At 47.2% G+C, this 57671-nt stretch carries 40 protein-coding genes and 1 pseudogene (2 of these 41 only partly in view); 20 read left to right on the forward strand and 21 right to left on the reverse strand.

What is annotated here, in order from left to right; translation table 11 throughout:
- The 4 genes in view from NBH16_RS00620 to NBH16_RS00635 are tightly spaced (at most 38 nt apart) and all read right to left on the reverse strand, a layout consistent with a single transcriptional unit that may run on beyond the window.
- Positions 1–832: the 5' portion of a DUF4249 domain-containing protein gene (locus tag NBH16_RS00620; protein ID WP_008780321.1), read on the reverse strand. It extends 329 nt beyond the left edge of the window; only the first 832 of its 1161 coding nucleotides appear in the window; the start codon lies at positions 830–832; its stop codon lies off the left edge, out of view.
- Positions 833–844: 12 nt separating this feature from the next.
- The gene (locus NBH16_RS00625) at positions 845–3598 is read right to left on the reverse strand and encodes a TonB-dependent receptor (protein ID WP_250787939.1); all 2754 of its coding nucleotides are present in this window, start codon (positions 3596–3598) and stop codon (positions 845–847) included.
- Positions 3595–4287 (reverse strand): hypothetical protein, encoded by a 693-nt coding sequence (locus NBH16_RS00630; protein WP_121960877.1) that lies wholly within the window; start codon positions 4285–4287, stop codon positions 3595–3597. Before NBH16_RS00630 ends, NBH16_RS00625 begins: the two co-directional genes overlap by 4 nt.
- 38 nt (positions 4288–4325) lie before the next feature.
- Positions 4326–6056 (reverse strand): PD-(D/E)XK nuclease domain-containing ATP-binding protein, encoded by a 1731-nt coding sequence (locus NBH16_RS00635; RefSeq protein ID WP_121960878.1) that lies wholly within the window; start codon positions 6054–6056, stop codon positions 4326–4328.
- 165 nt (positions 6057–6221) lie between these two features.
- Here NBH16_RS00635 and NBH16_RS00640 point away from each other — a divergent pair, with 165 nt between their 5' ends.
- Both NBH16_RS00640 and NBH16_RS00645 read left to right on the forward strand, forming a co-directional pair.
- Positions 6222–6566 (forward strand): hypothetical protein, encoded by a 345-nt coding sequence (locus NBH16_RS00640; RefSeq protein ID WP_005855952.1) that lies wholly within the window; start codon positions 6222–6224, stop codon positions 6564–6566.
- A gap of 119 nt (positions 6567–6685) precedes the next feature.
- Positions 6686–8857, forward strand: a complete 2172-nt coding sequence (locus tag NBH16_RS00645; RefSeq protein ID WP_250787940.1) for a virulence-associated E family protein — start codon at positions 6686–6688, stop codon at positions 8855–8857.
- 219 nt (positions 8858–9076) lie between these two features.
- Here NBH16_RS00645 and NBH16_RS00650 read toward each other — a convergent pair whose 3' ends face one another.
- The 3 genes from NBH16_RS00650 to NBH16_RS00660 all read right to left on the reverse strand — a co-directional run bounded on the left by NBH16_RS00650 (position 9077) and on the right by NBH16_RS00660 (position 10419).
- Positions 9077–9739: a nucleotidyl transferase AbiEii/AbiGii toxin family protein gene (locus NBH16_RS00650; protein ID WP_005868067.1), complete on the reverse strand. Its 663-nt coding sequence runs from the start codon at positions 9737–9739 to the stop codon at positions 9077–9079.
- Entirely contained in the window at positions 9694–10020 is a 327-nt protein-coding gene (locus tag NBH16_RS00655; RefSeq protein WP_005868066.1) for a DUF6922 domain-containing protein, read from the reverse strand. The genes NBH16_RS00650 and NBH16_RS00655 overlap by 46 nt, the downstream gene beginning before the upstream one ends.
- A gap of 177 nt (positions 10021–10197) precedes the next feature.
- On the reverse strand, positions 10198–10419 hold the full coding sequence (locus NBH16_RS00660) for a DUF4248 domain-containing protein (protein ID WP_034527414.1): 222 nt from the start codon (positions 10417–10419) through the stop codon (positions 10198–10200).
- Positions 10420–10560: 141 nt separating this feature from the next.
- On the opposite strand from NBH16_RS00660, the gene NBH16_RS00665 reads away from it, so the two are divergent.
- Together NBH16_RS00665 and NBH16_RS00670 are read left to right on the forward strand one after the other, a co-directional pair.
- Positions 10561–11019: an HU family DNA-binding protein gene (locus NBH16_RS00665; protein ID WP_005868064.1), complete on the forward strand. Its 459-nt coding sequence runs from the start codon at positions 10561–10563 to the stop codon at positions 11017–11019.
- A 41-nt stretch (positions 11020–11060) separates the two neighbouring features.
- Entirely contained in the window at positions 11061–11558 is a 498-nt protein-coding gene (locus NBH16_RS00670; protein WP_227793765.1) for a glucosaminidase domain-containing protein, read from the forward strand.
- On the opposite strand, the gene NBH16_RS00675 is transcribed toward NBH16_RS00670, so the two are convergent.
- The 11 genes and pseudogenes from NBH16_RS00675 to NBH16_RS00720 all read right to left on the reverse strand — a co-directional run bounded on the left by NBH16_RS00675 (position 11551) and on the right by NBH16_RS00720 (position 29995).
- Positions 11551–12000 (reverse strand): hypothetical protein, encoded by a 450-nt coding sequence (locus NBH16_RS00675; protein WP_227793766.1) that lies wholly within the window; start codon positions 11998–12000, stop codon positions 11551–11553. The two genes, NBH16_RS00670 and NBH16_RS00675, sit on opposite strands and share 8 nt — an antisense overlap.
- Positions 12001–12156: 156 nt before the next feature.
- Positions 12157–12645: a DUF4249 family protein gene (locus tag NBH16_RS00680; RefSeq protein WP_227793767.1), complete on the reverse strand. Its 489-nt coding sequence runs from the start codon at positions 12643–12645 to the stop codon at positions 12157–12159.
- A gap of 14 nt (positions 12646–12659) precedes the next feature.
- Entirely contained in the window at positions 12660–13286 is a 627-nt protein-coding gene (locus tag NBH16_RS00685; RefSeq protein ID WP_121960882.1) for a DUF4249 domain-containing protein, read from the reverse strand.
- A 27-nt stretch (positions 13287–13313) separates the two neighbouring features.
- A complete protein-coding gene (locus NBH16_RS00690; RefSeq protein ID WP_227793768.1) occupies positions 13314–14381 on the reverse strand; it encodes a DUF4249 domain-containing protein in 1068 nt (355 codons plus the stop codon).
- Between the two features lie 199 nt (positions 14382–14580).
- Positions 14581–15000, reverse strand: coding sequence for a hypothetical protein (locus tag NBH16_RS00695; protein ID WP_129984379.1), 420 nt, complete (start codon positions 14998–15000; stop codon positions 14581–14583).
- 153 nt (positions 15001–15153) lie between these two features.
- The gene (locus NBH16_RS00700; protein WP_121960885.1) at positions 15154–16890 is read right to left on the reverse strand and encodes a RagB/SusD family nutrient uptake outer membrane protein; all 1737 of its coding nucleotides are present in this window, start codon (positions 16888–16890) and stop codon (positions 15154–15156) included.
- Positions 16891–16930: 40 nt separating this feature from the next.
- Positions 16931–20218, reverse strand: a complete 3288-nt coding sequence (locus NBH16_RS00705) for a SusC/RagA family TonB-linked outer membrane protein (protein ID WP_121960898.1) — start codon at positions 20216–20218, stop codon at positions 16931–16933.
- A gap of 374 nt (positions 20219–20592) precedes the next feature.
- Positions 20593–21000: a DUF302 domain-containing protein gene (locus tag NBH16_RS23530; RefSeq protein WP_502921407.1), complete on the reverse strand. Its 408-nt coding sequence runs from the start codon at positions 20998–21000 to the stop codon at positions 20593–20595.
- 12 nt (positions 21001–21012) lie between these two features.
- A pseudogene (locus tag NBH16_RS00710) lies at positions 21013–22890 on the reverse strand (glycoside hydrolase family 35 protein); the annotation flags it as partial.
- 129 nt (positions 22891–23019) lie between these two features.
- On the reverse strand, positions 23020–24663 hold the full coding sequence (locus tag NBH16_RS00715) for a diphosphate--fructose-6-phosphate 1-phosphotransferase (RefSeq protein ID WP_005855923.1): 1644 nt from the start codon (positions 24661–24663) through the stop codon (positions 23020–23022).
- Between the two features lie 358 nt (positions 24664–25021).
- Positions 25022–29995, reverse strand: a complete 4974-nt coding sequence (locus NBH16_RS00720; RefSeq protein WP_250787944.1) for a DEAD/DEAH box helicase — start codon at positions 29993–29995, stop codon at positions 25022–25024.
- Positions 29996–30466: 471 nt separating this feature from the next.
- Here NBH16_RS00720 and NBH16_RS00725 point away from each other — a divergent pair, with 471 nt between their 5' ends.
- The 12 genes from NBH16_RS00725 to NBH16_RS00780 all read left to right on the forward strand — a co-directional run bounded on the left by NBH16_RS00725 (position 30467) and on the right by NBH16_RS00780 (position 50863).
- Positions 30467–32176 (forward strand): helix-turn-helix domain-containing protein, encoded by a 1710-nt coding sequence (locus tag NBH16_RS00725; RefSeq protein ID WP_250787945.1) that lies wholly within the window; start codon positions 30467–30469, stop codon positions 32174–32176.
- Between the two features lie 119 nt (positions 32177–32295).
- A complete protein-coding gene (locus tag NBH16_RS00730; protein ID WP_250787947.1) occupies positions 32296–35199 on the forward strand; it encodes an autotransporter outer membrane beta-barrel domain-containing protein in 2904 nt (967 codons plus the stop codon).
- Positions 35200–35213: 14 nt separating this feature from the next.
- Positions 35214–38219 carry a M26 family metallopeptidase gene (locus NBH16_RS00735; RefSeq protein ID WP_250787949.1) on the forward strand — a complete coding sequence of 1002 codons (3006 nt, stop codon included), beginning with the start codon at positions 35214–35216 and terminating at the stop codon, positions 38217–38219.
- 142 nt (positions 38220–38361) lie between these two features.
- Positions 38362–41202, forward strand: a complete 2841-nt coding sequence (locus NBH16_RS00740) for a peptidase M26 (RefSeq protein WP_250787951.1) — start codon at positions 38362–38364, stop codon at positions 41200–41202.
- Positions 41203–41242: 40 nt separating this feature from the next.
- Positions 41243–44221 carry a M26 family metallopeptidase gene (locus NBH16_RS00745; RefSeq protein WP_034530494.1) on the forward strand — a complete coding sequence of 993 codons (2979 nt, stop codon included), beginning with the start codon at positions 41243–41245 and terminating at the stop codon, positions 44219–44221.
- A gap of 140 nt (positions 44222–44361) precedes the next feature.
- Positions 44362–45486, forward strand: coding sequence for a TlpA disulfide reductase family protein (locus NBH16_RS00750; protein ID WP_250787953.1), 1125 nt, complete (start codon positions 44362–44364; stop codon positions 45484–45486).
- A gap of 18 nt (positions 45487–45504) precedes the next feature.
- A complete protein-coding gene (locus NBH16_RS00755) occupies positions 45505–45951 on the forward strand; it encodes an OsmC family protein (RefSeq protein ID WP_005855911.1) in 447 nt (148 codons plus the stop codon).
- Positions 45941–47896, forward strand: a complete 1956-nt coding sequence (locus tag NBH16_RS00760; RefSeq protein ID WP_122297593.1) for an alkyl/aryl-sulfatase — start codon at positions 45941–45943, stop codon at positions 47894–47896. Before NBH16_RS00755 ends, NBH16_RS00760 begins: the two co-directional genes overlap by 11 nt.
- A gap of 124 nt (positions 47897–48020) precedes the next feature.
- Positions 48021–48713, forward strand: a complete 693-nt coding sequence (locus NBH16_RS00765) for an iron-sulfur cluster assembly scaffold protein (RefSeq protein WP_057329343.1) — start codon at positions 48021–48023, stop codon at positions 48711–48713.
- A complete protein-coding gene (locus tag NBH16_RS00770; protein WP_005855905.1) occupies positions 48706–48897 on the forward strand; it encodes a hypothetical protein in 192 nt (63 codons plus the stop codon). Before NBH16_RS00765 ends, NBH16_RS00770 begins: the two co-directional genes overlap by 8 nt.
- Before the next feature lie 9 nt (positions 48898–48906).
- Positions 48907–49908 carry a GGGtGRT protein gene (locus NBH16_RS00775; RefSeq protein WP_005855903.1) on the forward strand — a complete coding sequence of 334 codons (1002 nt, stop codon included), beginning with the start codon at positions 48907–48909 and terminating at the stop codon, positions 49906–49908.
- A gap of 94 nt (positions 49909–50002) precedes the next feature.
- Positions 50003–50863, forward strand: coding sequence for a nitroreductase family protein (locus NBH16_RS00780; RefSeq protein WP_250787955.1), 861 nt, complete (start codon positions 50003–50005; stop codon positions 50861–50863).
- 137 nt (positions 50864–51000) lie between these two features.
- Here the strand turns inward: NBH16_RS00780 and NBH16_RS00785 are convergent, their stop codons facing one another.
- A complete protein-coding gene (locus tag NBH16_RS00785) occupies positions 51001–51177 on the reverse strand; it encodes a DUF4250 domain-containing protein (RefSeq protein WP_005855899.1) in 177 nt (58 codons plus the stop codon).
- Positions 51178–51340: 163 nt separating this feature from the next.
- Here NBH16_RS00785 and NBH16_RS00790 point away from each other — a divergent pair, with 163 nt between their 5' ends.
- From NBH16_RS00790 to NBH16_RS00800, 3 genes are all read left to right on the forward strand, one after another.
- Entirely contained in the window at positions 51341–51793 is a 453-nt protein-coding gene (locus tag NBH16_RS00790; RefSeq protein ID WP_008771778.1) for a copper resistance protein NlpE, read from the forward strand.
- A gap of 300 nt (positions 51794–52093) precedes the next feature.
- Positions 52094–53713, forward strand: coding sequence for a ribosomal protection-like ABC-F family protein (gene abc-f / locus NBH16_RS00795; RefSeq protein ID WP_250787957.1), 1620 nt, complete (start codon positions 52094–52096; stop codon positions 53711–53713).
- On the forward strand, positions 53710–54420 hold the full coding sequence (locus tag NBH16_RS00800; RefSeq protein ID WP_005868026.1) for a phosphatase: 711 nt from the start codon (positions 53710–53712) through the stop codon (positions 54418–54420). Before abc-f ends, NBH16_RS00800 begins: the two co-directional genes overlap by 4 nt.
- A 252-nt stretch (positions 54421–54672) precedes the next feature.
- Here the strand turns inward: NBH16_RS00800 and NBH16_RS00805 are convergent, their stop codons facing one another.
- A complete protein-coding gene (locus tag NBH16_RS00805; RefSeq protein WP_121962346.1) occupies positions 54673–56400 on the reverse strand; it encodes a tetratricopeptide repeat-containing S1 family peptidase in 1728 nt (575 codons plus the stop codon).
- A 125-nt stretch (positions 56401–56525) separates the two neighbouring features.
- On the opposite strand from NBH16_RS00805, the gene NBH16_RS00810 reads away from it, so the two are divergent.
- A complete protein-coding gene (locus NBH16_RS00810) occupies positions 56526–57251 on the forward strand; it encodes an MBL fold metallo-hydrolase (protein ID WP_250787958.1) in 726 nt (241 codons plus the stop codon).
- Here the strand turns inward: NBH16_RS00810 and NBH16_RS00815 are convergent.
- Positions 57243–57671, reverse strand: the 3' portion of a protein-coding gene (locus NBH16_RS00815) for an ABC transporter permease (RefSeq protein ID WP_122144625.1). The gene runs 780 nt beyond the window's last position; only the last 429 of its 1209 coding nucleotides appear in the window; its start codon lies off the right edge, out of view — the gene reads right to left on this strand; it ends in the stop codon at positions 57243–57245. The genes NBH16_RS00810 and NBH16_RS00815 overlap by 9 nt on opposite strands.

Here is a 57671-nt window from a genome sequence, read left to right on the forward strand (position 1 = left end):
AGCTACCAGACTCCTCTATGTTCTTCTGCAAATTAAAATAGTAGTCGTAAGCCTCCCGGTGCAACGCATATTGTTCCACCTCCGCATGATACAACATCGAGAAACGGCGATCGCTGGGATGATACGAGGCGATACTTTTGTTAGCGATCACGTTCTGCGTCAGCCTATCGGAACTGCCTAGGGAGATCACCTTCGAGCTGTCCTTCCCCCAGCAATAATACCAATTATTCGATGTAAGTAAATCATATATTACGACCGTATTACCCATTTTCTCGGCAGCCATGAAGATCTCCGCCTTCACCTCCCAATTCTCCTTATACATCCAGCGGAAATAAGAGGATCGATCCGGGGCATTATGCGTAGACACACAGAGACGGACCTCCTCTCCCGGCCCCTTCTTCAGCAAGGAGAGAGAGTCGATCGGAGGCGTTATCTCCGGTCCCAGATAGTCCGACTCATACTCCAGCCCATCCAGCGAGATATGTAGCCGGTACCGGCTACCCGGGTCCAGCTCTCCCATATCCACCTTATACTCTCCCTTCCCGGAAGAATTAGCGCAAGTGAAAACAGCTCCATCCTCACGCTCCACCACCACCTTGGCGTTATTCACGAACTCATCCTCCGTGAAATCGTCGGTCAGGCCCACGCTTCTTCGGAGCTTTATCGTAGTCTCGCCATTCGTGATGATACCATCCACGACCAACAAATCCCGTACCTGCTCCAAGCCCTTCGGCTCGTAATCCGTGACACAGGCGGACAATAACAACAGCAAAGCCCCCAGCCACCAATGAAAGCCTTTTATAGAATCTTTTATCTTCGCTTCTTTCCTCATCTCAACTCCCCCCTAAAATTTAATATTATAAGAGACAAACGGGATAGGCACCCCGAATATCGCCATCTTATATCCCTTTAATTTCCCGTTCTCCGATATATAATACACCGAGTAGGCGTTCTTTCGCCCCGTCAGGTTATAGACTCCGAAAGAGATCGTGCTATGCGTGAGCAACGTCAGGTGGTGGCTCGGCTCGATGTTGAACGAGGCGTCCATCCGGAAAAAGTCCGGGATGCGGTATTGATTACGGTCCGAATAGTAGACAAACTCCCCGCCCCCGTAATGATATTTGGAGACCGGCAAGGTGATCGGCCGTCCCGTGCTATAGTCGCAATTCAGCGAGAAGCTGAAACGATGCGTGAACTTATAGTTACCCACGAACTTCAAGTCGTGCGGCTTATCGAAATCGGCGGCGTACCAATCCCCCTTGTTCACGGGAGTGACGATCATCGGGTCGTTCTGCCGCAGTTGCGTGCGAGAGTAGGTATAGCTTACCCAGCCGTTCAACTTCCCTTGCGTTTTCTTCACCATCAGCTCCACGCCATAGGCACGCCCCTCGGTCCTCAGCACGTCCGTCTCGATGTGGTGGTTCATCAGCAGCTCGGCGCCGTTCCGGTAATCTAGGTAATCCTTCATCGTCTTGTAATATCCCTCCAAGGAGACCTCGATCGTATTGTTCAAGAAATTCCGGTATAGCCCGGCGGCCACTTGCATACCCGTCTGCGGCTTGATGTTGGCGTCGCTCAGCTTCCACGTATCCGTGGGCGACATGATCGTCGTATTGGATAGCTTATGGATATTCTGGCGCATCGTATTAAAGCCGGCCTTCACGGAGAAGTCCTCGGTAAAGGCATAACGGGCGGACACCCGGAACTCCGGCCCGTGGTAAGTCTTGAACGCCCCGGTCTTATCCACCGTACCCGTCACGGTAGCCAAGGAAGGCAGTTGGTCGTCGGCATAGAGATTATAGGTACGGGGCCCCAATACGTTAAACATGGAATAACGGACCCCCACGTTCAAGGAGAGTTGGGAGGTGATATCCCAACGATCGCCCACATAGATAGCGGACTCCACCGCTTTCTCCTTCTCCATCCGGTCCTCCTTCACCAACGACTCCCCTCCATAGGGAAGGTATTTCCCCGGCTCCAAGTCGTAAAACAGCGAGCTGGCACCGAAATCCAGCGTATGCTTATCGCTTAGGTAATGCGTGAAGTCCATCTTCCCGTACATCTGGTCGATACGGAAAGCGAGGGAATAAGCATTCACCGGGTTATCCGTATTACGGGTATTGTAGCCATAATGGTCGTAGCCAGCGGTGAGGACCCCCGTGAAACGATCCGAGAAGATATGCCTCCATTTCACCGAGGCGTTGGCGTTCTCGTAGGCATACCGCTCATCCGCGTTAAAGCGGAAACGGTCGTGGCTATAGTAGCCATTCAGATAGAGGTTGTTCCGCTCGTCGAACTTATGGTTAATCGTGGCGTTCAGGTCGTAAAAACCGGCGTTGCCATCCTTATAGCCGCTCTTCTCGGGGAGTTTCTTCAAGATCCAGTCCGAGTAAGTGGTACGTCCGCCCACGATAAAGGAGGTCTTCTCGGAGAAGAGAGGCCCCTCCAAGGTAAGGCGGCTGGTCAGCAAGCCGATGCTCGCCGATCCCTTGAACTCCTTCTTGTTACCCTCCCGGCTGTTGATGTCGAGCACGGAGGAGATACGTCCGCCATACTTGGCGGGGATGCTGCTCTTGTACAGCTCCATGTCCTTCACCACGTCGGGGTTGAAGACGGAGAAGAAGCCGAACAGGTGGGTCGGGTTATAGACCGTCCCGTCGTTGAAGAGAATCAAGTTCTGGTCCGTCGCCCCGCCCCTCACGTTAAAGCCGCTAGAGGCCTCGCCCACCGCCTTCACGCCGGGGAGCGACATGACTACCTTCATGATATCCACCTCGCCGAACGCCATCGGGATATTCTTTATATCCTTCACCTTCAGGCGTTCCACGCCCATCGTCGTATTCCGCACGTTGGCGATCTTCTCGGAGGAGATCGTGACCTCCTTCAAGGTGTAGACCTGTTCCTCCAGCTCGATATCCAGCTTGCCGTCGGAATGGAGCATGATCTGCCGCCGGGTGTCCTTCATGCCCATGCCTTGTATGTACAGCTCGTGTCGTCCGGGAGGGAGGCGCAGCGTATAATAGCCGTAAGCGTCGGTAGTAGCCCCGATCATCGGGTCCTTCACGAACACGGCCACGCCCACCATCGGCTCGCCGGTCTTGAAATCGCTGATATTACCGGTCACCGTGACCCGGTCCGCCGCCTTGCCCGAGGCGTCGCCGATCTCGTAGACCTTGTTCTCCGAGGTAGCCTTCTGCTGCTTCCGGCCCGCCATCAGGGAGATACCGGAGCCTTCCTCGTCGCCATCGCCCTCTCTCCGCTTCTCCCGCAGGAAGAAGTTCTCGGGCAGGGAGGTCATCAAGGTGTTATCTCTCAATACAAAGAAGGCGCCGCCATACGAGGATACTTGGAAGGGAGTCCCCTCCAACGCACGCCGCAACGCCACCAAGGGCTCTTCCTTCTCACTGTGTACGCTAACGACCATGGAGTCCGTCTCCAAGGGTTGCCGGTAGACAGGCTGGCCGGTCTGCCGCTCGATAGCGTCGAACACGACATTCAAGGTTACTTGCCGGAAATCCAGATCGACCGTCCGCTGCGCCCTCACCGTCCAGCCGGACAGCAGGCACATTACCATACCGATATATAGGCTCTTTCTCATGGGATCTCGTTTAACTGTTCATACTGTCTCACCACGGCTACGATGGCTTCCTCGGGAGCGTGCTTGAAATCCAGCTTTCGCCGCTTGATATACCGGGCTAACTCCTTTTTCTTGGACTTGAAGACCTTCAACACGGAGCCCTTGCTCCTCACGGTATAGTAAACGCCCTCCTTCCGGATGTAGTATTTTACGGACTGATCGAAGGATTCATCGAGCTTCATATCTTTTATCGTCTTAGATAATATACAAGACCATTTCCCCAGTACGGTACACTTCCCTTCATACAACCGTAGGTAATAGCCTTCCGGCAGGTTGCCCGACCGCTCGTCCGGATACCTGTAGAAGATATCGTACCCATGAAACTCAGCGTAGTCTACCCGATCGCTCGGCAAGACGATATTATAGCGATTGTCCGGAGAGAGCAGTAATAACTCATTCTTGTACAGGTCTAAGCGCATTTTCACGTCCTTGTAGAGAATGCCTTCGAAGCTAAGATCCCCGGGTACGTATTTCTCGCTCTTCAAATAGGGGTGATTTCTTATCGAGGTGGGATATTTTAATTGCTCCTTCCCATGGTAGATCACGGCTTGGCCGGCGGCGGAAGAGACATAGTCATCCACCGCATCTTGTGCCCTAGCCGTAGCGATAGCCAACGCGCATACGCATAAAAACCCCAGAAGCTTTCTCATAAGATACAGATTTAAAGTTTCATGCCAAATATAGGCATTCAATCACAAGCCACCAAATCCCAGCCTTTAAATATCAGTGTTATCAGGCGAAGTTTCGTATTTCCCTTCGTCTCTCTCACTTTAGGATCTTCGGCATAACGTTTCAATTGCCCGGCAGCCTCAGTCCTCAGCGATTCTATCTCCGGGGTGGAGGCGTCACGACGGGCATATTTCACCTCTACGATATAACTATAGACGATCTCCGGTTGATGCAACAAATCGGGCATCATGTAGAAGTCCGCATATCCCTTATTCGCCTCATACTCCGGATGAATTATATAAGTACGGGTCAAGCCCAAGTAAGCCAACAAAAAGCCCTTTACGTGCGCCTCACCCTCGATAAACTCACGGATAGAGCTTTGTCGCTTCAATTCAGAGGCGAAGTACTCAAAGACAGGTTTCCAGTTTCCCTCGTAGGCCATGCTAGCCACGAGCATCCCCAGCCGATCCATCTCGAGGGAAAATAAATCGGCGCTCCGGTAAGCCTCCACCAAATAGGAGTACAACTGCTCACGAACCGTCAAGTTAGGGATCGCCAATAGGGTACTCCCCCATTTAGTACCCCGTATGGTAAGCAGCCCGAAATAATAGAGCAGGCTCTTAAAATTATCCGGTTTTGCCAGATCCTCGGCGGGGAAAGCCGTCTTGATGGTACCTACGGTCTCGCCATTCGTCACGATGTCTTGGATGATAGAGGCGTTCATGCCCATTTTCTTGTCCAAGCGAATCAAATGACGGAGCTTATTATAATCCGTACGGATGTTGTTATCGATCATGTTCTCCGGAACTTTTTTCAACGGAAGATAATGATTCAGGAAATACAGCACCATATCCGAGTTATACATCGGCTCGTGGAGCGAATCTCTCGAGAAACAGTAATTATCGTACCATGGCTTCATCACGCCGATCACCTCATCTACCTCTCCGGCCAGCATATCCACGTCTTTATAATAAGACAACATATCACGTACCTCCCGCTCGCTAAACCCGATAATCCCGTTAAACCGGGGATCGGTGCTCATATTGGCACCGATATTGAATCCACTTGTCACGTCATCCATGGTGACCGGAGAGACTCCCGTGATGAACATACGCTTGATCGGTCCGTTTCCCGTGGCACCTTCTTTCAGCTTATTAAAGAAATAGCGGAAGAACCCCGTGCCATGTGTCAATTTACGGTAATGCTCATTCCCCACATTGGCGAGTATGGCGTTCGTGAAATTATCATACTCATCGATGAACAGGTAGATCGGAAGATCCAGCAACGTAGCCTGCCCGATCAGGTAGTTCAATTTCTCGTCCGCATTCTTGAGTCTTTTCAATTCACTGGCGAAACCGGGATTGAACATATGTCCGTAAAGCCCGGCGAAAAGATCGAAACGCATCGAGCAATTATCATTGAACGAGGCCAGCAATCGATCCGGGTCCGGATTCACGCCGGCGAAATTAAAATCGAGCACAAGGTATTTCCCTTGCTCCGCCGTAGGATGCGAACCGATATACAGCCCCTCGAAGATTTCCTTGAAACGATCCCGCCTATAGATATCGTAATACCATCTAAGCATGTTGATAAACAAAGACTTTCCAAAACGCCTCGGGCGGATCAAGAAGAAGAAATTGGCAGATTCCTCCAACCACTCGATATAATGAGTCTTATCCACATAATAATACGGCTCTTTCCTAATCCTCTCAAAATCCGTCAGTCCGTAAGGAATCTTCTTTATTATCATAGCGATCTTTGTTTTTATGAGTAATTACAAATATAAGCATATATATCCGGCAAAGCAACAACTTCCGAGGAATTATCACGCGGATAATGTACCTTTGCGACGTTTTTAACTTTAACAATTAATCATATATGAAAAAAAATCAGTTTCCGAGAAGCGGAAACAAGCGTGAGAAAGCTGCTGGATAGTTTGGAAAATGCCCAAAAGGCATGGGTGGACTTGAAAAAAGACGCGAAAGGGGCGCATAAGTTGTTTAAAGACTACCAGCCGGAGGAGGATCTGGTTAAACGGGAGAAGATCATCTACACGGGCTCCGTGAAAGACTTCGTGCGGCTGACGCTGCCCATCCTCGATGACCAACGGTTCCGGGTGAACGGGCAGACGAACCGGGAAGCCATGATACGGGCGCTGGACGAGGTGTTCGAGATACACCCCAACGGCTGCCCGGAGCCAAGGAGCTTCCGGAGCATCCTCTCGACGGCGCAGGAGGAATACGGGAAAGCGCATGAATAACAAGCTTCCCGTTTTTCACAACAAAAGTTAAAACTTGGGAGGCGTCCCAAAGCGCCTCCCTACCTTAGCGCCATCAAGCCAGAGACACTGGCTCTTTTTTTATCACTTAAAAATATAGTATGATAAACACGTCATTATTCGCCCTTTTCGGACGATACAAGGGAGACGCCTCGCTAGCGGGCGTACTGGAAAACATCCAAAGAGGAACGTACAAGCAGTTCATCGACGAGACGCGGGAGGCGCTAGCGTCGGGCGATAAGGAACTGGCCGCCAAACTAAAGAAAAAACTGCCCGCTTTCACCCCACAGGCCACCTACTCCGGGAAACGCCTCGACCCTCACATCACCCGCTATAACCAATTGGTGGTACTCGACATCGACCACGTAGGGGAACGGGAGCTGGAGCGTATCACCCCGCTCGCCACGGAAGCGCCCTACACCGTGGCGTATTTCCGCAGTCCCAGCGGCGACGGGGCGAAACTCATCGCCTACGCCGCCACGGACGAGACCGCCACGCCGGGTAATCACCGGAGGGTCTATGAAGCCATGAGCCGTTGGTACGCCGCCCGGCTCGGCGTGGAGCTGGATACCTCGGGCAGCGACATCGGGCGGCTTTGCTTCGTATCGGACGATCCCGCCCTATACCTCTCGCCTGCCTACCGCTCTTGGCTGGAGGGTACCGGCGAGCTACCGGAGGGCCTCGCCCCGCTACCCCTTACTTGGAAGGAGGAGGTTAGCGAGACGGCTCCCGGGGCGAAGGAAAGGAAGGTGGCCTCGCCACTGGAGAAGGCACGCCGGACCGCCGAGCGGAAAGGCGCCTACGCCGAGGGCAACCGCAATAACTTCATCTTCGTCATGGCCGCACGGGCGAACCGGCTGGGCGTGAAGCGGGCCGAGATGGAGGCTTACGCCGCTACCGCCTTCGCCGACTTGCCGGCGGAGGAGCGCCTCGCCGCCATCGAGAGCGCCTACAGCCACGTGGAGGAGCACGCCGCCGAGACGAGCGCCGCCACCTCCCGGAAAAAGGGCGGGGGCCCGCTGGACGTGGTCGCCGTGGAGAATTATATATCCGAGCGTTTCCTCACCCGCAAGAACGCCGTGAGGGGGTACGTGGAGGTGGCCTCGAAGAAAAAGCGGAACGGTCAAAAGCCGGTCTTCAAGCCGGTGACCGACTACTGGGTGAACTCGCTCTGGCGGAGTCTCCTGAAGGACGGCCACTACTGCTCGCATAACGACATCCGGGCCATACTGATGTCGGACTTCAGCGAGACGTTCCACCCTTTCCGCTCGTATTTCGAGGGGCTGGCCCCGTGGGACGGGGTGACGGACTGGATCGGGCAGCTGGCCGATACCGTGGACACCACCCGGCCCGCCTTCTGGCGGGGTTGCCTCAAGCGCTGGCTTATCGCCGGGGTGGCCGGATCCATGGAGCTAGGCGTGGAAAACCATACCATCCTGCTGCTGGCCGGCGGGCAGGGGCTGGGCAAGACCTCGTGGCTGCGGAACCTCGTGCCGCCCGAGTTGCGGGACTATCTTTTCACGGGCAATGTCAATCCGTATAGCAAGGGTTTCCCACAGATGATGGTGGACTGCCTCTTGATCGTCATCGACGAGATGTCCGGCCAGAGCTACGCCGATCTGAACCGCCTCAAGGCGCTCACCTCCACCGGGGTCATCTACCTGCGCCGCCCGTACGGACACTATGCCGAGACGCAGATACGCCACGCCTCCTTCGCCGCCACGGTGAACGACTTGCAATCGCTGCCGGACGATAACGAGTCTCGCCGCTTCCTCTGCTTCGAGGCCACACGGATCGATTACCAGTCGCCCGTGCGACACGCCGACATCTACGCCCAAGCTCTCGCCCTCTTCCGCCGGGGCGAGAAATACTGGTTCTCCGGCGAAGACATCCGGAAGATCAACGAGAACAACGAGACCTTCCGCCAGCGAAGCCCCGAGGAGGAGTTGTTCTTCACCTATTTCCGCAAACCGGAGCGTTTCGACACGCCACAGTATCTTACGGCGAGCGATATTATGACGAAACTAAGTGTATTTACACGTATCACGCCGACACGTTCTAATATAGTTACGTTGAGCAAGGTGCTGAAAAAACACGGTTTTAAGCTCACGACAATACGTGGAAAACGCCTATTTGAGGTCGTAGAGATCACTCCGGAACAGGTAAAAGACAATTTTTTGAGCACCCCGGAAGAAAAGGGAACGAAGAAGGAAGATGAAAAGAATCATACTGATAACCAAAACAATACAGCGAATCCTAAACTTCCATTTTAAAGCAGGGGGTGCGCAGGGGTGCGCAAAAAAGAGTGGTTGGAAAAACATTTTAGAAATAAATAAATTTGTATCACACACAGCAGTGTGACACAAATTTACATTTACCAGAAAAGTTTTAGGAAAACACGTAAAGATGCGCACCCTTGCGCACCCCGCTATGTTTCAGCGAAGCTCATAAAGCTCCTCAAAAAGAGTTATGGATATCCTTTCTATTACAAATCAAGACCTTTTTCCCTTCAGAGGAAATGGGAACGAATCAAAGACCTTATCTTGATTTCTAGTCATATCAACCAATCTCCTCTCAATTGCTCTCCAATCGTATTTGCCATTCAGCATAACGATATCCTCATCGAAATCTATATCCTCAAAATAAGTAATGGCCTTGAAGGGCCTGATGACATTTGCCCCCGGAAATTTACGCTCATACATTCCCAACATGGAATTGAAAGGGAAACGGGTGGAGAGGAAAGCGATGTCGATGAAATCCTTTAGCCGTGACCCATCGTCGGCGATGGCAGAGAGCTTCATGGCAATAATATCCTGCATGCTGTACAATCTTATACCGTACTCGATATATGGCTTTTCAAGATACTCATAAGAGTGGGTAATGCAGTCAATCTTTATTCCGTCTATGGAACCTTTCAAGGTGTTCCTCTCCATAAAGCCGGTACGGAATCCATATTTATCCATAAGAAATCTCTCCAATTCCGCCGCATCAAACGGTTTCGGAGTGAAAAGATCTAAATCCACACTTCTCCTATGTCCTAAATACAGGGCTAAAGAAGTTCCTCCCGCCAGATTAAAACGGGTCATCGCATTTTCCGCTTCCAGCTTTTTCAGGAGTTCAAGTGTTTTTCCCGAGACAACTTCCGTGTGTAACATTTTAGTTCCTCCTTTTCAAGATTAAAGACAATACAAACAAAATTCATGTCTCGTGGAGATAAGCTTGGGAGTTCTTTTATTATTTCCCGGAATCCCTCTATACCTCCATATAAATTGAATGCGGCATAAAAATCCTTCAACCATCCTCTTTCAATGACACGCTGTACCACAATCTTCCGGGATTTCCACCAGTCAAAATGTGACAGGTCATACTCCCAAAGCAAGGAGGGAGAGATTGAAGAGTCTCCTGTATATGTCTTATATTCATCAAATATAGTCATTTTCCATCCTTTTTATAATATACAAATCTACTGTATTTTACTGGGGTATACAATTTCCATGCGCTTTTTATTGAGACACGGCTCGGAAACCAATGAGATACGGTCGCTAAGTCAATGGAATCCGTCTCGCTTTCCATTGACTTAGCGCCCCTATTCCACCCGGATACCATCCGGCTCTCACGGCTCGCCGAGCGACTCGATGATGGCCCGCACCATGGCGGGCGAATAGACCCGCTCGCCCTCGTGATAACCCAGCGAGCGGAGGCGACCGGGCAGGCCGGGATAGATCGTTATCCAATGTTGCAGCTTGCGGTGGGCCGAGCGGGGATGCAGGTCGGGCAGGTAGACCTCGGCCAGCTCCATCCGCCCGTACGCTCGTATCTTGAATGTTGTTTCCATATCCTAAAGATAGTGAATCTCCGGCATATATCCATCATTTTCCGGAGAAATAATTCACCCGAAATCACCCTAAGTCACCCAAAGCGACAAAGCCCCCATGCCCTGCCGTATCTTTGTATCAACATTAAAAAACAACACATTATGATCCGCTACAAGAAGTATCAAAACAAGAACGAGAAGAACGTGACAACCTTCAACAAGTGGTACGCCCGTGCCGTATGCGAGGAGACGGTAGATATCGCCGCCTTGGCCGAGCACATGTCCACCCACAACACCCCCTTCTCCACCGGCGCCATCCACGGCATGCTGAAGGACATGGTGAATTGTATCAAGGAGCTGCTGATGGACGGCAAGAACGTGAAGATAGACGACCTCGGCATCTTCAGCGTGGGCATCCGCTCGAAGGGGGCCGTCACGCCGGAGGATTTCTCCACGCAAGGCAATATCACCGGCGTACGCCTCCGTGCCCGTGCCACGGGCAACCTCTCCAGCGCCTCGCTCAAGCTGACGGCCAAGCTCCGCGAGTACACCGAGTACTCGAACGGGGAGGTGACCCCGGGAGGTGGCGGGAGCGATTCCGAGAGCCCGGACGAGATTTAGGGAATTGAAAATTGAGAATTGAAAATTGAAAATTAAGTGATATGGAGATTTCTGTTTTTATACGTGAATACGCTCCGCTGGCTGGGGAGGCCGGGCGGGCGTTCCGGATCGATCCGGTGGTGATCTTGGCGCAGGCGGCCATCGAGACGGGTTGGGGCGAGAGTACGCTCTGCCGGGAGTATCATAACTTTTTCGGCATCACGGCCTACGGGCTGCCCAACGTATGGTGGACCGGCCGGTGGACGGAGCTGTCGCCCCGCTCGCTACGTTTCCGGATCTACCCGGACGATAAGTGCTCGTTCATGGATTACTGCCGCCTGCTTCGCTCGGCCTATCCCCGGGCGGCCGACATGAGCGCCAACCCTACGGCCTTCGCCAAGGAGATCGCCTACAGCCCCTACATCAGCGAGGTGAACGGCGACAACCGGGAAGCCTATCGTAAGCTGATCGTCCAGCTTTGCCGAAAAGTCAGCTCGCAACTATCAATCGTTAATCAAAAGGGCGGGCAGATGCCGTCCCTATCATCAACTGTCAACTAAAATGAAATACCTTGAACTCATCCTCCGTTGCCTCACGGCGCTCCTCCGGGTCATCTTCCCGCAGCATCCCCCTGTTCCCGAAACGACAGACGCTACCGGCGCTGCTCCTTCTCCTGCTAGCCCTCCTCTCCCTCCTCATGCGGGAGACGGAGGTGACGCTAGCGGCGATCGGCGCCTCGCTGACGCTCTTCCGCCACGACGGCACCCCTCCTCCCCACCGTTCCCCGGGGCGGACTGGCTGGGTATCTCCGGCTACACCCTCCTCATAGCGGGGTGCGCAGGGTGCCTCTTGAAGTACTGGGGTTATTAGGGGAAATACCGGATGAAGACGACGCAGGGTAACGCAGACTTGTTGATAGTAAACGACATCTGCGTTACTCTGCGTCATCTGGGTCCGGTAAATACGGACTTTTATACCTAATCCCAAGCATATATCCTCCATTTTCCGGAGTAATCAAGATAGATGATCCCGGCATCTTCAACGTGAGCATCCGTTCTGTAGCCCGCCGTGTCGAACGTGAACTAGCCCTCATTTCCCGCCACGGATACGTTCCATGATATCCTGAAACGATGATAAAAAATATATCCACCTCAATAATCAATAATGATCCGTAGGCCACCAAGAAGGTCTATCCTTTGTACCTCTACCACCATTTGTACAATCCACGCATCTATACTCGGAGTACGCCACATCTAAACTTAAAATATTAAACCCACTCGCATAAGCCTCAGAAAGATTTTTAAACGTAGAAGCCGGAATAACAGAACAACTAGATGCTTGCTGCTCATATAGTTCATCGCTAGTTGGCAGATATATTGACTGATGAGTGATCGTGGCGACATCCACATAGCCGATAACGGGCTGTCCCGGACAGGTAACGCATTTCACATTCCCTTTATATTCCGCAGGCAACGGGGCGAACAAGCTCCCCGTTTGGCTGATATTTTTCTGTAGATTAGAGAGATACTTATAAGCGTCTTTACTTACCAAGGCTTGATAGACATCTATATGATAAAGGTATGAGAGCTTATCATGATCGGGTTCTATCTCGATCAACTTATGTTGATAGATAAGATTCTCTGTCAACTTTTCCGTACTTCCTAATATAATATGATTTTAGAACTATCGCTTCCCCAACAATAATATAGGTTATTGGAAGTCTTAAAGTCGAACATTACAATGCCTTTCCCCGGAATGTACGCAGCGTTCGCCTTATACCGGGCGTGGAATTCCCAATCTTCTTTATAGGTCCACCGGTAATAAGGAGATTGATCCAAAGGATCATGTGAGGTTACGCAAATATATAAAGGTTCCCCTTCCCCTTTCTTCTGCCAAGAGATACTATCTATCTCCGGGATGATCAGCGGAGATAAATATTCGGATTGATAAATATCATCCGCAATCATAATATTCAAACGATACTTAGAGGAAACATCCAATTCTCCTACATTTATTACATATTCACCACTATCCCTTAATTGGCTATTAGAAATGACAATTCCTTTATCATTCTCCACGGATAGCTTAGCGTTATTCACGTATTCCTTACCCGAAAACTTTTCAGACATAGCAATACTGCGACTTAACTTTATGATCGTTTCCCCGCTGGTAATCGTCCCATCCACGACAAGCAGACCCTCAAGCTGATTCTCGTAATTAGGCTCATATTCGGAGACACAAGCTCCCATCAAAATACATATGCTTATAAATAAACCTAGCTGTTTCATAAGTCTTCTTTTTTCCAGAATTAACACCTATAAATGATCCGTAGGCCACCAAGAAGGTTTATTCTTCGTACCTCGGCCATCATAAGTACAATCTACACAGCGAAAGGGCGCATAGCGATTAGGAACAGTTGGCGCCCCACTATAAATATAATAAGTATAACCATCCGGTGCCATTCCTGTCAAGATATTCTTCGCACAGTCATAAGAAGTCTCATAGAAATCTCTTAGCTCCGGCATAAAGCGTTTCATAATCGTTGTACTGGTTACATCCACATAACCTAATACCCATTCCTTCGGATCGGATACGCAAACAATGTTACCCCTCACCTCGGTAGGTATAGGAGAAAAGATGCTTCCTGTTTGCTCTATATTTCTTTGTATATTCTTAAAATACTCATAAGCCTCTTTCCGTATGCGATTCTGCTGAACTTCTATATAATAAAGGATTTTCAACTTATCATGGTCTCGGGGGATCTCAATTAGTTCTTTCTCATATATAAGATTTTCCGTCAACTTATCCGTTGTCGCCAATAACATAACTTTTGAGCTATCCCTTCCCCAGCAATAATAGGTATTTTGTGACGTATGTCTTTCAAACATATAGAATTTATCATTCAAATATCCGGCGTTCGCAAACAGATCTGCGTTAAATTCCCATATTTCCCGATAACTCCATTTATAATAAGTAGGTTCAAGCTCATTATCATGTGTCGTGACACAAATATAGACAGTTTTTTCCGATGCTGGACTTTCAACAGATATACTATCAATGGCCGGAGTATCTAGAGGGGATAAATATTCAGATTTATATTCTTTATCATTCCAATTTATTGATAATCTATATTTATACGCAGGCTCTAACTTATCAACCTTTAAAATATAAACACCTTCTTCGCTTACGCTAACAGGCTCAAAAGTAAATCCTTGGTCACATTCGATAAAGACGTTCGCATCGGTTATCGATTCTTCTTCACCAAAATCATCCAATATTTTTACGCTACGGCTTAATCGTATCTCTATAGAACTTGGCTCGTATTCAGATACACAAGCAAATATAAAAAAGCATATACTTATAAATAAACCGAGCCATTTCATAATTTTGTGTATTTATTGTTTACTATTACAGTCCCTTCATTATAACCGATAAAGAATAAAAGGGATGAAAAGCAAAACGATTCTTTCCACCCCCTTTATAAAAAGGTTCTTGATCAATAAATAAAAGACTAAAGAGAATCTACCAAGTCTTTTTTTATTGGATACTTATGCTATACTTTTATCTTTAACATCGTATGTGTCACAAACTATTACTACACAAATTAGGCAAATACTGTCCTAGCACATCCGGTTCCTTTAAACAAAGTTCACCAAAAGGAGATGTTGTAACGATAGTCGCAGATCCATTCAAAGTATGAACATACAATACAGCATCACACGTCCGATCTCCGCGATATTGAACTATGCAATGAACTCTAATCCTCTTAATACTAGAAATAGTATTATCCCATTTCACATCAACGGTCTGCCCCCACCCAATAAGAGAACCTCCATCAATTTGCCAATTGTATAGATAATTAGGATCTATTATTGATGTTCTTGCAGTATAACTATGTGTAGATCCAGCAACAACGTAATCTTCACCAATGATATCTACAGTCTGCGAAAAAGCACCGATACAGAATAATTGTAGTATAAAAACAAATAATAACTTTTTCATGAGTTCATTAATTAGATCTAAAAACAAATAATACTATTATTTAGACATTTAAGTATAGGATATTCATCAGTAAATACCCTATACTTTAGTAAAACAGAGATTTATTTCCTGCTATTAGGAAATATAGTTCGATACAAAGCTTTTTAATTAATTTTATTTCCAAGCATCCGGCTGAACCAAATAAGGTTTGCCGCTCTCGTCATTACCCATGGTCAAGATCTGCTCATCCGGAACGGGGAACATGGTCTTAGTTGCAGGCAAATAAGAGGCACCCGCAAATTTCGGAATGTATTTCTTCTCATAATCGATATAAGCCTTCAACTCCGCAGCCATCACATCGCCACCCCAACGTTGCAAGTCAAACCAACGTTGTCCTTCCATCGCTAACTCAAGCTTACGTTCCATACGAACAGCCTTGATACAGGTATTCTTATCAGAGAAAGCAGCGTGAGACGAGGGATACTCAGCGATTTTATAATTAGCGGCAGGTTTACCGTCCGCTTTCACGATATTGACATCCAATGAAGCACGTTTACGAATCTTGTTCACTAGCTCCATAGCACCTCTTAAATCACCATCATTAGCCAAACATTCCGCATAAAGCAACATAGCGTCACGTACACTCAAATATTGGATATTCATGGCAGAACCCGGTGCCCAACCACCGGAGAAGCTTTTTCCTCCCAACCCTGCGTCAGACTCAGCCTTGCTATATACGTGTTTCTTCGGCATGAACACACCACCGTTAACAGGGTTACGTACCCAGTCCGTAGCAGGCAGACCCCAATCTTTATACGGAATACCCAAACGTCCTACAGCGAAATCCAAACGTGGGTCTACAGCGATAGAGTTATCATTAACACTCACCTTATCCTCGTCTTTATTCGTCACGGAAGGTTTCGCACGGTATTCACCATTCAAATAAGGCAAACCATTAGCGTCAACCTGATAAGAGTTAACCAACTCATATGAAGGCTGATAAAATCCACAACATCCACCTGGGCCTGAATTATGCGGATAACACAAGGACATACCCGAGTTGCCATTATCATTAGCATCCACAGAGAATTGGAGCTCAAAAATAGATTCAGCGGATTTATTATCGAAATTGGTATCCCAGTTAGTAGACATATTATCTTGCAATCCGAATCTTATACCCGCATTTGTCTTACCATTGTCCAAGAGATCCTTCAAGATAGGCTTGGCGGCGGCCATATCGCCCTTCTGCATAAGCATCTTTGCCTTCAATCCCTTTGCGGCCCATACATTGATACGTCCGACCTCTTCTTGCGTATCCGGCAGGCCTGCAATTGCCTTATCAACATCAGCGAGTACGTTCTCGTAAATGTCTTTATCATTATGTATCATCGGATTATTATCCGTTGCTGTCTCATCATAATACGGGATAAACGGACCAAATACCTTTATGCTCTCGAAATAAAACATGGCACGCAAGAACATCAGTTCTGCCGTACGTAAACTTTTCCTTTCCGGAGATAATGCCTCAACATTATCCATTACGTTCAAAGCCTTATTCACACGCTTCACCCCTTTATAAGTCCACTTCCACTTTTCGTTCAAGTAACTATTTGTAGATACCGTGTTATATAGCTCCATCTCGTTCAAAACGGACTGATCGCCGGGGTCTGATCCCTTATTGGCATCACCACCATACATGCCACCCATAGCCCAGTTAAACGGACTGGCTCCCCAATCGTTTTCCGTAAGGTTCGCATAAGCATTTATAACCAGCAACTCTACTCCATCAGGCGTAGTCAACTGCGCCTCGTCAATACTACCCTGCGGAGATTTATACAAAAAATCCTCACCACAAGAACCCAAGGTCAATAGAGAAGCAAACCCTAGGGTTATTATATATCTATATTTCATAATATAATCTTTTTCGATTTAACAATAACAAAGCTCATCATCAGAATGCGAAGTTTACGCCAAACAAGAAACGCATCGTAGTAGGCCATCCTCCCATATCCATACCTCTTCGTAAATCGGAGCCGTTACCCTCGGATACGTTAGCATTCGTAAACTCCGGATCCAGACCCGAATAACCGGTGATCGTCAATATATTCTCGGCCTGCACATAGACACGCAGGTTCGAGATCGTGGCCTTCTGCATTAATTCCTTCGGGAATGTATATCCAAGCACCAAATTCTTCAGACGTAAGAATGATCCATTCTCAACATAATACGAACTTGAGTAATTTCCCGAATAACCATCTTGATAATCAAGAACGGGCAAGATAGCTTTACTGTTATCAGCCCCCGGTTTCCATGACAAGTCGCGCATACGCTCGGACTTATTGCCCTCAAACAACCAAAAGTCTGTAAAGTACTTCGTATTATTGAATATCTCATTTCCAATCGTAGAATACCAGAACATCGTGAAGTCCCAATTCTTCCATGTCACGCTAGCGTTCAAGCCCATGATCAAATCGGGATGCGGATTACCAATAAAAGTACGGTCTTCAGAGTTAAGTTTCTTATCACCATTCGTATCGGCGAACTTGAACTTACCTACCCAACGTTTCGCAGCCTCCAAATTCTCGATGGTCTGTCCTAAAGGAGGTAACGCCATGACTTCTTCCGGAGTCTCATAGAATCCCTCTTGCTTATAACCGTAGAACATAGAGATGGGCTGTCCCTTCGTTGTCCAACAGATCGGATCACCTAAGCGAGCGCCTGTTTTCGTAATCGCATAGTCATCAGCCAAAGATAATTTCGTGATCTCATTCTTATAATGGCTCAAGTTCATATTGATATCCCAGCTCCAGTCTCCTCTTGTATCACGATAATTGAAATTGAAGTCTACACCGGTATTCTTCATATCACCGAAATTGATATAAGGCTTGTCAGACTCACCCGCCAAAGCAGAATAAGGAGCCTCGATCAACATATCCGTGGTCTTCTTTGAGTACCATTCCAGACCGGCACTGAACTTACCATTCAAGAAGGTGGCATCCAGACCGACATTATACATCTCTGTCGCCTCCCATTTCGTATCCTCATTTCCATAACGTTGCAAACGGAAACCCGTAGCCGTAGAATTGTTAGCACCAGTGATATCATAGTTTGTTTTAGTAGGATCCGTTGAATATTCATACGCATAATTAGTCTTACGATTCATCTCGGAGTTTCCTGTTTGTCCATAACCCACACGCAATTTCAAGTCATCCAGCCAATCCCTCGTGTTATCCATGAATGACTCTTGGGATATACGCCAGCCCAAAGATACGGAAGGGAATACACCATAACGATTTGATTTTGAAAAACGAGATACACCATCACGACGCACAATACCTGTAATCAAATATTTGTCCGCAAATGAATAGTCTACACGACCAAACATACCAAACAAGGCAAACTCTCCTTGATACTTAGACTCCGCAATACGACGAGCGTTATTCTCACCCATATTCAAGACCCATGTATCCACATTATCCTCGTAAAAGTAATTATATCGTCTACCTGTCATCTCACGGCCCAAACCGTCGCGAATAGCCTCCGTACCCAACAAAACAGTCAGTTTATGGATATCATTGAACGTGGCATTGTAAGTCAACGTATTCGTCCACATCCAGCGATAGTTGAAGCCACTCTTCTCTTCCAAGTTATTATCACCCGGAGTCTCTGAAAACTCAAGGTTCTTCTTCTCCATGCGATAAGAATAATTATTGGTATAATCTATACCAAAATTAGTACGGAATGTCAAACCTCTGTATAAATCGACCTCAGCCCACAAGTTTCCGAAAATACGATTATTAGTCCAATAGTTTCCAACCTCTCTTTTCTTGATCGCCACAGGGTTTTGGAAATTCCCAGTTCCAGCGAATTTTGAACCAGCGAAATTCCCAGCGATATCATAAACAGGAACAAAAGGAGAAGCACGATAAGTCCATGAATAAATATTACTTTCAGCAGCCTCAGCCGTACGTCCTAAATCTTTCGTGAAAGAATAAGTTAGATTCTCACCAACACGTAACCAATCACGAACATTAAATTGAGTATTCGCACGTACTTGGTATCTTTGATAATACGTATCAATCACTGTACCATCTTGTTTAAAATAGTTCGCACTCAAATTATAAGTTCCTTTCTCTGTACCACCTGCCAAGCTGATTTGGTGATTCTGCATCATAGCAGGACGGTCTATCTCATCCCACCAATCTGTATCAGAGAATGGAGCTAATGTGTTATCCGGATAGCTATACGAGTTAGGATCAATATCTTGACGACCACCAGCTCCCGCTTGGGTCATATAATTAGGGATAATTGGTTTATCGCCTGTCCCAAATTGCACGTGAGAAGGTTTCTCATCAGAACCTAGCAGAGCATAGTTATTTGCTTTTGCTGCCCATTCTAGATTCAAACGATCCATAGAGTTCAATACATCATACTTTTTCCCGGTTTTCTGAACACCAACATAACCGTCATATGTCAATTTAGGTTGTCCGGATTTAGTACCCTTCTTCGTAGTGATTAAGATAACACCATTCGCAGCCTGCGCACCATAAATAGCCGCAGAGGAGGCATCCTTCAATACCTGCATACTCTCGATGTCATTCGGGTTCAAGGAGCTCAAATCTTGATTACGGGTAGATACACCATCAATAACATACAACGGACCATTGTCATTAATCGTATTGATACCACGAATACGAACCATTGTCTGGGAACCGGGCGCACCAGAAGCACCCACATACACACCGGCTGCCTTACCTTGCAACTGCTGAGAAGCAGAAGATCCCGAAGAGGCCAGCAACTCTTTCGTATCGACTACCGCCACAGAACCAGTGATGTCCTTCTTCTGCTGCGTACCGTAACCTACTACTACAACCTCATCTAGGTTTTGCGTATCTTCTTTCAAAGTCACATTTACCACTTCTCCCGAAGCAGGAATTTGCTGAGATACATAACCAATGTAGGAAACGACTAAAATGGAGTTGGGCTCAACTTCCAAGGAATACTTACCGTCAAGGTCGGTAATCGTACCGTTTGTAGTACCTTTTACTACAACATTCACACCCAAAAGGGGTTCACCCTTTGCGTCAGTTACCGTACCGGTAACTTTCTTAGCTTGCTGGGAGATGGACACATTCGCGTTAGACGCATGGATTGGAGGGGTTACACCCGCACCGACCATAAGGAAACAAAGTGCCAAACCCAGTCCGCTTTTAACAAAAGCCAACTGTTTGTTCATCATAACACAAAAATAGGTTAACATTAATAATTATATCCACTCTTCGGATACGGGTACAAATATAAATTATTATTCTTAATAAACAACAATAGTATGCATATTTTTTCACATTCCCTTGAACTTGCGGATATGTGTTCGTACAAATAGCTATTATAGACCCAATAAGGCTTATTCTTGTTAACAAAAAGACACCTTCACAAGAATCAACAATATGTTAAAAACCGCATAAAAAAATACAATCTATTCCTAATTTTTACTTTTAAACCTTATTATCAATCTACAGCACGGTAAACGAGTCTCTTGGGCCATATAAAAGAAAAGAGGACGCCGTTTTACCGACATCCTCCTAAGCTCTTATCGCATTAGATCCGTGAGCCTTACCGGCTGCCGGCTATCGATTTACTCACGATATTCGTTACGGCCTCTTGCATCTTCTCGATGACGCCGCTGTTTTCCATCCCGTATTCGGAGGCGATCGTCTCCAGATTCGGGGAACCAATCCAAACCTTGCCGTCCGCATCTTCCCAAACGGAGATACGTAGCGGCAGCTCCAAAGAGATAGACGGATCTTGCTGCATCAATAAAGTCCCGACTTTCGGCGAGCCGAAGACGATCACCTTATTCGGAGGCAGCTTCATCCCTACCTCGCTAGCGTTTCGCCCATGATCGAACATGGCGAACACGGAACCTCCTTGAGACTTGATAATCTCTTCGATCCGCCGCATCGTCTCATCCACGCTAAACGGGCTTACTGTTTTTTCCATCAAACGATTCTTTTTCTCCATGGCTGTAATTTTCTTTAGTTTTGTCAAGACAGGAGTCTTGACCGTCCGTACGCTCGACTTCCGGTCATTATTCAGCTGCTCATAAATAACGATTTTATTCTCTCCTTTGTTCAGCCATACGTCCGGTATGTAAAGCGTTTGCTGAGGGCCGGCGTACCAATAGCGACCGATATTGATGCCATTGATGAAAATAATGCCCTTTCCCCAATCCTCCATATCGATAAACGTATCGCCGGTATCGGACAGGTGGAAGGTTCCCTCGTAGAGAACCGGCTTATTCCCCAACGCCGCTACCTCGGGCGAGCCATTCTTATAGACATAAGGTTCGCCGGAGGCTAAAGCCGGCATCCGGTCCATCGGGAGCTTGTACATCTTCCAGTCCGATATCTCGCTGCCGTTAATCTTGACCGGGCTGATGATCCCCTTCGTATTGCGGACGATCTCCTCGCCATAATTGATACGCCCCATGTTCTCCACCAAGATGTCCAAGGTAGCGTTGAACGGGATATCGATCTCCATCGCATATTGGTTGAAACAACGGTTTAACTCGCCGACACGCTCGCCATCCACGTAGATCGTAGCGTAATCACGCAAGCCCGGTATCTCCAGACGGCCTTTCAGGGGTTGGTTGAAATGGGTTGAGTACAAGACGTAGCCGTATCCTTGGTTCAATTGCTCGAACGTGAGAGGTGTCGGAGACGTTACCGGTTCCCCTTCTTTCGCCAAGGCCAACACATCGGCTACCTTCGTCAAGGAGATCGACGGGATCTCGATCAGCGGTATAGGGGCCGGAGCCTCGGGGACGTCATAGGTGACGTATTTCCGGATCACGTTGCGGATCGAGTCGAACTTCGGGGTTACCCAACCCGCCTCGCTGATCGGGGCGTCGTAGTCGTAGCTGGTCAAATCCGGCTGGATATCATGCTTCTTGTCGTAATTGGCGCCACTGGTGAAGCCGAAATTCGTACCGCCATGAACCATATAGAAATTGAAAGAGACATCGTTTTGGAGGTACGTCTCCGTCTGCCTCGCTATGCCGGAATCGCTTATATCGGGGAATGGTTCCGCCCAGTGCATCAGCCAACCGGGATAAAACTCGGCTACCATATACGGGCCTACTCCCCCGTGATACTCGTTCACCACCTTTTTCAAGTTCTCCACGTTGCTCTCCCCGTTCGCCGTAGGCAACGCTCCCGGGGTGGAACCGCCCTCGAACAACCAGCTTCCGTCCGAGGTGAACAGAGGCACGTTGAAACCGGCGTCCGCCAATTGCCGCTTGATCTTGGCGTTGTAGCGGCGATGCTCCTCCAAGGGGATATCCTTACGTTGCGCCACGTAAGAGCCGAACTCGTTCTCGGCCTGCACCATGATGATAGGGCCGCCTTTCGATACCTGCAAGTCGCCGACCTGCTCGTAAAGCTTATCGATATAAAGCTTCGTGCGTTTCAAGAACTCCGGGTTATCCCGGCGGATCTCCATGCCCGGTATATTCTGCAACCACCACGGATAACCACCGAACTCCCACTCGGCGCATACGTAGGGGCCGGGACGGAGGATCACCATCAATCCCTCCTCTCCCGCTATCCGGATATACTCGGCCAGATTCTTGTCTCCCTCGAAATCCCATTTACCCGGCTCCGTCTCGTGCAGGTTCCAGAAGACATAGGTAGCGACCGTATTCAAGCCCATCGCCCGCATCATCCGAAGGCGATGCCGCCAATATTGGTGGGGGATACGAGGATAATGCATCTCACCCGAGAGGATCGGGGTTACCTTCCCGTTTACATAAAAATGACCGTCCTTGATCTCGAACGTACGTTTCTCCTTGGCGAACGAGCCGACAGGTATCAGCATCAAAAGGAGCAATAGATAGGCGATTTTCTTTTTCATGGAATCCATGTGTTATAAAGATTTATTTTTAGGTTTAAGATCTCGTGGCAAATGTATGTAAATAAAAAGAGGATGCCAAATAAATGACATCCTCCCTAGCTTATATATTATATAATGTATAAGTCTGTATTAAGCTTGCTCCAACTGCAAAGTCTTAGTCGGCTGGTCGCAAACCTCCGTCGGGCCGAAGTACTGGATCGGACCCGGGTATACGTAGCTAGTAGTCAAAGCCCACTCGTCACGGTTTGCGGCGAACGCCTTGAAAGGAGCGCCGTCAAGCTTAACCAAAGCCTTCTGGATAACCGGCTTCATCTCGCCATGACGTTTCTCCATGTTCATCATCATAGTAACAGGGATACCACCGGCGATCCATTGATCAGCGGGAGCGGTCGTGTTACGTACGGAAGACATATAACCTGTCTTACCGGCGGCGATCAAGCAAGATGCCGTGTAACCCAAAGAGTAGCAGTAGTCTGCGTCGTAGTTAGAAGGAGCGGCGCAACGACCCTCGTAACCGAAGAAGTGGTGTTGTGCGGCGAACTTGCCTACGTACTTGCCCTCGGCTTTCCACTCAGCCAATTTCTTGCCAACCATCTCAGACAATAACTTCTCGGTCTCGATCAAAGAAACCTGTACGTTTCCGTGCGGGTCACGATCCAAAGACAGCTGACGAGCTACGCCCTCCGGAAGAGAAGCGTACAGATCAGAGTTCTCCTTCGTCAACTTGCTGATGATATAAGCACGTTGCTCGCTCTTCTTGATCATCTTGAACTCAGCGTCGTGCTTAGCCAAGAAGTCGTTCAACTCGGCGATCAAGCGTTTCATAGCCGGAACGAACTCGATCAAGCCCTCAGGGATCAATACCGTACCGAAGTTGTTACCCTCGGCGGCACGCTTAGCCACGATACCAGCCACGTAAGTAACGATATCGTCCAAAGACATATTCTTCTCCTCAACCTCCTCGGAGATGATACAAACGTTCGGTTGAGTCTGCAAAGCGCACTCCAAAGCGATATGAGAAGCGGAGCGACCCATCAATTTGATGAAGTGCCAGTATTTCTGGGCGGAGTTACAGTCACGTTGGATGTTACCGATTACCTCGGAGTAAACCTTACAAGCCGTGTCGAAACCGAAAGAGGTCTCGATCTGGGCGTTCTTCAAGTCACCGTCGATCGTCTTCGGGCAACCGATTACCTGTACGCCGGCACCGATAGCCTTGTAATACTCGGCCAATACGCAAGCGTTCGTGTTAGAATCGTCACCACCGATAATAACCAAAGCCTTGATATCAAGTTCCTTCAAGATCTGAAGACCTTTATCGAATTGCTCTTTCGTCTCTAATTTCGTACGACCGGAACCGATCATATCGAAACCACCCGTGTTACGGTACTCGTCGATAATATCAGCCGTCAATTCCATATATTTATGATCGATCAAACCGCCCGGGCCCAAGATGAAACCATACAGACGAGAATCTGCGTTGTGAGCCTTGATACCGTCGAACAAACCAGCGATCACGTTGTGACCACCGGGAGCCTGACCACCGGAAAGGATCACACCAACGTTCATGACAGGCATAGCCTTCTCCTCGTTACTCTTCTCGAATGTAACGATCGGCATTCCGTAAGTGTTCGGGAACAATTTCTTGATTTCTTCCTGATCGGCTACTGATTGAGTATACTCGCCGTCAACGGCTTTCACTGCACCTTTCAACGCAGCGGGTACCTTCGGTTGGTAAGCTGCTCTTGCGATTTGTAATGCACTCTTTGTCATTTCTTAATTGATTTATTTAGAAATTATTTGATACGTGTTCAAAAGTGACGCGAATATAAGGAAAAAAATCCGTATTAATAAAAAGACAGGGGGATATGTTCATTGAAAAATCACCCTAAAATTGGTTCCGAAGGAATGATTAACACTTTACAAGCCGATTTCCTAAAACAGGTCTGACAATATAGATCAACTCCTTCATCGTCCGCCCCAAATACATAATACTTTATCGTATAAACACACCTTTTTAGCTCCTTTACATAAAGACTTTATATGCATGCAAGCTTTATCCCTAGGTGTATCTCTAGATTATAAAATAATAAATATCAATTCCTCACAAGAAGCCCCTTTTACTATTTTCTTATTCCAACTTTAAATCCGGTAACTTTTTGACTATCTCCATGGTTTGTACGCTCACGTTGATTACGGAGAGTAGCAAGTCCAAGATATAACGGGGGTTATCATGCTCACGGCTCCAGTCATTCGGATCGTTCTTGATCAAGCTACTTGAATCGGTTTTCACTTGATAGCGCTCCATGATCCATTCGATAGCGGATTTACCGTTCAGGATGTATTCATACGCCTCATCGGGTATGTTCTCTATACGAATCGAGCTGTTGTAGATAATCGTATCCTTTTGCCCCTTTTTGGGGAATCGCATTTTCTCTACCTCATAGTATTTATAATCCACCTTGACCGCATATAGATCCGTAGTTCCGGCAATCATACGACCATCCGGGGCTTCCTCCTTTTGCCTGTCACCAATGACTGTCACGCCCTCATACGCAGGTATTTCCTCATAATTCAGATGCAGATTAGCCAGTTGCTTACCCGCATAGGAGAAATCGAGGAAAGCGTCTATATCTTCCACGATCGGGATACGTGGTAAGGATTTCTTCAGATCGGCCGCGAAGGCTTCCCGGTATTTCGGGGAATGAAGCAAGCCATACACATAGTAGAAGATGGTTTCTTTCGTGATCTTCCGGGCATTACCGAAACGGGTACGGACTTCTTTCAGTATCCAGTCGGTGATTCCGTCTCGACGGATGTAATCATCGCTTGATTCGGTATCGAATAAGGACAAGGTTTGCTGCTTGTTCTTGTTTTCTTCGTACCAGTAGAGAGGGAAGCATTGACTCTTTCCTATAAGTTCTAAATCTGGAAGCATATCTGTTATGATACAGCTAAAGTCTTTTGTTACGCCGACACCGCTAACGCAAATCACTAAATTCTTATATTTAGATGTTGGGAAAAGTTTAGGCAATTGATAAACACGCTCGTTCCAAAAACGAGAATAGCACCCATATTGCTTGAAATATGGTCTATATAAACAATTGCTATTTTCTCCTATTTTATCCAATGGAATAATTTCATTCTTTTTTGCAGCATTCAATACATTTGTAGTCCAACTAATCCTCGTAGAATCGTAAATTACATCTTGTATTTTTCCTAAAGCTAACAACTCACGTTGTTTATTATAAAAAGCCGTTGCTTGTTCCATATTGAAGTTCAAGCTGTCAAGAGATGAATTATAGCACCAACTATCTCTTTGAGTTTTTAAGCCACAAGAATAATATGGAACAAACACCGTCTGCTTATTCTTCTTATCTTCCTTATCACCCAAAAGTATCAATGAATCAAATATACCTCCTCGTTGGTTAATCCAATCCCCTTTCTCATTCGGAGCAACAATCTCCCATTGTAATTTACTAGAATCAACGGAACCAAACTCACTTATCTTTTTAAGCTTCTGCTCACGAGATAAATAATCACCAATATCATGATACAGAATCGTCGCTTTTCCTTTCTTTTCCGGGTTCTTTATTAAAAAGGTAATTGATATAGGCGTACGAGAACCTGAACCAAATATTTTACCGCCTTCTTTACGAGATAACTCACCACTCGTACGTTGGTTTCCCCTTAAATTAAACACATATACACTCGAATATTCATCCTCAAGACATTTCCTAAATCCTTCTTGAGCATTTCCATCAATCCAAGCCCCATTACTAATGAAAGCTACCACACCCCCATCCTTGCAATCCGCAATACGATCACTCGCCCAACGAAACGCCTTAATATAACTATCATAAAGAGAGTTCTTATTAGTCGCTTGAGCGGCTTTGGCATACGTCTCGGCAATCCGTTTATCCAAATGAGCATAACTCAAATTCTGCGCATTATCATTCGCCGATTTCTGTCCGACCGAGTACGGAGGATTACCCATTATAACCCGTACCGGAGCTTTCTTTTGCTTATCCACATTCGCCGCATTCTCGGGAAACCAAGTCTGATCCAAAACATTCTCCTCGTTCTCGGTTGTCTGGAAAGTGTCCGTTAAGCAAATGCCCTCGAACGGCAAATAAGTATCTCGCTTTACGAGACTATGAAAGACGCTCTCGATATTGACATCAGCGATATAATAAGCGAGCAAGACCAACTCATTGCAATGAATCTCATTCTTATATTTACGTTCCAGATCTTCCGGACGGATCAAACCGCTTTGTAACAAACGGGTAATGAAAGTACCCGTCCCCGTGAAAGGATCTAAGATATGTACATTCTCATCCGAAAGGCTGCAATCAAATTCCTTGCGCAAGATATCGTCAACGGAATGGATAATAAAATCCACGCATTCCACCGGTGTATAAACGATACCCAGCTTATCCACGGTCTTCGGGAAAGCACCCTTGAAGAACTTCTCATACAGATTTTTGATAAGCATCTGCTTTCCTTCCAGATTGTCAATATCGCCCACGTTCATGCGCACGTTCTCATAGAACTTATTCAATACCTCCGTATCCTTTTCCATGGCCTCGCTCTCCAGTAGCTCCAACATACGTTGCATACTACGGCTGACCGCATTATTCTTGACAAACTGATAGTCCTTAAACAAGGCATCGAATACCGGACGTGTAATCATATGCTGCGCCAGCATCTCCACCGCTTGTCCCTCGTCAATGGAAGGGTTCAAGTTCTTTTGCAAGCCATTCAAGAATTCAACGAAAGCCTCTTTGTGCAATCCCTCTTTCACGACACGGGCGATGCGCTCTATAAATTTCTGGGCGATCAAACCGATCTCCCTCGCCCAGTTCTCCCAATACAGGCGATCTCCGACCTTCTCGACCATCTTCGCGTAGATCCCATCTTGCAAAGAACCGAAACGAAGTTCCAACTGGCGAGCGATTTCCTCATTACTTAGCTCGGTCGCCCCCGTCTGTTGATCCTGCGGATCGGGCATCCAATCCTTCCCGTGCATCCGGCCCGAGCCTTGCGGTATCCCGGCGACAACCACCTTGGGAGGCTTCACCTTATTCAAATGTATCTTATTGACCGTAGCGTTAAACTCATCGTCGTGGGCACGCAAGGCATTCAAGATTTTCCAGACCACGGAAAAACGCTCGTTATCCTCCATCGCCTTCTCCGGCTCCACATCCGCCGGAACGACTACCGGGACAATGATATAACCATATTTCTTCTCATCCGTAGCCCCCTTGTGGAACGTACGCATCACACGCCCCACGCTCTGCACGACATCCACCTCGCTATTACGGGCGGCTACAAAAAGAACAGCGTCCAAAGCCGGCACATCCACCCCTTCGGACAAGCAACGCACGTTCGATAGAATACGGCACTCGTTCGGATTGCCGGTCTCCTCCTTCAGCCAAGCGATCTTCTCCTCCCGTGTAGCGGCATTCATCGCCCCGTCGATATGTTGAACCTCGATATCCACGACCTCTTCCCGTGCTTCCTCCGACAAGGATTCCTTATATTTTCTCACCATCGTAGGCATCACGGCGGCAAACCCCTTGGAAGAGATACCACTCCCCCGCTCACTCGGATTAATGGTCGAGCAAAACGCCACGGCCCGCCGCATTAATACCGGGTCCGCCTCCTTCGTACCCCCCTTATCTCCTTTTATGCGTTTGGACAAGCCATTGATGCAACCAATCAGCTTACTGGCGTCGTCCATCTTTATTTCCTTTTGTTGTTTATCCTTGACATCCTCTAGGATAGAATCCGGGATATCATCCTCGCTAATCGTCAGCACCAATACCTTATAGTCCGTCAGCAGTCCCTCACGCACGGCACGTCCGAATCCGATCCGGAAAAACTCCTCGCCATAATAGTCCGGGTTATTCATGCTCCACAACACTAAATCCTTGTCTTTAGCCGTCGCCTTGACATTGTCATTATAATAACGTGGAGTAGCCGTCATGTAAAGACGCTTTTTCCCCCGGATCAAGTCATTGTTATGTATTTTAGTAAAATGACTCTCATCACGACCTTTTTGCTTAAAACCGGTTGTCCGATGCGCCTCGTCGCAAACGATATAATCGAATATGCCATAAGACGGATCAGCCTCCAATAGCGCTCGCTGCGCCTCGGCCAAGACATCTATACTTTGATAGGTGGAGAATACGACAACTAGTCCGTCCGTATCCTTATAGCCTAATAATTGCCGTTTTATAGAGTTGATATTTGTTGTGGCGGGCAATGGGTTATCGATGATACTCGTCTCGTCATTATCGAAATCGTTCCTTTTGGAAGCCTTGGAATCCGAGCAAATACAAACAGCCTTCATCCTGTACTTCGTATCTGTCATCCAAGCATTCAGCGATTGTCCTAAAAGAGCGATACTGGGGACCATGAATAAAATCAATCCCTTGCCCCCGGTCTCTTGCTCTATGATCTCCAAGGAGGTGTACGTTTTTCCCGTTCCACAAGCCATGATTAGTTTTCCCCGGTCATGTACCCTGAAATATTCATGAGCCGCTTTCATCGCTTCCAACTGATGCTTGCGAGGCTGTTTACCTTCCCGTAAAGCCGCATTTCCCGTATCCCCTTTCAAGAGTTTATCCCAATCAACCGGAGAAGCCTCCAACTCATGCATATTGATACGAGTCACCGAAATGTCTTGACCTTTCAACGTCTCTTCCGCATTCGCTCCCCAGCGCAAGGTGGTAGAAACCCAGATCAGGTTACTGAAATACGTGGTCTTCAAGGTTAAATCATCTATAAACGCACGATGAGCGGTGGATATAAAGGTGTCTACGACCGCCTTGCTTATGACGGCCTTCTCGTCATAGCATTTACACTGGATGGCCCAATAATCACCCAAATCAGTTTTCGCCACCAAGTCTATACCTAGATCTTTCCCTCCGAAATCCTTTTTCCCCGGAAATTCCTCCCAAAGCCAAACCTCCTGTAGTTTATCCGCATAGCGGGGGTCCGTTTGGAACCATTTCTTTATCAGTTTCTCAAACTTCGCTCCTTTTTCTCTTTCGGTAAAAGATTCGGTACGGAATCTTTGAAGTACTTCTTTAAATGTCATTGTCTCGATCATCCGTTGTTTAGTCCTCAAAAGTACATAAAACTCCACTTATTTCAATAAATTGGACAGATTTTCATTGGAGACATAGTCAACCTTCAACAAGAAGAGGGTGTGTCACCATGAAGTGAACACGAGAAAACAGGTAGCTTATTGTATATTTTACTTGGCTGTTTTTTTACCCGGTCGTGTCTTTCCAAAAACACGTACGTAATTTTCAAGAAACACGTACATGTTTTTTCGAAAACATGTACGTGTTTTACTCAAATCTCTATCATAATTTATATCCATCTAATTATAAGCAAGTTACAAATTGTTTCAAACAAATGCTTTATTGTATTTTTTTAATCCGTTTACTCTGTAGGCTACTTCGATGGCACAATAGAGTAAACTATTCATCAATTTGCACCTAATTATCACAAAAGACTTCGTATATTTACATCTTCTATTAACGTTAGTTAATCACAAGATTCGATGCGAAAAAGCCCTCTTGCACTCCTATTATCGCTTATCTGCTTGATCTCGTCTCATAACGAGATACAAGGTCAAGGATATCCCCCCACAGATTCCTTACGGCAATTGGCTGCCACCTGTGAGGGTAAGGATAAGCATGATCTACTGATGCGTATAGCCATGTCCACCAACGATATCGCCGACTGGGACGCTACGCTCAACGACGCTATCGACCAGTGCGATACTCCGGCTATCTGTCAATCAAGATTGAATCGTATACAATGCCTCTTTAATTTCTACTCCGTGGATTCGGCTATCATCGAGGCGCAGGAAAGCCTTCCTTTTATATTGGATGCCAAGCAATACAGTTTCTACTTCTCCACCTATAATACTTATATATCCGGATTGTTCAAGCAAAGACGGTTCGACGAGGCCCGTGAGGAAGCCACAGCCATGTTCGAGACGGCGCAACAGGTTAAACAACCGGTAGGCATGACGATGGCCTTGCAGGTACAAGGCAGCATGTATTATAAACTCGGCTTGTACGACCAAGCCCTCACCTCGCTGGAAAAAGGGATCGCTATATGCCCCACTTACGAGAATGGCGAGAACCAAGTACTCTACATCTCGGCCGTTCTTTACGAATGGCTCTTCATGACCGCCCTGAAGGTAAACGACACGGAACGCATATCCCGTTACGCCAACAGCTATGCCGCCCTCGTCAACTGGAGGGACGAGCATGGGAAAGTGGATCCTACCGGACATTATCCTGTCACCTCCCGCTCTCTCCAAGCCTTCTCTTTCCTAAAGAAAGGGCAAATAAAAGAGGCGAGACGATTGTTGGATGAGGCAGTCCGGTTTATTCATCCCCAAATCCCGGCCAACGCCTATGAGCATTTTTACGAAGCTCGCCGAGAATTACGGGAAATGACAGGAGATTACCAAGGGGCTATCAAGGATATGGATATCCTGTTAGCTGCTCATGAGGGCGACCTATCTTTCTATATGGACGATTTGTTGAAGAAAGCGGAACTTCTGGCTCATTCCGGAGATCCCCGGTCCTGTATATCTCTCTATCATACGTATATACAGGCGAAAGACTCGGTAAACCGGTTGGATATCGCCTCTCGGATGGATCAACTACGGACTATTTACGAGGTAGACCGGCTCAACCAAGAGAGGCAATACGCAAGGAACTGGATGCTCGCCGCCTTTACCGGTTGCTTGCTCCTTGTCCTTTTGCTAGCGGGATATATTATCTATTCCCAACGCCTAAAAGCGAAGAACCAAGTACTCTACAGACGCATACAGGAACAGATCCGGCAGGAGAATAAGGCGGTGGAAACCATTAAGCAAATACCCGAGAACGATCTTTCCCGGGAATTACGTTTATTCATAAACTTGAACGAGTTATTGGAAAAAGAAAAGCTATACACCGATCCCACCTTGAACCGGGATGATCTGGCACAACGTTTGGGGACCAACCGTACCTACTTGATGGAAGCCGTACGTACTTACGGCGGGAATATGACCGTCCGCGAATATATTTATGATTTTCGCCTAAAGCATGCCGCCGAACTGCTCTCCTCTCCCTCCGCCCTCTCGATCGATCAAATCTGCTATGACTCCGGGTTCGCTTCCCGCTCGGTATTTTACCGCCTTTTCCGACAGAGCTATGGCCTGTCTCCTAACGAATATCGAAAACTTGCGGAGAAAGAAAAAGAAAATTAAAATACTATATTTCAAAAACTTGCGCCACACGGACAAATGTTTTGCGCCACACGGACAGCTTTTAGGATTACTATTCGCATATTGAAACGATATCTGTTAATCCTAAAAACAAGCTATATATGAAGACAAATTATTTTTTTCTCCTTTTCTTTCTTTTGATTCTGATGGGATGTTCGGATGACAAAAACATTCCGGATATCCCGGCCTCCACAGAGGACACCTATGAAGGAGTACACGATCTGATCAGTTTCACGAAAGAAACCGAAGATTTCACGTATGGAGACCTGACTTTCCACATCAAGACTCCCGACGGGAACATTATCCAACGGAAAGCCAAGCACCGGCGATTATCCGGGACTTCCCTATTCACTATGGAAAAAGGGCTGAAGGAGGGTAAATACCAGCTACTATATATGGAATATACCATCCAATCGGATTGCCCGGACATTGACGGGCGGAATGGGGAGTTCGGCATGGGGTGCTACATTACCGTCAGTGAGAATGGGATCTCCACCGAAACCAACCGTGACGAGCGAATCGGCCTGTATGGGAACGGTACGCCGGAAGATCCGTACCGGATAACCTCTGCCGATGATTTGGCGAAGATACAAGAAGCGATCCTCAACTTCCACAACAATGGTAACCTTGTTAATTCCTACACCTGCTTCGAACAACAAAATGACATTAGCATGGCCAACTATAATGACCAATGCGGCTGGGAGGGCAACTGGTACCAGATCGGATTATCAGCCAGTTATCCTTTCACGGGCTATTATGACGGCAACGGCTATACGATCCGGGATTTGAAAATGTTAGATAAAAACGCCGTGGGCGCTAGTTTGTTCGGCTTCGTAAATCAAGCCATCATCTCGAATCTCACCATCGAGAAAGCCACCATAACCGGCTATGGAGCGCTATCGGCTATCGTAGGAGCCGTTACCACCAAGGGGGGAAGCATCAATAAGACATTTATAAAAGGGTGCGTAGTAAAAAAATCCACCATCGAAAGCCGTAGCGATGGCGTAGTCACGGACGGCATGGCCATAGGCGGGATCGCCGGCATGGTAGACCCGAACGTAAATCTCTGGATAGATTCCTGCTCGGTAGAGGATTGCACTATAAACGGGGCGATTGCCGTAGGAGGAATCCTTGGCGGAGGAACAGTGTACTCAATGACACAAATCACGAACTCCCACAACCGGAATACCAAGGTAACCGCATCTTACAATTGTGCCGGAGGAATCGTTGGGTACGCCGATACGCTCTATGTATATTCATGTAGCAATAATGGCACTATCAAAGGTGCCGCATCCACAACCGCTCCTCCCGGAAACCTTCCTGCCAATTCTATATATAATGTAGGAACGGGCGGGATCGCCGGAGGAAGCGGATTGAGCACCATCATTTCCAGCCGAAACAGCGGGACGGTGCAAGGAAGCAGGGGCGTAGGGGGAATTATCGGAAGCACACTGGTAACTACCCAGCCGAAAACTTATTATAATAACACGTTTATCGGTTTTTGCTCGAACTCGGGGAATATAAACGGCGACAGTTATATAGGAGGATTATGCGGTGAGGCGCAACTTGGCGCTTATAAATCGTATAATGAGGGTATGATCGAGGCTAATTCATCCTTCGCTGGTGGAATTTTAGGATTCGCTCCCTTGGCCTCCATCACCAATACGGCGAATTTCAATAAAGTAATCGCCTCCTCTTATAGCGGAGGAATAGCCGGTTCCATCCTTGCCGGCTCGTTGGGTATTAACACGAATCTAGGGGAAGTAGCCTCCTACCATGAATATGCCGGTGGTATGATAGGAAGGGCAGGGAATACGCTTACCATGAACTATTGTTCCAATTTCGCGCCGATATCAGGCTCCTCATACCTCGGTGGTATGATCGGCGAGGTAGGCGACGCAAAGAAATGGACGATCATGGATGGCGTATCCTTGGGGTTTGCCACATTCGAGCTGGCGTCTACTCTTGTCGGATTTGTCCCTTTCGCTAAAATCGTGGGAGAAAGCGGAGAAATCCTTGTTAACTGCGCCCTTACAGTACTTAGCCTCGTCTTAAATGATATCGATATTTTATCAGAAGGTTTTAGCGTATTCGGGCTTATTTCACACGGTCATCCGGAGATTATAGAAACAGAGAGGCTGAAAGGTGTCATTACCCATGATATCGCCATGTTGGAATCAGACATGGACACGAAACTGGCCAATAAAATAGATAACCTATCGTTCGCAAGCATCAAACTGAGGAGCAAAGATATGACAAATAGGTTCATGTCTAATCGAAAGGCATTAACAGAATGGTTTGAAAGTGGGGCAAACCACCAGATTTATAGTGACGCGATGAATTATAAGAGAGGGTTGCTCTCCAAACAGATCCTTAAAAGCAAAAAAAACGAAGAAGTTCTACATACGGTTGTCAGTGGTGTTTGTTGCGCGGTCAATTCAGCCTTGCTTTTTGTTACAGTTATCACTTTCCCCGAAGGTGTTCCCGCTGTAGCCTTGATGGGAGGTGCGCTAGCGTTAGTCAGTTTCGGCAATTCGGTTTCGGCCACTCTTGATGATTTCGTGGAAAACTCCGTCGTTATCACACAATGCTTGAACGCCGGAGAGATTGGCCAATATAGCAGCGGAGGCTTGGTAGGCCAACTTCAGCAAAGCTGCCTTATCTCCGATTGTATAAATATGGGACGCTCAAATAAAAGAGCCAATGCCCTAATTGGAGTTGTCAATCCAAACGTAAGGGTAGGCAGGAACTTGAATGTCGGGGAGAATTGGTATCTTTTCGCACCTCCCGCATCCGTTTCTTATTTTGGGAATTACTGCATGCTGGGCACTGTAGAGCAACCGAATCCTGTGATTATGAACATATTCAGCTTACAAGACTTAAAGTCGGAAAAGACCTTTACTGGATGGGACTTTGATGTAAAATGGGAAATACCATCCAACGAAACAGGCAGCTTTCCGATCCCTAAGAAATCCGAGATGCAATTTGATAAACCTAATTTATAAATAAACGAACAAACATGAAAACATACACTAAAACAATATGGAATATATGCGCATGCATGCTTATCATCTTGCTCGGCGGATGCGCAGACGATGACATCATACGAAACGACTGCGGATCGACCTTGCAAGAGACAGAATCTCATCTAATAAGCACGTTCTCCTTGCCGGAAGGCAAAACTCCCATACAAGATACGAGAGAACAGATCTTTTTCCAGTTGAGATCGCTGAGCGATAACTCCATACAGCTCATGGAAGGTAAGATCCGGAAAAACGCGGGGATTCTTTCCTGTGAAATGTTTATCCCCAATAATCTGGTATTAGAAGATGGAGACTATATACTTTGGTTAAAATTCGATGAAGAAGGCAGCGTCTATCCACTAAGCTATCATCTGACATTCCGTGACAAGATGGTCAGTATGGTACGTGATACTAAATATATTTACGAGATGCTGAATGGCGAAGGTACGGAAGAAAATCCTTATCTGATTACTTCCACCAACGATTTCGCCTATCTCGTGTCTCAATTAGCCACGTACGACCGTAATTACGGATACGGGCAATTCTTCAAGCAAATAGCCGACATCAAAGCTCCTATCCCCAATTGCCTGTATCAAGGCAACGCTTATAAAAGCGCCCCGTTCGCGGGAAACTACGACGGCGATTCCCATAAGATACTAAACCTAACCTATCTCGGGACGAACGGCGGAGAGCAAAGCGACGCAATCGGGCTTTTCTCCATTTTACACGACGGGGCAGTGATCCGGAATCTTGATATAGAAGGAGCGGATATAGAGTATCCGGGGAATTGTTGCGGATTGCTTGCGGGAGTAGCTAACGGAAATATACGAATCGAGAATATAACCTTAAACGGGAATATCAAGTCCACGAAGGATAAGGTTGGCGGTTTAATAGGCTATATCGAGGGCAACGCCCAGTCGTTGGCGCAAATCAGTATCCGGAATGTGCGATTAGGCGTCTCATTCTCGGAATCCGGCAGCTCTTATATCGGAGCGTTGATCGGCTGGGCCGAGAACGCTTCCATTCAAGTGGAGGATATCAGTAGCGACGGGATTTTCAAAAACTTGAGAGGGAATAATCATGTGGCCGGTCTGATCGGGAAATTATATGGTCAAATCGATGCCAGAAAAATTAAGCTGCAACATACCACCTTAAACGATTTCCCGATATCCGGTAACCAGAACGTAGGCGGATTGATCGGTGAGGCATTCTTACAGGCGGCATCCAGTTTCAAAGACATAACCATCGACATGCCGATCAAAGGTAGCTCCTATGTCGGCGGGTTAATCGGTCAGATCCGGTCGGAAGCCCCTACCAGTATCCTCATCACCATCGAGAACTTCCAGTTGTCCAATCCGGCAAATCGGTCTCAAATCCAAGGGGGAAGTTATGTGGGTGGAATGATCGGATATTCCCACAAAACACACGCAAACGCATTTACGATAGAACTTAAAGGGGAATCCTTGTTTCATGCCTCGATAACCGGGCAGTCTGTTATAGGAGGTATTTTCGGTTCTTTAGATGATACCCAAATACAATTTACCCCGGCCTCACAATTGTATATGGATAATGAATCCCTTGAAGCTTCTTCAGGGATTTGTGGCACTTTAGCCGGAGCCTTATCTTACCAAGAACCGGGGAAAGAAATTCTTTTGAATCCGGAAATATTGGTGATTAATCCCAACATCAAAATAAAAGGAGGAAATAACGTAGGAGGAATCATCGGAACGTTATATAATGGGACGTTGACAGGAACCTATACCCCCGAATTCAGTGCCACGAACGTAATCGTGAGCAAGATTCCACGACCTATTTTCCCGGGTAACATAAATTCGGAAAAACCCTATCGCGAAAATGCTACTTCAGTTGGAGGAATTGTCGGATATGCCGATAAATCTACCCTCAGAAGACTCTTCACGCAACCTTCCATTTACGGCAGAAGTACAGTCGGAGGAATCATCGGATATGCGAGCGATACTCAAGTATCAGATTGCGGCGTGAAAACAGAAACATTTAATAATGGGAATAATAGCGCCATTATGGTAGGAGGAATTATCGGACAAGCATCGTGCTCATCCCACTGTGAGTTTTCCAATCTAGTAAATTACAGTAATATCTCCTCAGGATCCAATTATATCGGAGGCATTTTCGGGAGTATGGTAGCGGGAACTAGCGTAAAGATCAATAAAGTCGTGAATTTAGGTAAGATATCAGCCACAAATAACGTAGGCGGTATCATAGGGAAAACTTCAGGAAAAGACATAGAGGTTTATGACGCAGCTAATTTCGGCGTAATCCAAGGTATCGCAGGAGATAAAGAATGCGGAGTGGGCGGTATAGCCGGTGCCGCCGAGGATGCCATTACAATTTATAAATCCGTTAACCACGGAAATATCACCATAAACAGGAATGCCAAGTATTATGGAGCAGGAGGTATCTTGGGGTATGTGAAGCAAGGGGGAGCACATGTCCGTTACTGCTGTAACCGGGCAAATATAGACTATCCGAAAGATAAAGAAGACAGCCATGGCATTGGAGGTATCGTGGGTAGCATAGAAAAGGCTAACGATAACGACGACAGTTACGTACTGGATTGCTACAATATGGGAGAAATCAACGGACAGCAAAAAGCGACCAGCACGCTTGGTACCGACTACCGGGGAGGGATCGTAGGAAACCTCGGAAGCCACGGGAGATGTTACCGGGCCGTGAACGGGGGTTATGTCCGCTTTGGAAACGCAGGTGTCGGATACGGCAACAAGAAGAACCTGACACATATCTATATCTCGCCCGGTACAGGCAAAGACTTTGGGGCAACGTCTATCCCTCTACCAATCAGAGAAGATAAAAATATTTACCAAGGATTCGACTTCACGGGAGATCATGATCCAAACCGGCAACCGGTCTGGGTTCTGGGTGGCACATATAGCTCGGAGAATAAAATGCTACCCTACTTGCATTCAGGAAAATGTTATTTCCAGTTCGCAAAATATGCCCCATAGAGGATTGACAAACTATACAAGGTAGCAAGCATTCCCATAGCTATAACGTAAAGCTGGAAGATTGGGAAATTTCAAGGTCTCTCTGAGAAGTACCGAGAAAATATTATGGATGGCATGATAATTCTAGAAACAAATTTATATTATGAAGACAAATTATTTTTTCCTATACTTTTTCTTTATCATCCTTGCCGGATGTTCGGATGATAAAATAACACCGGAATTACCCCCAAATACAAACGATACGTATGAAGGGGTTCATGATCAAATCAAGTTTTCAAATGAAACCGAGGACTTCACGTATGGAGAACTAGCTTTCTATATCAAGGTACCAGACGGAAGTATTATCGAACGAAAGGCTAAGCACCAACGGATTTCTGGAATATCCCATTTCATCATGGAAAAGGGACTGAAAGAGGGTAAATACCAATTACTCTATATGGAATATACCGTGAAATCGGATTGTCCGGAAATCGACGGACTGAAACGCCAATTCGGATTATGTTGCCAGATAAACATAACCCCGGATGGTATCCGGATAGAAAGCACCTATAACTCCAATATGAAACTTTACGGAGCCGGTACCCCCGATGATCCTTATCTGATCGGATCAAATGATGACTTGAATAAGATCAGAACCGGAATATCCAACCGATATGTGTCCTCTTCCACTTGTTATTCCCAACAAAACAATATTGACATGACCGGCTATAACGACAAATGCGGCTGGGAGGGAAATTGGTACCAGATCGGGCAATCCGCGACTTATCCATTTACCGGATATTATTACGGGAACGGATACTCGATAAAGAACATGACCCTCAAAGATCCAAACAAGATTGCCGCCAGCTTGTTCGGATACGTAAACAAGGCTGTCATCATGGACCTGACAATCCAAAACGCAGACATCACCGGCTATTGTGCCGTATCCGCCATAGCTGGAGCGATCGTCACATCGGGAAGCGGACAAGATCCAACCTTTATCAAGGGATGCACGGTAAAATCATCGACCATCCAAAGTCAAGGGGACGGTATGGGAATCGGTGGAATTGTAGGTTCCGTAGATCCAAACACTAAATTATGGATCGATTCATGCAAAGTAGACGATAATACCGTACAAGGAGCTATAGCCGTAGGCGGTATTCTTGGCGGGGCCAACGTACTTTCGACAACACAAATCACCAACTCCAGTAACGAAAAAGGCAAGGTAGAGGCATATTACATGAACGCAGGAGGAATTGTCGGCTACGCTGATTCCTTATACGTCTATCTCTGCACGAACAAATCGCAGGTAAAAGGCGGCACACACTCACACAAACCTGATCGATTATCTGGTTTCATGGGTACCGGAGGTATCGTCGGCGGAAGCGGAATCAGCTCAATCATAACCTGCCGGAACGAGGGGAGCGTAAATGGCCAGAGAGGTGTTGGAGGGATCATAGGAAGTACTTTAGTCATTCTTAATCCGGCAACATATAATAATACATTTATAGGATATTGCTCTAATAAGGGCAGAGTCAACGGAAAAGAGAATGTAGGCGGACTATGCGGTGAAGCACAATTAGGAACTTACAAATCTTACAATGAAGGAAAGGTAACAGCAGATGGCTACTATGCCGGTGGCATAATCGGGGCTACCCCATTATCCAGTATCACCAACACGATCAATTTCGGAACTGTATCTGCCTCACGGTTCAGTGGCGGCATGAGCGGACAAATACAAAGCGGATCATTGGCGTTAAATGTGAATATGGGCAAGATCTCGGGGAGTACATATATCGGAGGGATGGCCGGTATCGCAGGAGGTTGCCTATCCATGAACTATTGCGCTAACTTAGCAGATGTAGAAGGAAATGGGTATATCGCCGGATTAATCGGAGAAGTCGGCGATTCAAGGGAATGGACAGAGGCCGAGAAACGCTCCGCCATATTCGCCACTATCGAGCTTGGCCTTTCGGTTTTTAATACCGTTGTCGGTATCGCTGATGCGGGAACGACAATCCTTAACAATCTAATCACGTCATACGACGCAGTAATGGAAAGTATCAGTGCCTATTCATTGGGAAAAGAAATGGCCGACCTTTTCCGTCCAATGCAACGAAAGGACTACACAACTTCGCTTAGTGGATTAGTCACCAAGGGGATGGAAAAACTGGAAACAGATATGGATAATATACTGCGAAATAAATTATCAGCTCTTCAGTTTAGCACACCCAATCTTCAATATGGGCGAATGATCGATCAATTCATGAACGAATACAGGAAAAAAGTGATTGCTTGGTATGAGACCGGCAAAAACCATGAGGATTTCCGTGACGCGATGAATTACAAAAGAAATCTTCGCTATAATCAAATACTGGATATCAAGAAAACAGAAAAGATCATCCATACCTTGGCAGACGGGGTATGTTTTATAGCCAGCACAGCCGCTTTTGTCGCCGGATTCGTTACCACAGGTGGTGTCAGCACGATAATCGCTGCGGCCGGTGTGGTCGTCAGTGTGGTCGGATACGCAAACTCCATAACAGCTATAGCGGACGATTTCCAAGAAAATGCTGTGGTAATCAGCCAATGTGTCAGCTTCGGAAACATTAGGGCGAAAACAGGCCCGTACGGCGATTACAACGGAGGACTCATCGGGCATCTTGATGAAGGTTGCCTGATATCGGATTGCCTAAACGGAAGCGATGGCAATAAAATAGGAGGAGCTACGGTAGGAAGTCCGGAAAAGCAAGCTGTCGTAAAAAAATGCCTGAATATCGGTAGCCAGTGGAAAAATTTCGCCTATACGGGTAATGCACTAAGCCGATTTGAAGATAACTATTGCCTAGAAAATACGATCGAAAATAGAAATATCCATGGCGCCACCGGCTTAACCCTGCCACAATTATCGACCACTTCCACATTCCAAAGCTGGGATTTCCAAAGACTTTGGAAGATTCCCTACACAGGACTGGGCTACTACCCCGGTTCCTTATCAATCTGAGATGCAATACAAAGAACCCCAATTATAAAAACAAGCAAATATGAAAACGATTAATAAGCCTATCTGGCACTTACTTCTATACCTGTTCATCTTATCGCTGGCCGGAAGTTGTTCTGATGACGATATGCGGAGAAACAGCATCGGTTCTTCCTTGAAAGAAAACGGCGACCATTCGGTCAGCTCCTTTACTTTGCCCCAAGAGAATAGTGAAATCATCAATAAGGACGGGATCATATACCTACAACTCACGTCATTGAGTGACAATAGCACTCTCGATTTCGAGGGAAACTTAAGATTCCTTTCGGGAAATCTCACTTGCGAAATCTATATCCCGAACAATCAAGAAATCGCCGACGGGGATTATATAATGTGGATACGGAGCGAAATGGAAGGAAATTTATACCCTCAAGGTTATCGCCTTACGTTCCAAGAGCAAATGGTAAGCGCTGTACTTGCCACTGTACATAAATATGACCAATTGCAAGGAAAAGGCACAGTAGATCATCCCTATTTGATCACGTCCACCGAGGACTTCGCATATATGGTACAGCAGCTCCTTATGTATGACAGTAGCCATGGTAAAAACCAATATTTTAAACAGGTAGCCGATATTTTAGCGCCTGTCACCGACTGTCTTTACCAAGGAAATGGTTATAAATGCGCCCCCTTTGCCGGCATATACGATGGAAACTCGAAACAAATACAGGGTATGGCGTTCACTGGAAGTTCCACGGAAGAATCAGTTGGCCTATTTTCCACGCTCCTTGACGGAGCCATCATCCGTAACCTTACCCTTATGGGTGCGAATATCCAAAGTCCAGGCTCCAAATGCGGTCTTCTTGCAGGAGTAGCACAAGGGGAGGTACGTATAGAGAACGTGGAGGTACGTGGTACGATTAATATGGGAAAAGATAAAATCGGAGGGCTGATTGGCTATGCGGAAAAAGCAGGCAACAAACAAGGCCACCTCACGATCAATGATACTAAATTCTATGTAACCTTCGTTGATAACGGATCTTATGTCGGAGGATTGGTTGGATGGGCCGAAAGCGTACAAATGGATATCAATAATATAACAACATCCTCTCCCTTCGGCATATTAACCGGAAAAGATAATACAGGAGGTTTAATCGGTAAATTGTATGGTACAATATCCGCCAATAACATTAAATTGACACACACCACCGATGATCCGAATATGAAAATCATCACAGGAAATAATCGTACCGGAGGATTGATAGGTGAATTCTATATGACCAATTCTTCCTCTTTAAATAATATCACGGTTAATCTGCCTATTGATGGACACGATGAAGTGGGAGGATTGATTGGGAAGTTGTATGTATCTTCAACGAGTTCTTTCACGCTAAGCATAGACACTTATAACAAATCTACGGGATCTCAAGGAGATCAACCTATTAAAGGAGAAAGTAAGATAGGAGGACTAATCGGTTTATCATCCGCAAAACAAGGTAATATCATTTTAAAATTAATCGGGGAATCCACAATCACATCCCCTATCACTTCTTCTGGCAAATATGCGGGGGGTGTTTTAGGCCAAGCGCAACAAACAAAGATAGAATTTAACAATTCCGCCAAAATAAATTTAAACATCGCAAACATAAAGGCCAATCAGTATGCGGGAGGTTTCGCCGGTTCATTGGAAAACGGTGGAACAATTAATGTAAATACACAAAAAGTACAATTAAGCCCTTTAATGTCTATTAGAGGAAACAGTGGATTAGGAGGTTTCTCCGGAATAATTGTATCAACGAATCTCAAAGGAGACTATAAGCCAAACTTCAGCGATACCGATGTGATAACCAATAAGGACAATACGCCATTCTTCGCAGGTAAAATCAATTCTGACGACAAGAGTTCTAGTGCCCAATACATAGGTGGTATAGCGGGAAGCGTAGATAATTCAAGTATAGAAGGCTTCTATGTCACTCCTTCTTTATGTGGCAATCGATACGTCGGTGGAATTGCCGGAAGCGTAAATAACACAACCGTCTACAACTGCGCAGCCAATTGTGGCGTATTTAACAACGGAAGTTATAGCGAAGCCTATTCGTTGGGTGGAATCATCGGATATTTATCCAACAACAAAGCGTGCAACTACGAGAATTTGGTGAATTATACATCCATTAATGATGTCGGAGATGGTATAGGAGGTATAATCGGACATGCAGACTGTTCCTCAAACATTACATTGAGAAAAGTCGTAAATCTCAAAAATTTAACCGCTAATTATAGAATAGGTGGTATTATTGGGTACATTTCGGGAACAAGCGTAGTTAAAATTTATCACTCTGCAAATTACGGAGATATCAGCGGTAAAAAAGGAAGATGGGATAAAAACGATGCCATAGGTGGTATCGTTGGCTACTCTTCGATGAATGTGCAGATCCATAACTCCGTAAATCACGGACATGTCACAGCAAGTAAAGACTATTGGGGCGCAGGTGGAATTTTAGGATACGCAAACTGTAGTATTCCATGGGTTAATTGTTGTTGTAACTGGGGAAATATAGATCTCTCCAGAGACTCTGAAAAAGAAAATGGCGGTATAGGTGGTCTTATCGGTAGCATCGAACATACGAAAGCAGGCAATTGGAACATAACAGATTGTTATAACCAAGGAACTGTCACAGGGCAAAAGCACTCAACATCCTGGGGAAGGAGAGATTACAGAGGAGGTATTGTCGGAAATATGGGAAAAGACGCAAATTGCCACTTCGTCATAAACGCCGCAAAAGTGGACTATGGGAATGCCCTTGCCGGGTATCTTACCGATAAAAACATGAAGTCGAGCTATTTAGTAAAGGATACGGGAAAAGATTTCGCAGCAACCGCAACCCTGCCAGATAGCCGTAAAGGAGACGAAAGCGAAAAGACTTTATATTCCGGATTCGATTTCCAAGGAACTTGGCAGATAGGAGGAACACACAACCAAATATGCGCACAACTCCCTTATTTGCAATCTTGTTATTTCCAATTCGCAAAATACAACCCATAAGATACGCCCCTTTTAACATCATCTATATATATCCAAATCGGGTGCAAACTATTCATCGGTTTGCGCCCGATTATCACAAAAGACTTCGTATATTTGCGAAGTTTATATCTCATATACATTACTTAATACACGAATACAAAATGAAAAAGTATCTTATTCTTGCCGCATCAGCCCTGCTCCTAGCCGCATGCAGCGAAAAACCGGGTTACGAGATCAACGGTACCGTAGCGAACACCGATCTAAACGGAAAATACGTTTACCTGTATGAATATGGCGTACAAGACGCCGCCCCAATGGATAGCGCATTGGTGCAAAACGGTACGTTCACGTTCAAAGGAACACAGGATGCCCCTGCCCTACGCAAACTCGCCTTCGCCGAGGATGTCGTGGAACCCAAACGTGCCGCTTCCGGCGAGAATGCCCCTTTCACAAGCATATTCGTATTGGAAAATGGTAAATTACAGGCTATTCTTGATGAGGCAGCTTCCGCCGTTTCTGGAACACCGGAGAATGACGGATTGAAAGCCCTGCAAGCACAAATGAAGACTTTGCGTGCGGATCTGGAGAAGCTTTCCGCCGACATGAAATCAGAGGATAAGGAAGTCGTAAGCGCCGCCGAGAAGAAATATGACGAGATCGACCAAAAGGTAACCGATGCCGTCAAGACTTACATATTGAATAATACGACCAAGCAATCCGCCGCCAAGTTATTATACGATTTCCGTTATAGCTTGGACGAGGCGGCCCAGAACGAGATTATCGCCAAGGCGGACTCCGCTTTCAAGGCCGCTCCGAACATCGATAAGCTCATGGCTCACCTAGATGTACTGAAAACCGTAGCCGTAGGCAAGAAGTTCGTGGACTTCGAGATGGCCGACCCGAACGGTAAGACGCACAAGCTATCCGAGTTCGTAGGCAATGGCAAGAACATCGTGTTGATCGACTTTTGGGCAAGCTGGTGTCCTCCTTGCCGCCGGGATATGCCCAATTTGGTAGCCGCTTACAAGAAATACAAGAACAAAGGTTTCGAGATCGTCGGTATCTCCTTGGATAGCAAGGCTGACGCATGGGCGAAAGGCGTAAAGGACCTAAATATCACATGGCCCCAACTCTCCGACTTGCAAGGCTGGAAAAACTCCGGTGCTCAACTATACGGGGTAAACAGCATCCCTCACACCGTATTGGTGGATAAGGACGGAACGATCATCGCCAAGAACCTACATGGCGAGGAGATCGACGCTAAACTTCAAGAAATATTGAAATAATAATAACAATAACACGATATGTCCGCCCAAATCACGTTAAACTGGACGAAGGACTCGACTTTCGAGACCTTGCTGGACGGCCATAAGGTTACGATCGACACAACAGCCGAGAACGGGGGTAATAATGAAGGCCCCCGTCCCAAGGCTTTAATGCTGGTCGCCTTGGCCGGATGCAGCGCAATGGACGTAATCTCCCTTTTCCTTAAAATGAGAGTACGTTTCGACAAAATCTCTATCGACGTAACCGCAGAGACTTCGGATACGATCCCGATGGTATATACCGCATTCCACGCTACATACCATATCGACGGGAACATCGGGGACGCCGCCAAAATAGAGAAAGCGATTCGCCTTTCACAGGAAAAATACTGTGGCGTAGGACTTATGATGAAAAAGATAGGCCCGATTACCTACGATATCTTACTGAACGGCGAACCGCTTAAACCACAAAAACATGAAGATTAGAAAACAGTTCTTACTTTTATTTATCTCTACCAGTCACTTGTTCGTATATGCGCAAAACACGGAACCTTCAATGTTTACGAAAGAGGCTAACGAACAAATGGTGAAATCACTCCCATTTGATAACAAACAAGATTTTGAAGACGCTACCCGTGGCTTTATCGCCACGATAGACGAACCTTCCATTATCGACGAGACAGGAAAAGAGGTGTATGGATTAACCGTCTGGGATTTCCTGCGTCAAGAGGCTCCGGCATCCGCCAACCCTAGTCTTTGGCGACAAGGGCAACTCAACCGCATACACGGCTTATTTGAGGTATTACCCGGTAAAATATACCAGATACGAGGATTCGACCTCGCGAATATGACGTTTATCCGTAGTGATAACGGTTGGATCGTCATAGATGTATTGCTCTCGAAAGAGACGGCCCTAGCAGGTTATAATCTTCTGAAGAAACATGTAGAAGATCTTCCGGTCAAGGCGGTTATCTATACGCATCCTCATGTGGACCATTTCGCGGGAATAGACGCCATATTGGAGAACGCCCCCAATAAGCCCGAAGCGATCGAGATCATTGGCCCCAAGGGTTTCTTTGAAGATGCCGTCAGCGAGAACCTGATGGCGGGTGTAGCCATGGGGCGAAGAGCGACCTATATGTATGGCCGCAGTCTACCTAAAAATGAGAAAGGAAATATAGGTACTGGTTTAGGACAAACTACCGCGGCAGGAACTACGGGCTTGGTCCCTCCTACCCGTGAGATATCCGAGGAGGGCGAGACTTTACGAATTGATGGTGTCGAGATCGTATTCATGTCCGTACCCGGCGCCGAGGCTCCCTCGGAAATCATGATGTACTTCCCTGAGATGAAAGCTTTCTGCGTAGCCGAGGAAATCAACCGTACCCTGCACAACCTGCTGACCTTACGAGGGGCGAAGGTCCGGAACGGCCAATTATGGAGCAAATATATCGACCGGGCGATCACGGAGTGCGGCGATCAGGTAGAGGTATCCTTCTCTACCCACCATTGGCCGACTTGGGACAATAAGAACATCGTCGCTTACTGGGAAAAGCAGCGGGATTTGTATCGCTACCTACACGATCAGACACTTCACCTCGCCAACCAAGGATATACGCCTCGAGAAATAGCGGAGATGATTAAATTACCAAGCTCTATCGCCAACGAGTTCGCCAACCGGGGATATTATGGAACCGTTAGCCATAACGTAAAAGCCCAATATCAAATGTATTTCGGCTGGTTCGACGGCATCCCCGCCCATCTGAACCCACTCCCGCCGGTAGAAGAAGGTAAAAAATACGTAGAGGCTATCGGAGGAGAGGACGAGGTAATGAAAAAGGCGCGAGAGGCATACAATCAAGGAGAATACCGTTGGACGGCTACTTTGCTGAACCATCTCGTTTTCGCTAATCCAAAGCATAAACCCGCCCGCCAATTACTTGCGGACACGTACGCTCAATTGGGCTACCAAGCGGAAAGCGGCCCGTGGCGTAATTTCTACCTGACCGGAGCTATGGAACTGACCGAAGGCATCGCTGGCAAAGGCAAGGCCAACTCAAACCGGGCACGTATGTCCCAGAACCTAAGTCCCGAAATGCTATTCGATTTGCTCGCTATCCAAATAAATGGAGAAAAAGCGGCCGATAAAGACTTAATAATAAATATTATCTTAACCGACACAAACGAACAGGCCACCTTGATCTTAAAGAACGGCGCTTTATCGAACCGCATCGGCCGGCTCCATCCGGCCCCTACCGTAACTTTGGAAGGAGACAAACAAGTCATCTACGCAAGCCTCATGCAGCCGGAGAGTATAGCGGCAAATCTGCAAAACCATAAGTTATCGGTAACCGGGAAACTTGAAAGCCTAAAAGAGCTATTCTCCACTTTTGAGGCTCCGGACGCTTATTTTAATATCATCGAGCCTTAAACCTTTCCCGCCTCTTGCATGGCTGGATTAAAAAATTTATCTTTGTGCGATCTTTAGAGAAAGCGATATTACTATAAAATTAGCATAAGGTTTTATTACACTTTAATATAATAAATTAGCGATTATGATTTATTCACATGAAGTTCAACACATGTGTGTTGTAAAGAAGGGAGCTAACCACCAGTGCGCTCCGATTCCTGAAGAAGGAAAGTGGGTTAGAGCAACTCAGATCACTGATATCTCTGGTTTGACTCACGGTATCGGTTGGTGCGCACCGAAACAAGGTGGATGTAAGCTGACATTAAACGTTAAAGAAGGAATCATCCAAGAGGCTCTTGTAGAGACAATCGGTTGTTCCGGTATGACTCACTCAGCGGCTATGGCTTCTGAGATCCTTCCGGGTAAAACTCTTTTGGAAGCATTGAACACAGACCTTGTTTGTGACGCTATCAACACCGCTATGCGCGAGTTGTTCTTGCAGATCGTTTACGGTCGTACACAGTCCGCTTTCTCTGAGGACGGTCTGCCTATCGGCGCTGGCTTGGAAGACCTTGGTAAAGGTTTACGTAGCCAAGTGGGTACGATGTATGGTACATTAGCTAAGGGTACTCGTTACCTTGAGATGGCTGAGGGATATTGCACTCGCATGGCTTTGGACGCTGATGACGAAGTAATCGGTTATGAGTTCGTTCACCTAGGCAAATTCATGGATATGGTAAAGAAGGGTATGGACGCTAACGAGGCACTGGAAAAGGCGAAAGGCTCTTACGGTCGTTTCAAAGAAGCTGTAAAATATATCGATCCTCGTAATGAATAAGAAAACATTTACACGTGTCCTCATCGGGCTGAGCGTTATCACGGCTGTAGCTACGCTTATCACGTATTTCGTGATGAAGCCGGAGAAACCGTGGTTGGCGTTTTACGTGGCTTGTTGCGGCGGTGTATTGGTTTTCAACTTTCTGATATCTTTATTCCTAGTAAATAAGAATTTTAAAAAGTAAAAAAATAATATGGCTTTATTTGAAAGTTATGACCGTCGTATTGATCATATCAACGCGGTATTAAACGAATATGGTATCAACGGTATCGAAGACGCAAAGGCTATCTGCGATGCTAAGGGTATCGACCCTTATACAATGTGTAAGGAAACTCAACCGATCTGTTTCGAGAACGCTTGCTGGGCTTACGTAGTAGGTGCCGCTATCGCTATCAAGAAAGGTTGTACGAACGCTGCCGAGGCTGCCGAGGCTATCGGTATCGGTTTACAGGCATTCTGTATCGCTGGTTCTGTTGCGGATGACCGTAAGGTGGGTATCGGCCACGGTAACTTGGCCGCTCGTTTGCTTCGCGAGGAGACTAAGTGTTTCGCTTTCTTGGCTGGCCACGAGTCTTTCGCCGCAGCTGAGGGTGCTATCAAGATCGCCGAGATGGCAAACAAGGTTCGTAAAGAGCCTTTGCGTGTTATCTTGAACGGTTTAGGTAAGGATGCCGCTAAGATCATCTCTCGTATCAACGGTTTCACGTATGTACAGACTCAGTTCGACTACATGACAGGTGAGGTGAACGTTATCGAGGAGAAAGCTTATTCTAACGGTCTTCGTGCGAAAGTTAAGTGCTACGGCGCTGACGACGTTCGTGAGGGTGTGGCTATCATGCGTAAGGAAGGTGTTGACGTATCCATCACGGGTAACTCTACGAACCCGACTCGTTTCCAACATCCGGTAGCCGGTACTTATAAGAAAGAATGTATGGAGAACGGTCACCCGTATTTCTCTGTTGCTTCTGGTGGTGGTACGGGCCGTACTTTGCACCCGGACAACATGGCCGCTGGTCCTGCTTCTTATGGTATGACGGACACAATGGGCCGTATGCACGGTGACGCTCAGTTCGCTGGTTCTTCATCCGTTCCTGCTCACGTAGAAATGATGGGCTTCTTGGGTATGGGTAACAACCCGATGGTAGGTGCTACGGTTGCTGTAGCGGTTGCTATCGAGGAAGCTATGAAGAAGTAATCAACTAAACAATAAAATAATTGTTTATATATAGACTCCTGTAATCTTGATGGTTGCAGGAGTTTTTATTTTACTTATCAAAAGGAGGAAAAGGATGACACTAAACATAGACCAAGAGAGTTGCATCAAATGCGGGAAATGCGTACGGGTATGCCCTTCGGATATATTCACGCAAGAAAGAGCCGGAGAGACGATCGGGCTGGTACGTGTGGAAAGCTGCATCGTTTGCGGGCATTGCGTGGACGTATGTCCGACCGGTTCCGTGCTACACAGCGAATTCCCGCCGGAGAAAACGCATACGATCGATTACAGCCAGATGCCTACGCCGGAGCAGGTGATGTTGCTGATCAAGTCACGCCGTTCCAACCGGACATTGACCTCGAGGCCCGTCCCCAAGGAGATGCTGGACAAGATCGTGGAGGCCGCTCATTCTGCGCCGACGGCTACAAACTCCCAAAGCCTTTCGTTTACCGTCGTCACCGATCCGCGAAAGCTACGGCAGGTGAGCGATTATACGATAGGCGTGTTCGACTCCTTGGCGAAGCTATTATTGAATCCCGTCGTGAAATGTGTGGTCAAGCCGTTTATGAAGGATGTCTATAAATACGTACCGGTATTCAATCGGTTGAAAGAGGAACACAAGGCGGGTAAAGATCCGATTCTCCGGAAAGCCACCGCCCTGCTACTGATCCATACACCGAAGTCCAACCGATTCGGAAGTGAGGACGCTAACCTCGCTTATCAAAACGCCTCCTTGATGGCGCAATCGCTTGGGGTAAGCCAGATCTATATGGGCTTTGTGCTCACCGCCATCCGGCAGGAAGGAAAAGATACGCTCGCCAAGACGCTAGAGATCGACGGCAAGATACAAGCGATCATGGCGCTCGGCATACCGGCTTTCAAGTACCCGAAGTATACGGACCGGAAAGAGATCGTCAAGAACTATATCGAGTGAGACTTGATGGAGACAACCTTGTCGACCGGGGTATGCGATCCATTGGATTACGCATCGTAAGTCAATGGATTACGATACGTAAGTCATTGACTTATGGTTCGAATCTCATAGGTTTACCGGGCTAGGATCACTCCCGATCACCAGAACTTATTATGCTCCGGGCTGTATTCAAAACCAGCGTCTTTAAGCTTTGTAAGAAGGGATTTCTTGTTCACTTGCAAATCCTCGCATAAATCGTCGAGGGAAGAATAATTGTCACGAAGTTTCATATTGATGAAGCTGAATAACATCATCGGATCGTTTGGTAATGACATAATCTTACGAATAAAAATGTTATCTATGTTTTACAACACAAAGATAATGCTTTTTCGCCAGATGGAACCCAGACACGATCCTTATTATTTGAATATCGGTACGCAACAAAACAACCTACAAACTGGTTTTAAATAACGAGAACTTATAATTCAATTGAATGACATGAAAAAATATGTATTAGTAGTAGCGGTAGCCGCAGCTCTATTCAGCTGTAGCGGCAACCCAAAGGCAGACGCCACGCAAACAGACAAGAACAAGCAAGAAACCGCCCAAGTACCGGATATGCACAACGCAGAGACCTCCTTGGATTACTGGGGTGTTTACGAAGGGACATTACCGGCCGCCAGCTCGCCGGGTATTAAAACGACCTTGACATTGAACAAGGATAAGACCTTTACCCTCCGCTCCGAATATATTGACGAGAAAGACGGTATTTTTAATGATAAAGGAACTTACACGCTGGACGGTAACGTCTTGACAACGAAACAAGAAGGGGGAGACATCACGTATTATAAGGTAGAGGAAGGCCAACTGAAAATGCTGGACCAGCAGAAGCAACCCATCACGGGCGACTTAGCCAAGTTCTATATCCTTAAGCAAACAAAGAAATTCTAGGCTTTATCCCCATAAGTATATACTTTCAAGGGCAAAAGCATACCTTTTTGTACATGAAAGTATATACTCATTTGCCTAAACCCAAAACTATTCCTACCTTTGCGTTCCTATATAACTATATAATTACTCCAATGAGAATAGCCGCTTAATTTATCTCAAGATGTCGTTCTTTCCATCCGGAAAGCCCTCTATCCGTATAGGGCTGATTTCGTGACGACAGATTCGAGGCTATCGCGAAACCGATCATCATCGGTATTTCTTATCCATTTTAGTATCTCACATTTTAAATCAGTTCACACTATGAGTATCGTAGCGCAAAAAATCACGTATATACATCCGGACAACCAAGTCTTATTCAAGGGGATCGACTTAACGATCAACAAGGGGCAAAAGGTAGCCTTAGTCGGGAACAACGGATCGGGAAAATCTACCTTCCTCCGTATCTTGGCCGGAACCTTGCAAGCGCAGGAAGGGGAGATTATCTATCCGACCCCACCCTATTACGTACCCCAGCATTTCGGGCAATATGATAACCTGACGGTGGCTCAGGCCTTACGTATCGACGGGAAACTAGAAGCCTTGCGGGCGATTACCGAGGGCGACGCCTCCCTCTCTAATTTCAATACGCTGGCGGATGACTGGACGATCGAGGAACGGAGCCTCGCCGCCCTGCACGCTTGGGGTTTGGAGCATATCCTCCTCTCCCAACCGATGCGCACATTAAGCGGCGGCGAGAAAACCAAGGTTTTCCTCTCCGGAATCGAGATCCACCAACCCTCGATCCTGCTATTGGATGAGCCGACCAACCATCTGGATAGGCGCAGCCGGGAGAAGTTATACGATTTCATCACGTCTTGCCGTATCACCTTGTTGGTCGTCAGCCACGATCGTACCTTATTGAACCTATTAGCTTCCATAGCGGAATTATCCGTCGGGGGGATCACCCTTTACGGGGGTAATTATGATTTCTACAAGGAACAAAAAGAACAGGAACAGGCTTCCATGCAAGAGAAACTGGAAGCGAAGGAGAAAGAGCTTCGCAGGGTCAGGAAAACCGCCCGTGAGGTAGCCGAGCGAAAACAAAAGCATGAATCCCGGGGAGAGAAGCAAAGCGTCCGGAAAGGAATCCCCCGGATCATGATGGGCGGATTGAAGGAGAACGCCGAGAAAAGCGCCTCCAAACTAAAAGAGGTTCACGAGGACAAGATGGAGAACCTTGCCAACGAGCTAAAGCGAATGCGCTCCTCCCTACCCGACCTTCAAGGCATGAAACTGGATTTCAGCGCATCCGGCTTACACGAAGGCAAGATATTGGTTACCGCCAAGGAGATCAATTTCGGTTACGCCGAGGCCGGCGATCTATGGCCCTCCCCGATGAGCTTCCAGATCAAGAGTGGAGAACGGTGGCTGATACAAGGCGATAACGGTTCAGGCAAGACGACTTTGCTGAAGTTGATTACCGGCCAGTTACCGCCTCGTAGCGGTTCCTTGATCCGTGCGGATTTCTCCTCTATCTATATCGACCAAGAATACTCGATCGTCCGGAACGACCGGACGGTGTACGAGCAAGCGCAAGCCTTCAACGAGCGTCATTTCCAAGAGCACGAGATCAAGACATTGCTAAACCGTTTCCTCTTCCCGCACGACACGTGGGAGAAGAGCTGCGGGAAGCTGAGCGGAGGCGAGAAAATGAGATTGGCTTTCTGCTGCCTGATGATCAGTAACCAGACTCCGGACCTGTTTATCCTAGATGAGCCGACCAATAATCTCGACATCCAAAGCATCGAGATTATCACCTCCATGGTCCGTGCGTACAGGGGCACGATCTTGCTGATCTCGCACGACGCTTATTTTATCCGGGAATTGGGTATCCACCAAATAATAACTACCTTCGCGGATAGGTTAAAGACGAATTTATGAAGACGTTACTTGACGTGCATACCCATACGGTAGCCAGTGGGCATGCCTTTAGCACCCTGCAAGAAATGGCAGCGGCCGCCTCCGAGAAAGGATTGAAGTTACTAGGTATAACAGAGCATGCCCCCGGCATACCGGGGACGTGCTCCCCGATTTACTTCCGCAATCTGCACGTGGTTCCCCGCCGGATATACGGTGTCGAGTTATTGCTCGGGGCGGAATTGAACATCATCGACTATAAGGGCACGATCGATCTGGGCGAGGAGTACTTCCCGATGCTGGATATCCGGATAGCGGGTATCCACTCGCTTTGCTACAAACCGGGAACGGTCGAGCAGAACACGGAGGCGATGATCGGGGCGATCCGCAACCCGCATGTCCACATCATCAGTCACCCGGGAGACGGTACGGCCGAGGTGGATTTCGAGCCTATCGTATTAGCGTCCAAAGAGCATCACACGTTGCTGGAGATCAACAACAGCTCTCTCAACCCGGTCCGCAAGAAACTCACCGCCAGAGATAATAACCTCACGATCTTGCGCCTATGCAAGAAATACGAGGTTCCTGTGATTTTAGGTAGCGACGCGCATATATCTTTCGATATAGCCCGGTACGATCATATCTATGAGTTATTGCAAGAGACACGATTTCCGGAGGAATTGATATTGAACGACAAGGTAGAGGCGTTCAAGAAGTTCATAGGGAGATAAGCGGTGCCTTACATCCGGGCAGATACATTCCTGCAACCGCGCAGATACGTATCTGCAGCGGGGTAGATACGGACGTGCAGCCGTGCAGATACGTATCTGCAACCAGACAGATACGGACCTGCAACCGGGTAGATACGGACCTACAACCGGACAGATACGGACCTGCAACCGGGTAGATACGGACCTACAACCGGACAGATACGGACCTGCACCCGGGTAGATACGGACGTGCGTACCCGCCCGGGTGCATCTTTACTTACAATGTTCCTTTATTAATTTGTCCACGACAGGATCACCCAACTCCTTCGCCTTGTTGAAAGCCTCGCACGCTTCCGCCTTCTTACCCTGACGGACGTAGCAGATGCCTCGCAAACGATAGCAAGAGGCGAAATCCGGAGCGATCCGCAAGGCATTCTCTAAGCTCCTCAACGCCTGATCATAGTTTTCCATACGGATATATACGGACGCTTCCTCCGCCGGATAAGTCGGGTCGCCCGGATTCAAGCGGATCGCGGATTGGATATCGGCCAAGGCGCCGGGGAAATCGTTCATGCGGAACTTCGCTTGCTCGCGGTAATAGAAGAAGCGGTCGCCGACCTGTCCTTTCAAGAGATCGTAGTATAAATCATAATCGTCCACGGCCTCCTTGTATTGCATCAGTTTCAAGCGGAGATCCACCCGTTCCAAGATATAGGGAGCGGCCTCGTTCGTTGGCGGGTTGCCGCATTTGGCGATGGCGCTATCCAGCAAGGCGATGATATCCCCGAAGTTAGCGCCCCGGATATTCGCCTTCGCCTTCGCCGCCCAATACCAAGAGGTAGAAGATGCCATATCGCTATCGTTCACCTTCATATAATCATCGAACGCCTGCTCGAAATCTCCTTTATAAAAATGGATGTCCCCTTCCAATTGGCGATAGACCGGCAAGTCCTCCTCCCCGATCGCTTTTTGTATCGCCTCGGTAGCGGCATCGACGGTCCACTGCTCCTTATTCAAGGTCGTATCCGCGGCGGCCACGCCGTAGATCAGCTTGGCTCGGTTGAACCAGATATCCCCTTTCCGCTCGCTGAAGCGGGAAGCCGTGTTTATATCTTCCAACGCCTTATCCAGATAAGCCCCCTGCTCGGCCTCCGTAGGAGCCAGATCCGCACGGTGGTAAGCGTAATGATTGGCACGGTTCAAATACCCGTCGGGAGAATCCGGGAAAGTGGCGATAAAATCATTCAAGGTAGCCAGATACGTCTTCGGGTCTTGCGAGTTTGCCATCAAGTATAAGGAGACCTGCGCTTGGCTTGCGTCCGACGGCCACGCCTTCCGGATACCAATCCGGCTATAGGTGGAATTAAAAGCGTCCGCCGACTGAATCGTCAAGCTATTCGCGTATCCCGCCGAGACCGCGTAGGAATCTTCCTTCTTCCCCGACGCGTCTTCCTGCGCCAAGCCGAACACCTCGCCGTCCGCCGTCAATACAGGAGCGTTTACCTGCCCGCTCTCCAGCGCCATCGACAATTTATAATAGCTGAACGGCTCCTTCAACTTACTGACCTCCGAGACCGGTCCTTCCCCGAACTTCGTGATCTTACCGGTCGAGTAAGGCATCAGATAAGCGATAACTCCTTGCGAGATCGGCTCACGGGCGATCGGCAAGAACACAGCTTTCTTCGGAACCTCTACCTTGAACTTGATCACATCATATAATTCATCAGCCCCCAAGATGCGGCTTACCGGATATTCTTTTCCGTCGGCGTCGGTCACGGTCGCCCTCGCTGCGTCCTTAAACAAGGAATAGCCGGACAACGCCTCACCGGTCTCGGTAATGAAAAATCCCGTACCGGACGCTTTCTTCTGGTTATCTTTTCCATAAGTAGTGACGGTAACCACCGCCTTTCGTTGCTTATCCATCCATTTGGGCGCTTTCTTTTGCGCCGCCACCCAAAATACTTGGCAACAAATCGTAATCAACAGAACAATTCTTCTCATTTCGTTTTCATGTTATCAGAATATACGTCGCAAATGTAAATATTTATACCGGATAGGCGAACAAATTAGGGAATTAATCTATTATGAGTATATTCGCGGAAACACTTATAAAAAACCGCGAGATTATGAGACTAAAATCATGTATGCTTATGTGTAGTTTATTCATGGCGAGCTTAGCCTCCGCTAGTAACTTCGCCTCGGATTCTTTCAAGACCAAGAGCGGAAAAGAACTGACCATCACGTTCATCAAGCACGGCAGCCTGATGCTTACGTACGACAATCATTCGATACAGGTAGATCCTGTCTCCGAATACGCCGATTATACGACTTTCCCGAAAGCCGATATCATCTTGATCACCCACGAGCATGGCGATCATCTGGACCCGAAAGCGATACAAGCCGTCGAGAAAAGCGATACGGAAATCATCGCCAACGAGAACAGCCAAAAGAAGCTGGGAAAAGGGAAGGTCCTGAAAAACGGCGATACGGATACCTCCATCAGCTATATGAAGATAGAGGCCGTCCCCGCCTATAACACCACACCCGGCCGGGATAAATATCACCCCCGCCACCGGGATAATGGCTATATCCTCACGTTCGACGAACTAAGAGTCTATATAGCCGGCGATACGGAAGACATCCCGGAGATGAAAGACCTGAAAGACATCGATATCGCTTTCCTTCCCGTCAACCAGCCTTATACCATGACCGTCCCGCAAGCGGCGAAAGCGGCCAAGATGTTCTCGCCTAAAATCCTATACCCTTACCATTACGGGGATACGAGGATCGGCGAGTTGAAAGATGCCTTGAAAGGTAGCGGTATCGACGTGAGGATACGGGAGCTACAATGACGACAAGGCACGGCTCGCCTTCAAGATATTTCTCCGGTACACCCAGCAAGCCAAGAGGAAATAAACGACACATTGCACCCACAACGTCACGTACTCCACACCGACTTGCTCAATCGACGCTCCCATCGAGTTGAGCTGTACATAGGCCAGCGTAGCGGGAGCCGCCGGAACGATATAATGGGCCATTTGCCAATACCAAGGCATCAATTCCAAGGGATAAGAGACTCCGGAAAGGAAGATCAAGCCTACCGAGAAGAAGGCAATCATCAATAACGGAGCCTCCGAGTCCGTAAAGAAATAAGAGGCGGCCAGCCCAAAGAAGCTGGTAGCCAGCAAGAAAGGTATCAGCAAGATCAAGGTGTTCAGATAATTACCGATATCCGGCAGGCCAAACAATAGCGGTATCAAGCCCAACAAGAA

Origin of the sequence: Parabacteroides sp. Y3-G-102 (assembly GCF_023656845.1) — a bacterium.
Lineage (GTDB): Bacteria > Bacteroidota > Bacteroidia > Bacteroidales > Tannerellaceae > Parabacteroides > Parabacteroides distasonis.

What these genes read in the sequence shown, in the direction of transcription:
- NBH16_RS00625 (WP_250787939.1), bottom strand. Translation starts at nt 3,598, where the DNA reads ATGAGAAAGAGCCTATATATCGGTATGGTAATGTGCCTGCTGTCCGGC.
- NBH16_RS00630 (WP_121960877.1), bottom strand. Translation starts at nt 4,287, where the DNA reads ATGAGAAAGCTTCTGGGGTTTTTATGCGTATGCGCGTTGGCTATCGCT.
- NBH16_RS00635 (WP_121960878.1), bottom strand. Translation starts at nt 6,056, where the DNA reads ATGATAATAAAGAAGATTCCTTACGGACTGACGGATTTTGAGAGGATT.
- NBH16_RS00645 (WP_250787940.1), top strand. Translation starts at nt 6,686, where the DNA reads ATGATAAACACGTCATTATTCGCCCTTTTCGGACGATACAAGGGAGAC.
- NBH16_RS00650 (WP_005868067.1), bottom strand. Translation starts at nt 9,739, where the DNA reads ATGTTACACACGGAAGTTGTCTCGGGAAAAACACTTGAACTCCTGAAA.
- NBH16_RS00655 (WP_005868066.1), bottom strand. Translation starts at nt 10,020, where the DNA reads ATGACTATATTTGATGAATATAAGACATATACAGGAGACTCTTCAATC.
- NBH16_RS00660 (WP_034527414.1), bottom strand. Translation starts at nt 10,419, where the DNA reads ATGGAAACAACATTCAAGATACGAGCGTACGGGCGGATGGAGCTGGCC.
- NBH16_RS00665 (WP_005868064.1), top strand. Translation starts at nt 10,561, where the DNA reads ATGATCCGCTACAAGAAGTATCAAAACAAGAACGAGAAGAACGTGACA.
- NBH16_RS00670 (WP_227793765.1), top strand. Translation starts at nt 11,061, where the DNA reads ATGGAGATTTCTGTTTTTATACGTGAATACGCTCCGCTGGCTGGGGAG.
- NBH16_RS00675 (WP_227793766.1), bottom strand. Translation starts at nt 12,000, where the DNA reads ATGGAGGATATATGCTTGGGATTAGGTATAAAAGTCCGTATTTACCGG.
- NBH16_RS00685 (WP_121960882.1), bottom strand. Translation starts at nt 13,286, where the DNA reads ATGAAACAGCTAGGTTTATTTATAAGCATATGTATTTTGATGGGAGCT.
- NBH16_RS00690 (WP_227793768.1), bottom strand. Translation starts at nt 14,381, where the DNA reads ATGAAATGGCTCGGTTTATTTATAAGTATATGCTTTTTTATATTTGCT.
- NBH16_RS00695 (WP_129984379.1), bottom strand. Translation starts at nt 15,000, where the DNA reads ATGAAAAAGTTATTATTTGTTTTTATACTACAATTATTCTGTATCGGT.
- NBH16_RS00700 (WP_121960885.1), bottom strand. Translation starts at nt 16,890, where the DNA reads ATGAAATATAGATATATAATAACCCTAGGGTTTGCTTCTCTATTGACC.
- NBH16_RS00705 (WP_121960898.1), bottom strand. Translation starts at nt 20,218, where the DNA reads ATGATGAACAAACAGTTGGCTTTTGTTAAAAGCGGACTGGGTTTGGCA.
- NBH16_RS23530 (WP_502921407.1), bottom strand. Translation starts at nt 21,000, where the DNA reads ATGGAGAAAAAGAATCGTTTGATGGAAAAAACAGTAAGCCCGTTTAGC.
- NBH16_RS00715 (WP_005855923.1), bottom strand. Translation starts at nt 24,663, where the DNA reads ATGACAAAGAGTGCATTACAAATCGCAAGAGCAGCTTACCAACCGAAG.
- NBH16_RS00720 (WP_250787944.1), bottom strand. Translation starts at nt 29,995, where the DNA reads ATGACATTTAAAGAAGTACTTCAAAGATTCCGTACCGAATCTTTTACC.
- NBH16_RS00725 (WP_250787945.1), top strand. Translation starts at nt 30,467, where the DNA reads ATGCGAAAAAGCCCTCTTGCACTCCTATTATCGCTTATCTGCTTGATC.
- NBH16_RS00730 (WP_250787947.1), top strand. Translation starts at nt 32,296, where the DNA reads ATGAAGACAAATTATTTTTTTCTCCTTTTCTTTCTTTTGATTCTGATG.
- NBH16_RS00735 (WP_250787949.1), top strand. Translation starts at nt 35,214, where the DNA reads ATGAAAACATACACTAAAACAATATGGAATATATGCGCATGCATGCTT.
- NBH16_RS00740 (WP_250787951.1), top strand. Translation starts at nt 38,362, where the DNA reads ATGAAGACAAATTATTTTTTCCTATACTTTTTCTTTATCATCCTTGCC.
- NBH16_RS00745 (WP_034530494.1), top strand. Translation starts at nt 41,243, where the DNA reads ATGAAAACGATTAATAAGCCTATCTGGCACTTACTTCTATACCTGTTC.
- NBH16_RS00750 (WP_250787953.1), top strand. Translation starts at nt 44,362, where the DNA reads ATGAAAAAGTATCTTATTCTTGCCGCATCAGCCCTGCTCCTAGCCGCA.
- NBH16_RS00755 (WP_005855911.1), top strand. Translation starts at nt 45,505, where the DNA reads ATGTCCGCCCAAATCACGTTAAACTGGACGAAGGACTCGACTTTCGAG.
- NBH16_RS00760 (WP_122297593.1), top strand. Translation starts at nt 45,941, where the DNA reads ATGAAGATTAGAAAACAGTTCTTACTTTTATTTATCTCTACCAGTCAC.
- NBH16_RS00765 (WP_057329343.1), top strand. Translation starts at nt 48,021, where the DNA reads ATGATTTATTCACATGAAGTTCAACACATGTGTGTTGTAAAGAAGGGA.
- NBH16_RS00770 (WP_005855905.1), top strand. Translation starts at nt 48,706, where the DNA reads ATGAATAAGAAAACATTTACACGTGTCCTCATCGGGCTGAGCGTTATC.
- NBH16_RS00775 (WP_005855903.1), top strand. Translation starts at nt 48,907, where the DNA reads ATGGCTTTATTTGAAAGTTATGACCGTCGTATTGATCATATCAACGCG.
- NBH16_RS00780 (WP_250787955.1), top strand. Translation starts at nt 50,003, where the DNA reads ATGACACTAAACATAGACCAAGAGAGTTGCATCAAATGCGGGAAATGC.
- NBH16_RS00785 (WP_005855899.1), bottom strand. Translation starts at nt 51,177, where the DNA reads ATGTCATTACCAAACGATCCGATGATGTTATTCAGCTTCATCAATATG.
- NBH16_RS00790 (WP_008771778.1), top strand. Translation starts at nt 51,341, where the DNA reads ATGAAAAAATATGTATTAGTAGTAGCGGTAGCCGCAGCTCTATTCAGC.
- abc-f (WP_250787957.1), top strand. Translation starts at nt 52,094, where the DNA reads ATGAGTATCGTAGCGCAAAAAATCACGTATATACATCCGGACAACCAA.
- NBH16_RS00800 (WP_005868026.1), top strand. Translation starts at nt 53,710, where the DNA reads ATGAAGACGTTACTTGACGTGCATACCCATACGGTAGCCAGTGGGCAT.
- NBH16_RS00805 (WP_121962346.1), bottom strand. Translation starts at nt 56,400, where the DNA reads ATGAGAAGAATTGTTCTGTTGATTACGATTTGTTGCCAAGTATTTTGG.
- NBH16_RS00810 (WP_250787958.1), top strand. Translation starts at nt 56,526, where the DNA reads ATGAGACTAAAATCATGTATGCTTATGTGTAGTTTATTCATGGCGAGC.